Below are 57671 nucleotides of genomic sequence, written 5' to 3'. Positions count from 1 at the left end.
CAAAGTGCACCAGTATTAACTAGGCAGGTAGCACAAAAAATATATGATCTAGTGAAATAACCAAAAGAGCCACACCTCTCTCAAATTTCAAGAGGATGTGGCTCCTTATATGTTACTACTTCTTGTTCTTTTTCTTCTTACCGTTCGTTTCTTCCTTTTCTGGACGCATAGTTGGGAAAAGGATGACATCACGAATAGACTTAGCATCAGTTAATAACATTACTAACCGGTCAATACCGATTCCGAGACCACCTGTTGGCGGCATCCCATATTCAAGGGCCTCAACGTAATCTAAGTCTACTGGTTCTGCTTCATCATTACCATTAGCCTTTTCCTTAGCTTGCATTTCAAAACGTTCCTTTTGGTCAATTGGATCGTTTAATTCACTAAAGGCATTTGCTAATTCACTACCGTCAACGTACAATTCAAATCGATCAGTCATTGCTGGATTTTCCTTGTTCCGCTTTGCTAGTGGTGAAACTTCAACTGGGTACTCATAAACAAACGTTGGTTGAATCAAGGTATCTTCAACGAATTCTTCAAAGAAGGCATTCAAAATATGACCCTTTGTCCAGTATGGCTTATATTCAACCTTATGCTCGTCAGCCAGCTTCTTGGCGTCATCATCAGTCATTGATTCATCGCTAAAGTCAATTCCTGTCTTTTCCTTAACAGCGTCAACCATTGTGATCCGCTTAAATTCACCGCCAAGGTCGATTTCATGCCCCTGGTAAGTAATCTTGCCATCATCAGAGACAACCTTAGCTGCTGCCTTAACAATCCCCTCAGTTTCATCCATTACGTCACGGAAGTCAAAGTAAGCAGCATAGGTTTCCATTGTGGTAAATTCAGGGTTATGGTGTGGATCCATCCCTTCATTCCGGAAAATCCGGCCAAGTTCGTAAACCCGTTCAAAGCCACCAACAATCAACCGCTTCAAGTAAAGTTCGGTTGCAATCCGCAAGTACATATCAATATCCAATGCATTGTGGTGGGTAATAAATGGTCGAGCATTTGCACCCCCTGCTTGGGTGTTCAAAATTGGTGTTTCAACTTCAGTAAAGCCATGTTCATCCATGTAACGACGAACTGCTTTAATGATCGCTGTTCGTTGGTGGAAGCGCTTGAAGCTTTCTGGATTTGAAATCAGGTCAAGATAACGTTGACGATAAATTGTTTCAGGATCGGTAACCCCTTCCCACTTGTTTGGAAGTGGCCGAAGAGCTTTAGACAAGAATGTAATCTTGTGGGCCCGAACAGTTAATTCTCCCGTATCGGTTTTGATTACATCCCCTTCAATCCCAAGAAAGTCACCAATATCAGCACGCTTAAAGATATGGTATGGTTCATCACCAACCATGTCTTTTCGAGCATACACTTGAATCTTACCAGTTCGATCAACGAAATCAGCAAAGCCAGCCTTACCGCTACTCCGCTTCCGCGTCATTCGACCAGCGATAATCACCATTTCGCCCTTTTCGCTTAGTTCTTCCTTATCAAATTGATCGTACTTATCGTGCAAGTCTTGAGCAAGGTGATCCCGCTTAAAGCGACGACCGAATGGTTCAATTCCCGCCTCTTTAAGTTCTTCCATCTTTTCGCGACGAACGCGCATTTGATCTAATTCTTGTGACACGTACTTTCTCCTCCTCTTAATTAAGCGTGCTTCCGTTGCTCTTTCTTCAATTCACGCTCAGCTGTTTGTTCAGCAAACCGATCAAAAATATCATTCATTTCCTGACGAGTCTCCGCTTCAACTAACGAAGCTTTGGTCCGGGCAGAACGGGGAATTCCCTTAAGATAGTAAGTAGAAAGGCCACGAAATTCCCGAACACCCACATATTCACCTTTGAGGTCAATCAATCGATTAAGGTGTTCCTTAGCCATCTTAATTTTTTGTTCAGGTGTGGCTTCAGGAAGAAGCTCGCCAGTTTCCAAGTAATGTTCTGTTCGCTTTAACATCCATGGGTTACCAAGAGCTGCTCGACCAATCATTGCAGCGGTTGCTCCCGTCTCATCCAGAATCCGCTTAGCATCTTCTGGAGTCCGAACATCACCATTAGCCATAAATGGAATTGATAAATGATCTGCTACTTCTTTTAGTATATTCCAATCAGCGTGTCCCGTATACATTTGTTTTCGGGTTCGACCATGCATTGCTAGAGCTGCAGCACCTGCCCGTTCAGCTGCTAGGGCATTTTCAACTGCATAGATATGCTTATCGTCCCAGCCAGTCCGCATTTTTACCGTAACTGGTTTTTTCACTGCATCGGTAACATATGATACCATTTCGTAAACCTTATTGGGGCCAAGAAGCCAGCGGGCACCAGCATCCGTTTTAACAACCTTATTAACTGGGCATCCCATATTAATATCAATCACATCAGCTGCTGTATGTTCATCAACATACTTAGCGGCCTGAACTAAGGTTTCCTTTGTACCACCAAAAATTTGAATTCCCATCGGGTGCTCACTTGGATCGACATCCATCATGTTCAACGTTTTCTTGTTATGGTACATAATTCCCCGATCAGAAATCATCTCGCAGACTACGTATCCTGCACCAAACTCCTTGCAAATCACCCGAAATGCCGAGTTGGTAACTCCAGCCATTGGGGCAACCACAACCTGGTTAGGAATTTCGACATTTCCAATATGCCACTTCATTTTTTCACCTCATTATAAAATTAATGTGAACTGCACTGGCTAATTCTTCGTTCAATAACCAAATCATGATAGCACATCATCGATTTTTCACCAAATAAATTGAGTTATTTAGATTCCTCTTGGTTCATTTTGGCATAGATATCTTTTAATTCCTGCTCATTAAATTCATACTTCTTACCACAGAATTGGCAGACCGCTTCAGCATGGTGATCTTCATTAATCATCTTTTCCAGATCCTTCTTTGAGATGCTTGCCAATGCGTGCGCGAACCGTTCCTTACTGCAATCGCAACGGTATGAAACTGGCATCCGGTCTAAAATCTTCAATTGATCACCAAAAATTCGTTTCAAGATATCCTCAGGAGTATCACCGTCCCGAAGCATTTCTGATACTAGTGGCAACTCCTTCAATTTCTTTTCAAGTTTACTAATTTCTTCATCACTTGCCCCAGGGAGCACTTGAATCATAAAGCCACCAGCAACTTCAATTGATTCATCAGGATTAACAAAGACAGAAAGACCAACCGCTGACGGAATCTGTTCCGATTGGGCAAGGTAATAGGTAAAGTCATCACCAAGTTCACCAGAAACCAAATTAACCTGCCCGGTATATGGCGTCTTATCTCCAGGCGCCATTTTGGTAACGGATAATGTTCCGTGTTTGCCAATCGCTCCAGAAACATCGATCTTTCCCTTTTCATTTGCCGGTAAACTAACGTGGTTATTCCCCATGTAGCCCTTAACGGTTCCCTGAGCTGTCCCATCAGCAACAATAAACCCAACTGGACCATCACCCTGAATTTTAACGGTCATCCCTGCTTCACCTTGGAGACTGGCAGTTGCCAAAAGGAGAGTTCCAATTAGTGTTCGACCAAGAGCAGCTGAAGAAGCACTCCAGGTATCATGAATTTCATGGGCCTTTTCGACTAATTGACTGGCATTAACCGCATAAGCACGAAACTTGCCGTCCTTGCTAATACTTTTTACTAAATAGTCTGTTGATTTCATTTTTATCATCCTTTCACGTAAAAAACAGGAAGAACACGACCGACCTCTCGGCTTATTCCCCCTGTTTCTCAATCTAATTATTTATCACGCTCATCCGGAGCATCGGAATGATTGGAATCAGAATCTGCATCACTAGCAGATGTTGGTGCACCAGCTGCCTCACTATTTGGAGTATCAGCAGCTTGTGAAGCTTCATCATCTGTAGCTGAACTACTTGCTTTTAGTTGTTCAGTTGCATTACTGTGCTTTTCATCTTCTAATCTTTCCAAGGCACGCTTTGACTCTTCAAAGGTTTGTGCACGGGCTTCTTCATCAGCCGCAGCAATATCCTTATCAGGCAATTTCCCAGTCTTATAAAGACTAAGAATTTGCTTTTCGTCAAGTGTTTCGTACTTCAGTAATGCTTCAGCGATCAGCTTATGTTGTTCACGGTGGGTCTCGATGATATGAAGAGCTTGTTCATGTCCTTCACGAAGGATCCGGCGAACTTCCTCGTCAACTAAGGCAGCAGTCTTTTCAGAGTATGGTGACTGGTCGTAGCCCTGGCCCGTAAATACTTGACCAGAACTTTGTAATTCAACAGGACCAATCTTATCACTCATCCCATATTGGGTAACCATTGCCCGTGCGATTTGAGTTGCTTGTTCAAAGTCGTTAGAAGCACCTGAAGATTGAGACTTGAAGATTAATTCTTCAGCCGCACGACCACCCATTAATCCGGCGATCTGTTCTTCAGCGTTCTTCTTAGACATTAACATCTGATCTTCACGTGGCAGCATAATAGCGTAACCACCAGCACGACCACGAGGAACAATTGTTACCTTATGGACGACTCGGGCATCATTCAAGACAAGCCCAACAATTGTGTGCCCTGCTTCGTGGTAAGCAACGGTCCGGCGTTCTTGCTTTGATTCCACCCGATCATGCTTAGCAGGGCCGGCAATTACCCGGTCTTCGGCTTCATCTAGATCAGCAGCATCAATTTGCGTCTTGTTTCGGCGAGCAGCTAATAGCGCAGCTTCATTTAGCAAGTTAGCCAAGTCAGCACCGACGAATCCAGGCGTTTGCTTTGCAATTTCCTTCAGATCAACGTCATTTGCTAATGGCTTATTTTTAGCATGAACACGGAGAATAGCTTCACGTCCCTTAACGTCTGGACGACCAACTAAAATCTTCCGGTCAAACCGACCTGGACGAAGCAAAGCAGGATCCAAGACATCAGAACGGTTAGTAGCAGCCATTACAATGACACCTTCGTCACCTTGGAACCCATCCATTTCAACCAGTAATTGGTTCAGGGTTTGTTCACGTTCATCATGGCCACCACCCATTCCGGCACCACGCCGTCGACCAACGGCATCAATTTCATCAATGAAAATGATTGCAGGGGCTGCTTTTTTAGCCTGTTCGAATAAGTCCCGAACCCGGCTAGCACCAACACCGACAAACATTTCAACGAAGTCAGAACCAGAAATTGAGAAGAATGGAACTCCAGATTCACCAGCAACCGCCTTTGCAAGCAAGGTCTTACCAGTACCTGGAGGACCCTCAAGTAGAACACCAGATGGGATCTTAGCACCCAAACGAGTGAACTTCTTTGGATTCTTTAAGAATTCAACAACTTCAACCAATTCTTGTTTTTCTTCTTCTTCACCAGCAACGTCAGAGAACCGAACCTTGTTTTTCTTGGCATCAGCAGGCTTTGCTTTTGTCTTACCAAAGCTCATTACTCCACGACCGCCACCACCTTGGCCAGCTTGGCCCATCATCATGTAGAAGAAGAATATCATGATGATTAGTGGCAAAACAGTTAACAGCAAGTTCATCCAAACACTGTTAGATTCCTCTGCCCGCGTACTGATCTTAACGTTATCCCGGTTAGCATACTTTTGCAGTTGACTAACAGTTACGTCACTTTGTAATACCGAACTTTGGAAGTGGTTAACTTTACTGTTTCGTTGCGTGGCAAAACCAAAACTATTAGCAGAGTTATTATCAACAGATTGTGGTTTACGATAAGTACCAGTAATCTTGTAAACTCCACCATTTGGCTGTAGCTGGAAACTCTTAACCTTGTTACTCTTCAATTCAGAGATAAACTCTGTTTGTGAGACAGTCTTACTTTGTCCATTATTTTGGCTTCCACCAAAGAAGAAGTAAGCAATTCCCATAATACATAAGAAAATCACTGCGTAGAAGAGAACGTTATGAGTAAAATTATTGTTTCTCCGATTGTTATTCATAACAACCTCCTATCTACCAGCAACAATAGTGTGGTTACAATTGTAGTGACTATCATAGCATAATTGACAAATATTGACCAGCCAATTATCACGCTGATAATCACCACCCATCATTGGTCAATTTTACATTTTTTAAATTAACTTTTCCACTGATTTGACAGTAACTAATCTCAAATAAAAAAGACGAGAAAAATTTTTCTCGCCATCACCTTATTAATCCTTTTCATAAACAGCTGGCTTTAAAATTCCAACATACGGAAGATTTCTGTAATATCCTTGGTAATCCAAACCATAACCAACTAGAAATTCATTCGGGACATTAAAGCCGACATAATCGGCCTTCACTTCAACTTGCCGTCCCTCAGGCTTATCTAACAAAGTACATACCTTAACACTCTTTGCACCACGTTCTTTTAAGAGATCGATTAGGTACTTTAAAGTATGACCAGTATCAACAATATCTTCCATAATGAGGATTGAACGATCACGAACATCTGACTTCAAATCCTGAACCAGTTTTACTTTCCCAGTAGAAGAAGTTCCGCCGTAGTAACTAGAAACGTCAATAAAATCAAGTTTAGCCATTATGTCCATTCGCTTGATCATATCAACAGTAAATAAAACAGCACCAGTCATTACGGAAATAATCAATGGGCGCTGATCCTTGTACTCAGCAGTCAGTTGTTTAGCAAGTTCGTCCATCCGCCGATTAAGTTCTTCCTTACTGTATAAAACTCGTTCAATATCGTTATTCATTCTTTTCTCCTCTTCAAATCGTGCCTGCCAATAAATAGTCGTTGCCACCGGGTAGGGTAGTCGCGGGGACGAGTAAACCATCCCCATTTACGCCCAACAACCCAGACAACATTATTTTGAGCGTCAACAATTACTAACTGTTGATTACGTCTTGATAACGGCACTTTCTGATCAATTAAAACCCGACCAACTTTTTGGTGACCGCCATTCTTCAATGGTAGCCGATCTCGTTCTCGCCACCGCCGAATTGTTAATGGTAACTGCTCAGGTGCTAACCACATTTCTTGACAGTATTCTCCCTGGTTAAAGAAGGTCCTATCCTTAGCGACAGCGATTTGATAATCGTTTTCAATTGAATACCAACGGCCCAATTTTACCACAGAATTTATGGAAGTTTGAGTTTTTTGTGGCGATTGATTAACATTTTTTATAAATAGTTCGGAATAGTTCTTAAATAGTGCTAAATCAGGGGCAACCTGGCGTTCAAACTGGGGTAAATGACGATTATTAATGTCTGCAAGTAACTGCTCAATAAAGCCTCGTTTCAGCCCTAAGGCGCCAGTTTCCTCCAGCCACTTTACTAAAACCAGCTGCTCCTTAGCTAGAGATAGCTGACCTAGTTTTTTTATATCCAGATGGCCATTCTTGTTACTAAGTTTTGCTAGTTGTTCTTGAGCAAACTGGTTTTCAAGTTCAACTGCTAATTCTAACTGCTCATGGTAACTATTTAAAGAAGCTAAGAAATTAGCATTTTCTTTTTCTAATAATGGAATAACCTGATGACGAAAACGATTGCGACTAACATTCAGTTCGTGGTTAGTTAAATCTTCATACCATTTCAAATGATTATTGATGGCATATTCACGCAATCGGTGTTTAGGAAAAATTAAAAGAGGGCGTTCAAGCACTCTTGATGCAAAGGGCCGCTTTTCCTCAATCCCGATTAACTGGTGTAATTGACCACCACGGGTAAGCTTCATTAGCATTGTTTCAGCAAGATCATTTTGGTGATGAGCTGTCAATAAAATTGTTGCTTGCTCTTCTTTCATCACCTGAGCAAAAAACCGGTAACGCATTTTCCGGGCAGCTTCTTCAATCCCAGTTTGTGGATGATCAGCTAATGACCAATGATGAACGAGCAGTTTGAGCTGGTGTTCATTGCAATAATCTCGAATAAATCGCTCCTCTTCCTCACTCTGCTTTCGTAACCGATGATTAACATGGGCAACAATTATTTGAGGACGGATATTTACGGGAAGCTCCTGTAGCAACGCTAACAAGACCATTGAATCTACTCCCGTTGAAACTGCCACGATCACTCTATCATTTTTATTAAAAAAGCGACCCCGTTCCAGGTGTCGCTTAAATTCGTTGTTTAATTCCATCTTAGCTCCGACGACCACCACGACCGCCACGCTTGCCATCAGTTTGACGTTTTAATGTTGAAAGGCGGGATTCGCTTTCCTTCAAGTATCCAGCTAGCATTTCATCAAAATTTTCGTGGTGTCGCGATTGGTGATGGCCTGAGTTGAATCCACGGTGGTAACCATGCTGACCTTGACGCTCAAAATCATTATTCCGGTGTTCATGATGCTCGTGATGGAAGTTATTATGACGATGCTCGCGATGTTCGCCACGTTCGTCGTCATGATGGCGTTCTTCCGCATCCTTCATGGATAAAGCAATTTTGCCATCATCGCCAACTTTAGTGACCTTAACAGTCACGGTATCACCAACTGATAATACATCATGAATATCTTTTACGTAATTATTTGAGATCTGACTAATGTGTACTAAACCAGTTTGGTTATCATCCAAATCAACAAAGACCCCAAAATTAGTAATTCCTGAAACCTTACCCGAAACCTTTGCTCCAACTTCAATTGACATGAAATTAATTGATCCTCCTCAAGCCACAATATTGTGATAAATGTACGTTGAGTATACCATACTTCAAACCAGAAAAGGTGCTAAAACTAAGAAAAAACAGGAACAAGTTATCCATGACCCTGTTCCTGTTTTTTATCGTTAATTATCTAAATTATAAACTGTCTCGCCCTTCTTCGTATAGTTATACTTTGAGCGAATTATTTGTTGCAGATAATCGGGATTATGTAATTGCTTTTTTTCTTGTTTAAGGTCTTTTCCAATATCCCTCTGACGAGCTAATTGCGTTTTTGAAGTACGAATACTTGCTTCAATCTTTGCTAAAGACCGTTTGCTTTGAATAATTTGAAAACCAAGAAGCAAAAAAACAACCGAGAAGATTAACAAAATTCGTTTACAGCGCTTAATGTGCGCACGACGAACCAACTGCTGGTTAACAGTCATTTGTTGCGCATAAGGCGTATTAATTTGTGAAATTTTGTCAGATCGACTCCTCATTTTAGTTGCCCCCTAATTTGGCTTATCACGGACTAAGTATAACAGCTTTTTAGGGAAATTGTCTATAAACATTTGAAATTATTAAATATTTTATTAATAACTGTTCAAAATCAGCGTTAATCAAAATTTTCCGCATAGGTTTCATCAATAATTTTGTACATATTTTCCGCTTCACTCTTCTTGGTTGTTTCAACAATTTGGTTAACTTTAACCGTTTCAGTCTTATTACCAAACTTAATTGTTAACGTATCACCCGCTACAACTTGACTTGAAGACTTTGCTGGCCGATTATTAATTAAAATTCTTCCCTGATCAGCAATTTCCTTGGCAACGGAGCGTCTCTTAATAATTCTTGATACCTTGAGAAACTTATCTAATCGCATTCGATCCTCTTCTTTCTATTGTTTATTTTTCTTTAGGTTGCTCAACGCCGTGACAAACTTAAGAAGCTGGTGGAGCCAATCATCAACCGTCATTTTCGGTTGAATTACCAGCCGGACATTTAATTGCTGATCATTTTCACCAATTGTTGCCTTAAATTTTGTCTGGGCCAACTCTTTAATAATTTGTGGCGCCGTAATGTTCTGGCTTCCCTTTTCTGTAAAAGTAATCATGATCTGATCACGTTGTCGTTTGATGCTTGCAATCATCGCTAAATCCGCATGTAGTTTCAACTGACTAATCAGGAGTAAATTCCCGACAGCCGTTGGATAATCACCAAAACGATCAATTAAATCACCCTGAATATCAAGGAGTTCTTCATCACTGGCCGCAGTGCGGATGGTCTTATATAACTCAATTTTTTGTTGTTGATCGTTAATGTAATCATCAGGTAAGTAAGCTTCGACACCCAGTTCAATTTCCGCATCTGACTTATCAACTTGCTTTTTCCCCTGCTTCTTAGCAACAGCATCACTCAGCATTGAAGAATAGAGGTCATAACCGACCGAGTCAATAAAACCATGTTGCTGCTTTCCCAGAAGATTTCCAGCACCACGAATTGAGAGGTCGCGCATCGCAATCTTAAATCCTGAACCCAGCTCGGTAAAATCGCGAATTGCCGCTAACCGCTTTTCACCCAACTCCGTTAAAACTTTATTGGGCTGGTACATAAAGTAAGCGTAAGCAACCCGATTGCTTCGACCAATTCGGCCGCGAATCTGGTACAGCTGGGCTAATCCCATTCTATCGGCATTCTCAACAAAGAGAGTATTAACATTCGGAATATCAACCCCGGTTTCAATAATCGAAGTCGTCACTAACACGTCATATCCGCCCTGAATAAATTCATAAAGGACTGACTCAAGCTGGTTCTCACTCATTTGGCCGTCAATATAGCCAATCCGCGCTTCGGGAACCAGTTGTTGCAAGCGAGCTACGGTCTCTTCAATATCCATTACCCGGTTATGCAGATAATAAACTTGTCCACCCCGCTGCATTTCCCTAAGAATCCCATCTCGAATAGCCCCTGAATTTTGTTCCATCACATAGGTCTGAATCGGATACCGACCAGCAGGAGGCGTCTCCAAGACAGACAAATCACGAACACCAAGCATTGACATATGAAGTGTTCGTGGAATTGGCGTGGCTGTCAACGTTAGGACATCAACGTTGTTCTTCAATTGTTTCAGCTTTTCCTTATGTTTAACCCCAAATCGTTGTTCCTCATCAACAATTAACAGCCCCAAGTCCTTGAAATGGACATCTTTAGATAGGATTCGGTGGGTACCGACAACGACATCAACCGTCCCGTCAGCAAGCCCCTTTTCAGTTTCCTTCAACTCTTTTCTTGTCTTGAAGCGGGACATCAATGCGATCTCAATCGGGAAACCCTCAAATCGTTTTTTCATCGTGTCATAATGTTGTTGAGCTAAGACGGTCGTTGGTACGAGAAAGGCTACCTGTTTTCCGCCAGTAACTGCCTTAAAAATCGCCCGTAAGGCAACTTCGGTTTTCCCGTAACCAACATCCCCGACTAGCAATCGATCCATCGGTTTTGCTTTTTCCATGTCCTCCTTAATTTCCGTAATGCTTCGTAATTGATCGCGGGTTTCGGAATAAGGAAAGTTAGCATCAAATTGCTTTTGCAGGTAATCATCCTTAGGAAAGGCATACCCTTTTTCGGTTTCCCGCTTAGCGTATAGGTCGACCAACTCGTCAGCAATATCTTCTACTTTAGAGGCAACGCGGCGTTTAGTCTTAGCCCATTCGTTGCCACCCAACTTGTTAATGTGCGGGGTCTTCGATTCAGCAGAAACGTATTTTTGTACCAGTTTTAATTGGGTAACCGGAACAAAGATTTGCGCATTATTCCGATAATTAATTACCATGTAATCTTGGTGAACGCCATCAACTTCCATGGTCCGGATTCCGCTAAAGATCCCAATCCCGTGGTTAACGTGAACGACATAATCTCCTGGCTTTAGGTCTAAGTAATTCTTAATCCGTTCAGCGTTAGCAAGTTTCTGTGGACGAATTCGCCGCTTCTTGACCTGCTTAAACATTTCTCCCTCAGTAATGATTACTAGTCCCATCTGAGGGATCTCAAAGCCATTTGCCAGGTTAGTTGGCACTAGCTGAACGACATTTTGTTGAAGATGATTCAGCTCGGTTGAGGTAACTTTAATACCAAAATCATCCATTGTTTGGGCAATTTGGTTTCGTCGCTCCTTGCTGGTCGCCATTAAAATAACGGTTTGCCCCTGATCGAGCCACCGTTGCATTTCAGTTTTCAACAGTGGCATTTGGCCAAAGAACCGTTGCATCGTTCGACTACCAAAGTCAGTAAGAACCTTAAACCTTAACTGGCCCATCCCCTTGCGGAAGAGTGCCCAAAAGTCTTGAGCATGTTTGTCACTGCTAATTAATTTACTAACATCATGACCAAGGCTAACTGCTTGCAAGATTTGATGATGTTTAGCCTTATCTTCTAACCATCCTAATTCTTCTTCACCGATCTCTTTAGCCGTCTGCTTAATCCGCGTCCAATCATCAATATGAACCGCCCCATCAGCAGAAAGATAATCCAGAAGAGAATGCCCTTGCGGATAAATCAAATTAGTATAAGTAAGAAATTCGTTAGTTAACTGATGCTGCTTTAGATCCGTAAGCAACGGTTCAAACCGGTTTGCCAGTTGCTCTAGCTCATCTTCTCCATCAGCCTGTTTTTTCAACTGCTCATACTGTTCGGCTAATTTTTCTTCTACTCGCTCAAACTCATTAACCGGAAGAATAAAGTCAGTTGCGGGAAGAATCTCAACCTCATCAACGTTTTTAATGCTTCGTTGCGTACTAGCATCAAAATACCTCAAGGAGTCAATTTCAGTGTCAAACAGATCAACCCGGACCGGATCATCGGTATTCAAGGAGTAGATATCAATAATTGATCCCCGGACAGCAAAGTCTCCTGGCCGCAGAACCATCTTTTGGCGCTGGTACCCCATTGAACCCAATTGGTCTGCCGCTTTTTCAGGATCAATTTCACCGCCGACTTTAAGTGATAATTCTGCCTGTTTAAACAATTCTGGCGCAACAATATTTCGTCGAAGACCAGCAGTCGATGCAATTACAATTGCTGATTTGTTATTAATTAACGCGTTCAATGCTTGAACCCGTTGCAGCCGATAATTCGGTGAACTTGTTGCTACTTCAGCAGCTAAAACTTCTTCTACTGGGAATTGATAGATTTTTTCCTCTGGTAACAGGTTCTCTAAATCCGCTGCCAGCTCCTGCATATGAAAAAGACTATCAGTAATCACTAATTGAGGCTGATCAAGGTTCTTCTGCAATGCCGCAAGCAGCAACGTTCGTGCCGATCCTGAAATACCAGTGATTAACTGCCGCTGATGCTTTTGAATTGCCGTCAAAACCTGTTTAAATTCCTTTGTTCGGGTGCAAAAGTCTGTTAATTCCATGGCTTCTCCTCCTTTCTGTTACATTTTTATTTACATTGTGAATTTAATGTTGAAATGCGCTCGCCAGGAACTTGCTAGAGATAATGTTCTAGGCGACTGAGCCGAAACGTGCTTTGCCCGAGTTTCCTCGAGCTAACGACCTCGCTCTTAGGCGCAAGTCGCCTTCGTCAGGAGAAATTGCTAGCTTTCCGAAAACTCTTTGGGGCGAAGACACTCTATTAAACGCGCTCGCCGTGACCGCAACTTCCGCCTAGATGACGCTCTAGGCAACAAAGAACGCGCTCGCCCTAACCTTCCTTGAGCTGATGTTCTCGGCTACATAGTCGAAATGCGCTCGCCAGGAACTTGCTAGAGATAACACCCTCCCTCCTAGGCGCAAGACGCCTTTGTCGGGAGTTAGTGTTATCTTTCCGCAAGTTCTTTGCTGGCTCGCGCTCTACTCTAGTTATATTCATTCATCAACTGAGCAAAGTTTTTGCCGTTGATCCAGTCTTCGAGGGCATGTTCGGCGGTAAGGACGGCTTGATCAAAATCTGGACGTTCTTCTTTAGTGAATTTACCGAGAACGTGGCTAACAACGGTGCCATGTTTAGGATGATCAATTCCGACCTTAATGCGATTAAATTTATTAGTCCCTAATGCGTTAATGATGCTCTTCAATCCATTATGACCACCTGATGCGCCATGAGTCTTCAACCGAACTTTACCCACTGGCATATCAAGATCATCATTAACTACTACCAGATCATCAAGGTCAAGATCATAGTAATCAACAAGCGGTCCAACAGCTCTTCCAGAATCATTCATGAAAGTAGTTGGCTTGACGAGCATTACTTTCTCACCGTTGATCATTCCGGTAACGGCAACAGCCTCTTGCTTAAGATGCGTAAAAGCTCCTAGGTGATAATCACGGGCTAATTGTTCCACTACCATAAAGCCTGTATTATGACGAGTTTCATCATAGCGCGTTCCAATATTTCCTAAGCCGACAATCATTTTCATTATTTTAATTCGTCCCCTTTAAGTCAAATGCAAAAAGGCCGCCTTAGTTGCAGCCTAATGCTTATTTACTTCGTTCAATTCTGATTATGTAGAATTACCTGAATGTTATTATACCCTAGCCGTAACTAAAACTAAAACAATTAACGTTACCATTCTTTGGTTATCATATTAGTCATTCTTAATCCTCTCATTTTGTTCTAATACTAAGATCAATTCTGTGTTATGATGATTTATGCACTTAATACGTTTTAATTTAGTAAAGGAAGAACATTATGATTTTTAGTTCGCTTATTAAGAAAAAGGCAGATCTGACCACATTGCCTGAAACCGCAACTCTCCAGGAAGCATTGACCGTTCTTGAAAATACTGGATATCGTTGCGTGCCGATTTTAGATAAGTCTGGGAAAATTTTCCGTGGCAATATCTATAAAATGCATATCTACCGTCATAAGTCACGAAATGGCGATATGACACTTCCGGTAACTTCACTACTAAAGAACTCTACCAAATTCGTTTCCATTAATTCTGCTTTCTTCTCTGTATTCTTTGCGATCCGTGATCTCCCATACATTGCAGTTTTGGACGAAAATAACCAATTTTATGGCATCCTAACTCACAATCGCTTACTCCGAATGCTTGCAGCCGGATGGAACGTTAACAACGGTAGCTACGTTTTAACTGTCGTTGCCCATGACGAACGGGGGGCTTTAATGAATGCCGCAAAAGAAATCACCCGTTTCTGTCAAATTGTTAACGTTATTTCTTTAGATCCCGATCATTCATCTGTTAAGCAGGTCCTGTTCACCTTACCGACCGATGTTGATCATGACCGAATGGAACGAATTGTTCGACGGTTAACCAAAAGAGGCTTTGAAGTTACTGAAATTGAAGATTTACATGAAGTATAAAAAAAGGAACCAAAAAGTTGGTTCCTTTTTTAGATCTCTGTGTAATTAACGACTTCAGCAGAGTCAAAACGTTCTAGGCAACTGAGTCGAGATCTGCTCGCCAGGAACTTGCTAGAGCTAACAACCTCCCTCCCAGATGCTTTCAGCATCCAGTCGGGAGAAATTGTTAGCTTTCCGGAAACTCTTTGGAGCGAAGGCACTCTACTTTAAAGGTGCTCAGCCTAAGCTCCCTCAAGATAACGAACTCTCTCCTAGGCGCAAGACGCCTTTGTCGAGAGAAATCGTTATCATCCGGGAGCTTTTTACGGCTTCACACTCTACTTTAAATTCACCCTTGTTTCTGCTGGTTTGGTTTGGGCAAGGATTTTACCGTGGCGAACATTGGCTAATACTTCGACATGCTTATTCAAGGCATTGTAAAAGTCAGGAGCATTTAACAAGATAAAGTTAGCTGGCTTACCAACCTCAATTCCATACTGATCGGTAATATGAAGAGTTTTAGCTCCATTATACGTAACGAACTTGAACGCATCTTGAAGCTGATGGTAGCCCATCAAATGACCAGCATAAACACCCATGGTTACAGCATCAAGCATGTTCCCATTACCAAGCGGATTCCATGGATCTTGAACATCGTCTTCACCAAAGGAAACGTTCATCCCCGCTTCGGTTAATTCCTTTACCCTGGTCATTCCGCGACGCTTCGGGTAAGTATCAAATCGGCCACCAAGGTGAATATTAACTAATGGGTTAGCAACAAAGTTAATCTCACTTATCTTTAATAGGCGGAATAACTTATAAGTATAAGCATCATTATACGACCCCATTGCAGTCGTATGACTTGCGGTTACTCGATCTTTCATTCCCCGTTCATAGGCTTCGGTTGCCAAGACTTCGAGGTTCCGTGAAGCAGGGTCATCAATCTCGTCACAGTGAACATCAACCAGCCGATCATAATGGTCCGCTAACTTCATTAAGAAATGAACTGATTGCCAGCCATACTCAGTAGTAAATTCAAAATGAGGAATTCCACCAACAACATCGAGGCCTTCCTTAACAGCTTGTTCCATTAGTTCACGCCCATGAGGGAAACTCAGAATTCCTTCTTGCGGAAAGGCTACTAACTGTAAGTCAATCTGATCCTTTAATTCTTCTCGTAACTCCAATAAGGCTCGGGCAGCAATTAAATGCGGATCCGTAACGTCAACGTGACTCCGAATATGCTGAATTCCGTGACCAACCATGTTCTTAATCGTTGCTTTAGCTCTCTGCTTAACGTCTTCAATCGAAAGATCCTGCTTCCGTTCGCTCCAAATCCGAATGCCATCGAATAACGTTCCCGTTTCGTTCCATTCAGGCTCACCAGCCGTTAGTGTTGCATCAAGGTGAACATGGGAGTCAACAAACGGTGGCAACATCAATGCACCATTGCCATCAATAACTTTTTCATCTTCACGCGGCTTGATTTCAGCGGCGATTTCAGTAAATTGACCATCAGTAACGCGAACATCTTTTAACTCTTCATCATTATCAATGTGAACACTCTTAATTAGCATGACGTGATCCTTTCCGGTCATAAATGGCCATTAAAATGTAATAAAGCAATCCGCTTAGTACCATATCAACAAATGTTGCCCCAACTGTATTAGCAAAAATTGGCATTTGGTGAACCGCAATAAAGAATACTACTCCTAAAGCAAAGACAAGGTAAGCAATCCAGTTAAAGCCGTGATGGTACCAATACTTACCGTTAATTAAACCTAATTGTTTAACGTCATAGTGACGGTGCGCACGAATATAGAAATCAGTACAGATGATCGCAATTGTTGGTCCCAGAACCATCCCAACATAATCAAGGAAAGATTCAAAAGTATCCAAGAAGCTCCCAACAAACATTGGAATAAAGGTCACAATTGTTGCTAAAAGAACCACGATCCATAATGAGTATTTTAGCCGTAGCCGAATAAAAATATTCGATAAGGCTGATCCGGCGGCAAGCAGGTTAACCGCGTTGGCAGTCATTGACGTCAAGATAATTACTAAGAACGCTACAACACCAAGGCCTAACTTACTTGCAATTGTCGATGGATCCGAGTTATTAGCATTATAAACGCCGCTTGAAATTGCAATACTAATCGTGGAAATTAAACCAATAAAGGCAAACCACACAACCCCAATCAATGCTCCCCAAAATGGTGTATGGATCGCATTATTCTTGATTGAAGTAAAGCGGGTAAAGTCAGCACCGGCAGTCACCCAAGCCAGGTTAAAAGCAGCTACGTAATCAATCGCTGCTCCAGTAGCCATCCGTGCCTTTGCCGGTACATGCCAGCCAATGATTTGATCCATCGAAACTGTCTTAAAAACAGCAACAGATTCCCAAAGGACAAAAATAAAGACAAGGACAATCCCGATTCGTTCAATCAATTGAACCGACCGTGAACCACTGGAAACACTGATGATGTGAAGAATACTCATAATCAAAATCCCAACAACTAACCCTTTGTCACCACCTGGTTGTCCCCAAAGCGGCCAGTGAAGCAACTGGTGGAAAATAAGACTAACTGATTGAGCAGCGATAAATGTATTAACTGCCGTCCAGCCAATAAACTGGGTAATGTTAACCAGTGATGGTAAGTAGCTTCCGCGTTCCCCAAAGGATGCCCGGCTAATCGCCATGGTTGAAACACCTGTTTTGTAACCAATATAACCGATTAGGCTCAAGAAAACATATGATAAGGCTGACGAAAGAACAAGTACCTTCATTGCCACGGCAAATCCACAAGCAGCAAGAACACCACCGACAAACCAGGTTCCGTTATTTGCGTTTGCCCCAACCCAGGTTGCAAACATGTCCCATCTTGTTGTTCGCCGACTCTTCATGGGAATACTTAAGATTGGCGTGTGTTGTTTATCTTCCACAATCGTTCCTCCTAAATAAATAACCTTGAGTCCCGTAAAGAACTCAAGGCTATCCAATCTCTGCGTGATCGACTGTGGATCACTGCTTATTAATTCGGTAGTCTTTTGTAGTCTCACGGGGCTACATTAAAGGACCTATAAAATTATCTAAATTATATCAAATGGATCAACGATGTCAAGCAACTAATCAGTATAAACCCGGTGAACACGGTTACTGATATTTGTCATAATTTCATAGTTGATTGTTCCTGCTCGATCAGCAAGATCGTTAGCTGTGATTTTCTTGTCTCCAGACCGCCCCATTAAAACAACTCGTGTTCCGACTGGGTAAGGCTTAGGCAGACGGATCATCATCTGGTCCATGCAAACCCGCCCGGCAATATCACAAAATTGACCGTCGACAAGAACCTTGTAGCCCGTCATACAACGTGGATAGCCGTCAGCATAACCGATTGGCAAAGTTGCCAGCCATTCATCTTCTTGCGCGGTATAGGTTGCACCATAGCTTACTGATTCACCAGCCTTGAGTTTCTTAACAAAACTAATACTGGTAACCAGCTGTTCCACTGGTTTCAAATCAAGGGTCGCGGCCAATTCACGACCGGATGGATTTTGCCCGTACATTGAAATTCCCATTCGAACAGTATTGGCCGTGATTTTTTCTCGGTGCCACATTCCGGTAGCGGAGTTTGCCATATGGACAAACGGTGGTAACTCAGTCAAACTATTGACAAATTGTTCCCACTTATTAACCTGCTTGTTAAAGTAGCTATCATCGGCACTATCTGCAGTTGCAAAATGGGTAAACATCCCTTCAAATTCAAATTCGTGGTGCTCACGGACGAACCTAGCTGCTTCATTAAAACTTTCAACAGTTGTAAAGCCAATCCGCCCCATCCCTGAATCAATCCCCAGGTGAACCTTCAACGGCTTAGTCCAATGATTGGCTACTGCTAATTGATGATAGTCTTCAAGCCAGTCTAACGAACCAACAGTCAACGATACTCCTGCTTCTGCAGCAATATGAGCATTCTCCACGGGGGTAATTCCTAAAACCAAGATTAATGATGTGATCCCACTATCGCGTAATTCTAGTGCCTCATCTAGGATTGCAACACAGGCACCGGTTGCTCCAGCACTAATCGCTGTTTGTGCCACCGGAACTAGGCCATTCCCATAAGCATTCGCCTTAACAACCGCAAGGATCTTACTATTAGGGGCCAGCAACTTTTGCTGCTCATGAATATTGTGCTTAATTGCTCCTAAATCAACAATTAATTTTGTATCTCGTAATCGTCCACTAATCATTTTTATCCTCCAAAAGAATTTCTGTGATGACATTTACTGCAGTATGGCTAACCGATGCATGGACACGACCAGCAAACGGTGCTTTAGTAACAATTGGAGCTCCCAGCTGGTTATCAATAACCTCAATATCTTGAAAGCCAACTTCGCTACCAATTCCAGTTCCATACGCCTTTGAAAAGGACTCCTTTAATGACCAACGACCAGCTAAGTATTCCAATGCACGTGAACCATTCAGTCCTTCATACTGCTTTTGCTCTGCCGGTGTCAATATTTTGTTAACGAATTGGGGATGCTTTTGCCGCATTTCCTGAATTCGTTTAATCTCAGTGATGTCAATTCCAATTCCTTTAATCACTGTCATAACCTCTTAATTTAATAAAATTTACCTATCATTATTACTTGAACTCTTATTTTCGCATAAATAAATAATAATTCGCAAGATTACATTATTTTACTTTGAACCTTACCGCAAATTATCTATAATAAATAGGTGTAAAAATTTAATTACGAATATCTTAAATTTTTGCTGGAACAATTAACTAACTTACTATGGCGCGCTAAACTCGTTATGGTATATTAGCTTTTATGAGCGAAAGGAGCGATTCGTAATCTTTAGTAAAAGTATTAAGAATCATCCTGCACTAATATTCATCTTAAAAACGGTATTCTACTTTATCGTTATTCTCCTGCTGATTTACCTTTATGGTTATTATGGAGCAGGTCAAGAACCGTTCATTTACAATGAATTCTAATGTGGAGGAAATAGAATTGAATACAAATATCGTTACTGTCTTTGACCAAATTGCCAAGGATAATTCAACGCGGGTTGCTTATGACGAAATGGGAAAGCAGACAAGCTATGGTGAATTAAAAGCCAATTCAGACAGTTTAGCTGCTTGGCTTACTAAGCAAAATATGACCCGTCAAAGTCCAATCCTCGTATTCGGTGATCACCAAGTCGAGATGATTACCAGTTTCTTAGCAGCATTAAAGGCGGGCCATCCATATATTCCCGTCTCAACTGATTCCGCGATTCCACGGATTCAATCAATTCTCGATACTGCTAAGCCAGAATTAATTATCGCTGTTGATGATTTTCCAAGTGATAATCTCAATTTCGATGCTCGAGTAATTTCTAATGAACAACTAACTAATGTTTTAGCGGATCACCAAGAGTTTACCCCTACTGATCCCGTTTCTGGGGATGAACTGGCCTACGTTCTCTTTACTTCTGGAACGACTGGTTCACCTAAAGGGGTTGAAGTTAGCCATGATAATTTCAAGACCTTCGTCGATTGGGTTCTTGATTCAGATTTCAATATTCCTGAACACGCTAACTTCCTTGGCCAACCGCCATACTCATTTGACTTATCTAATATGTACTGGTTGCCGGCACTATTAAACGGTGGAACCATCAAAGCTCTTCCGCACTCAGTGGTGGAGAACTTCGGCCAAATGTTTACCGCATTGCCAACTCTGGGCCTCAACGTCTTTGTCGGTACACCATCATTTGCTGATATGTTAATGCTTAGCCCTGCATTTAATGAAGAAAAAATGCCAAGTTTAAGCATCTTCATGTTCTGTGGCGAAGAGCTTACCGTTAAGACAGCTAAAGCCCTTCACCAACGCTTCCCTCATGCCCGAATTTTTAACACTTACGGGCCAACTGAAACAACGGTCGCAATCTCTGGAATTGAAATCACCCCAGAAATCATCGCTAATAATGACCGGCTCCCAGTTGGTTACGCTAAGCCAGGTGTTGGACTTTCAATCTGGGATGGTGACAAGCAACTAACTGAGCCAGGCCAACAAGGTGAAATCATCATCAGTGGTAACAGTGTTGCGCGTGGCTACATGAACAACCCTGAGAAGACTGCTAAGGCCTTCTTTAAGATTAACGGTGTGCCTGCTTACCGGACTGGTGATGCCGGAACTCTTGATGCAGATGGTCTCCTTCATCATAAAGGGCGGATGGACTTCCAAATCAAGCTCCATGGTTTCCGGGTTGAACTTGATGAAGTACGGGCTAGCCTTGAAAAGAGTCCGCTCATTAAACAAGCCGTTGCCGCTCCAAAGTACAACAAGAATGGTCAAGTTGCCCACCTCATTGCTTACGTTATTCCTAAGGAAGAGGTTGAGGATCAGGAGCAACTAACTAAGGAAATTCGGGAAAGTCTTAATGGTTTGATCATGCCTTACATGATGCCAACCCAATTCATCTATCGGGATTCATTCCCAATGTCTGCAAATGGCAAGATTGCAGTTAAACAACTAATCAAAGAGGCTAACCAATGATTAATTGGCTCGCAAGTTTGCCGAATTTCACTGCCTACGGGACACCAGTTTATTTTATTTACTTACTACTTGCCCTGCTTCCCCTAGGCATTGGACTTTACTTCGGCAAACGTTTCCAGTGGTACGAAGCGCTAATTAGCTTCATCTTCATTTTCCTGATGTTTGATGGTGCTAGTTGGCAACAGCTCTTTTTCCTAATTGCGTACGTTATTTACCAAACCATTTTGGTAATGTACTACCACCATTACAGAAAAACTAATAATTCTACCGGTATCTTTTACCTCTTCTCATTTCTTTCTTTGATCCCAATCATTGTCGTTAAGTTATCTCCGGCAATGGTCGGTCATAACTCGCTTCTTGGTTTCTTAGGGATTAGTTACCTTACCTTCAGAGCGGTTGGGACAATCATCGAAACTCGTGATGGGATGGTAAAGGAAATCACACCTTGGCATTTTATTCGCTTCATGCTCTTCATGCCAACCATTACTTCTGGACCAATCGACCGTTACCGGCGTTTCTCTAAGGATTATCAAAAAACGCCTGAACGTTCCGATTACCTCAAACTTGTTGAAAAGGGGATCTATTACCTATTCCTCGGTTTTCTTTACAAGTTTGTCATCGCCTACTTCTTTGGCCAACGCTTCTATCCACACTTTGAACAGGCGGCCATGGGCGATGGATTATTTTCGTGGAACATGCTCGGTGTAATGTACACTTATGGGTTCTACCTGTTCTTTGATTTTGCTGGATATTCACTCTTTGCGGTTGCGATTAGTTACTTTATGGGTGTTAAGACCCCAATGAACTTTAAGCAACCATTCAAATCTAAGAATATCAAGGAATTCTGGAACCGGTGGCACATCAGTTTATCATTCTGGTTCCGTGATTATATCTTTATGCGGTTTGTCTTTATGGCAACTAAAAAACGCTGGTTTAAGAACCGGAATACATTATCCGCAACAGCATACATGTTAAACATGCTGACAATGGGATTCTGGCACGGAATTACATGGTATTATATTCTATATGGATTCCTTCACGGACTGGCACTTGTTATTAATGATTGGTGGCTGCGTTACAAGCGTAAGCACTTGAAGAACCTGCCACATAACAAGTTCACAGAATGTGTTGCCATCTTTGTAACGTTTAACTTTGTAATGTTAACGTTCTTACTCTTTAGTGGTTACCTCAATACTTACTTCTTCGGGTAATTGAGATTTATTTAGGAGGATTTTATAATGAAAGACGATATTATTAACATTTTAGCTGACGCAACTGGTCGGGATGCAAGTGACTTCAGTGATACTAGCGAAGACTTATTTGCAGATGGTTTATTAGACTCAATGGCTACTGTTAGCGTGCTCCTAGCACTTCAAGATCAATTCGATATTCAAGTACCTGTTTCCGAATTTGACCGGAGCCAATGGAGTTCAGTTGATAAGATGGTTGACCGTGTAAAGGAGCTCCAAAATGACTAACCGCAAGCGACTGTGGTATATCTTTGGCCCAGTTATTCTTGCCTTTGTTCTGATTTTAATTCTTTTTACAATGCCTTTAGGTAGCCACTATTCAGCTAAAACTGAACAACGGGCTGCTTCCTCGCTTAGTCCCGTAGTTTTCAAAAACCAAAAGTTGAAACAACAGGCACTTTCTGATAAGAATACCCGCTATGTTCCGTTTTTTGGTTCAAGTGAATTACGGCGGTTTGATAATTTCCACCCATCAATTATGGCGGCACGTTATCATAACTATACCCCGTTCCTTCTAGGACAGCGTGGAGCACAATCACTCCCCCAGTTCTTTAACATCACTACGATGGAGGGCCAGTTGCGAGATAAAAAGGCCGTTTATATTGTTTCGCCACAATGGTTTGTTAAAAAGGGAATTTTACCCCCGGCTTTTAAGTACTACAACGGTGAATTAGCTGACTTAACCTGGTTAAAGAAAGCTAATCCAAAGTCACCATATGATCAGTACGTTGCCAAGCGGTTAATCCAAATGATTGGTAATGATGGTTCAGTTGCTGAAGACGCTGCTAAGATTGCTCAAGGAAAGCCTTTAAGCAGTTGGGATAAAGCCATTTTAAGTTTCCGGTTGACGCTGTTACAACACCAGGATGCATTATTTTCAGGAATCCAGTTAGATAATAATTATAGCCACTTCATTAAGCCACAGATTCACAAATTACCGGCTAAGTATAATGAAGACCGACTGCACAAGATGGCAGTTGATGAGGCTGCTAAGGAAACTGACAATAATGACTTCCACGTTAAGAATTCCTTCTATACTAAGAAGGTTAAGCCTAACTTGAAGAAGCTTAAGGGTTCGCAACGCCACTTTAACTACAACCAATCACCAGAATATGGCGATTTACAAGTTGTCCTCAACCAATTCAAGAATAACAACACAAACGTTATGTTCGTTATTCCTCCTGTTAACGGTCAGTGGGAAGCATACACTGGAATGGATATGCAAATGTACTATCGCACCGTTAACAAGATTAAGTTCCAGCTTCAACAACAAGGATTTAACAACATCCTTGACCTTTCTCATGACGGTAACAAACCTTACTTCATGGAAGATACAATCCACATTGGTTATGCTGGCTGGGTTAAATTTGATAGTGCGACAAGCAAGTTCATTGAACAGACTCAACCTCAACCACACTATCACATGAGCGATGAGTTCTTGACCAAGACCTGGGCAAACCTTATCCCTACTCAACAAAACCTGAACCAATTTAAGGAACAAAAATTGAATAAGTAATATTCAGTAAATCTCAGAGTGAGCTAATCTCATTCTGGGATTTTATTTGATCAAAAAAAGCGGCTCAAGAGGATTTTCCTCTCGAGTCGCTTTTGGATTTAAGTAGCTAACTAAGCTAACTTGCTAGTCTTCCTTCTTCTTACCTAACTTGGTAAAGCCGAAGAGACCGGCTAGACTAGCAGCTGCTAAGCCAACTGCACCAAGATTAGTATTAGTTTGCCAGTCTGTGGCAATTGAGCTGCTTGCTTATTAGCATTAATCCGAACAGCATTCTTACCATTTAGACCAGTAGCAGAAACCTTTGCACCATTTGATTGACTTGTTGTAGCACCAGTTACTGAACCGGCTTGACTACCATTATTATTCGTAGCTTCACCTGAACCATTATCAATGGTACTACCGTTGTTGCCTGATTGTCCATTTTGGTTATCTGAACTAGTAGCAACCTTAATACTATTAATTGCTGCGATTCCGGCATTCATTGCATTGTTTACTTCAGCAGCATTATCAACACTATCAATGCTCTTCTTAGCGGTGTCAGCAATTACCTTGACCTCATTCTTCAAATCGGCCTTTTCCTGATCGCTTAAGTTGCTTGCATCAATTTCAGCATCCTTATTCTTAGCAGCCTGATCAATTGCGTCCTTAGCAGCATCCTTGGCATCAGTGATGCTTGGAATATTAATGTTGTTAATCTTCTGAACACCATTATTTTGTGCCTGTTCAACCTGGCTTGCTGTTGTTGCATTATTGATCGCTTGCTTAGCCTCATTAGCAACCTGGTCAACTTGCTTATTTAAATCAGCAGCTTGATCAGCGGTAATGGTACCAGCATCTTGAGCAGCCTTAATGGCATCCTTCTTGGCTGCGGCAGCGTTGTCAATGGCAGTATTGGCAGCATTCTTAGCATCTGTCAGATTAGTAGTTGGCACTGATGGAATCTTAATATTATTAATGTTATCAATACCATTGTTCTGTGCCGTAGTTACTTCATCAGTAGTCGTAGCCTTAGCAATATTGCTCTTAGCTGTTTGTACTTGTTGGTCAACTTGCTGATCTAAGGCTTGCTTTTCAGCATCAGTTAATGGTGATTTAGCAATTTCAGCCTTCTTACCAGCGGCAGCATTATCAATTGCTGCATTAGCAACATCCTTGTCAATTGCTAATTGACCGTTATCAGTAGCCTTCTTAACATCACTGTCAGTATTAGCATTATTGATCGCTTCTTGAGCAGTCTTAGCATCCTGATCAATTGCGTCCTTAGCTGCTTGCTTTTGGTCATTAGTCAAGTTAGTATCTTGATCAATTGCCTTCTTAGCGTTATCAACAGCATCCTTAAGATCAGTTGTTGCTTTGGCCTTGGCATCTGAAGTTTCTGAGATAGTAATCTTGTTGATGTTATCAATACCATCATTCTGTGCCTTAGTTACCCCAGCATCAGTTGAAGCATCATCAATCGCCTTGTTAGCAGCTGTTTGGGCGTCACTAACTTGCTTCTTCAAGGCAGCCTTTTCTTCGCCAGTTAAGTCTGAGCTGTCAATTACTTTATTCTTGGCCTCGGCAGCCTTAGCAACCGCATCCTTAGCTTCCTGTTGCTTCTCAGCCAAACTTGGAACCTTGATGTTGTTAATATCATTCAAGCCCTTAGTTTCAGCATTCTTAACAGCATCATTAGTTGTAGCGTCCTTGATTGCCTTAGTAGCATCATCAGTAGCCTTATTTACCTGATCAGTTAAAGCTTGTTTCTCTTGGTCAGATAAGTTCTGAGCATTATTGATCTCATCAATCTTAGCGTTCTTAGCAGTTTCGATTGCATTAGTAGCATCATTTTGAGCACCATCTAAGGTTGGGATAAACAAATCAGTGATTTGCTTAATTGCATCGTCACGTGTTGAAGCAACTGCATCATTAGTTGTAGTTGCTGGATCATTAATCTTAGCAATTGCATCATTAGCAATCTTATCTACCTGATCAGTTAAACTCTTTTGTTGATCTGCACTTAAGTTCTTAGCATCACTAATTTGTGTATTCTTAGCTGCTTGTACTTGCTTAATTGCGTTAATAGCATCTTGTTTAGCTTGATCTAAGCTTGGAACAGCAACATTAGCAATCTCTTCAATACCCTTGTTTTGAGCATCATTTACGGCATCGTTAGTGGTTGCCTTGGTGATGTTGTCCTTAGCAGTATTTGCGGCATCGGTTGCCTTGTTAATCAAGTCTTGCTTTTCTTGATCACTCAAGTTAGAAGCATTGTTGATTTCATCAGTCTTAACTTGTAAGGCATGATCAATTGCTGAGTTAGCTGCTTTCTTGGCATCATCTAATGAAGTAAAGGTAATTCCTTTAATATTTTCAATACCCTTATTTGCTGCATCTTGTGCATCAGCATTAGTGGTTGCATTTTCAACATTGCTTTTAGCAGTGTTTGCAGCTTCTGTTGCTTGATCAACCAAGTTCTTCTTTTCAGTATCATTCAAGTTTGATGCATTATTGATTTCATTTACTTTAGAATTCAAAGCATCATCAATTGCTTGGTTAGCATTCTTCTTGGCATCGTCAAGGCTAGGAATAGCAATGTTTTCAATGTCTTGAGCACCGGTATCAGCTGCCTTCTTGGCATCATCATTAGTCTTAGCATTGTTGATGTTGTTAATAGCATCGGTTGCAGCCTTAGTAGCGTCATTAATTAATTGCTGCTTTTCATCATCTGACAAGTTGGAAGCATTATTAATCTCTGTCTTCTTCTCATCTAAGGTCTTATTAATTAAATCAGTGCTTTCCTTCTTGATGTCAGACAAACCAGGAATAGTTACATCAGCAATTGCTTTTTCACCATTAGTTTGAGCAGTAATTACAGCTGAATCGCTGGTTGCATTCTTAATGTTGTCCTTAGCAGTGTTAGCAGCATCGGTAGCCTGCTTAATCAGATCCTGCTTCTCTTGAGCGGTAATGTTAGTAGCGTTATTGATTTCATCAGTCTTGTTTTGAAGAGCTTTATCAATCGCAGCAGTAGCATTGTCCTTAACAGAAGAAGTAGTTGGAATCTTAATGTCGTTAATAGCCTTAACGCCATTTTCTTGAGCGGTTGTTACCTCTGCTGGAGTAGTTGCACTAGCAATATTTTGCTTAGCATTCTCACCAGTTTCCTTGATCAAATCAGTCAAGGTCTTTTGCTCATCAGTAGTTAATGGCGCCTTAACGTCCTTAATCTTACCAGCCACTGCATTATCGATTGCAGCATCGGCGACTGTCTTATCAATTGCAAGCTTACCGTTATCAGCGGCATTATTGACATCAGCATCGGTCTTAGCGTTGTCAATGGCATCTTGAGCGTTCTTAGCATCAGTATCAATTTGATCCTTAGCGGCTTGCTTTTGATCATCGGTTAAATTGTCGTCCTGGTCAATTGCTTGCTTAGCCTTGTCAGCGGCATCAGTAATGTTACTCTTAGCCTGATCCTTAGCTGTTGAGTTAGTTGGGACCTTGATACCGTTAATTGCGGCAACACCTTTTTCTTGGGCTGTTGCTACAGCTGAGTCAGTAGTTGCTTTAGCAATGTTGTCCTTTGCAGTCTTTACTTCGTTAGCTACTTGATCACGCAACTTGTTTTGCTCATCAGTAGTTAATGGAGAGTTAGCAATTTCTTTGTTCTTGCCAGCTGCAGCGTTGTCAATGGCAGCATTCGCTACTGTCTTGTCGATGGTAACTTTACCGGCAGTTGCAGCAGAAGTTACAGCATCGTTGCTAGTAGCCTTATTGATTGCTTCTTGAGCAGCGCTAGCATCGCTATCTACTTGAGCTTTAGCTGCTTTTCTTTCATCTTCAGTTAAGTTAGTATCTTGATCGATTGCTGCCTTAGCTGCATCAACAGCATTAGTTAAATCAGCAGTAGCTTTTTCCTTAGAAGTTGACTTAGTTGGAATCTCGATATTTTGGATATTTGAAATTCCCGTATTCTTAGCATTTGTTACTGCAGTGTTAGTTTTAGCATTATCAATTGCAGTATCCGCTGCATTTTGTGCATTGGTTACCTTTTGTTTCAATGCAGCTTTTTCTTCATCAGTTAAGCTTGAAGCATCAATTGCTTGATTCTTTTTAGCGGCTTCTTGAGCTACGGCTTCCTTTGCAGCAGTTTTAACTGCTGAGTCAGCTGGGACTGAAATCTTGTTGATATTACCAACACCTGCTTCTTGAGCGGTCTTTACTGCTTCATTAGTCTTAGCACTATCAATTGCAGCATTGGCATCATCTTGAGCCTTAGTTACTTCTTGCTTTAATGCAGCCTTTTCTTCAGCAGTTAAGCTTGAAGCATCAATTACTTGATTCTTTTCATCAGCGGCTTTTGCTACAGCATCTTTTGCTTCCTGCTTTACTGCTGATTCAGTTGGTACTGGAATAGCATCGATCGCGTCAGCACCAACTTGACCTGCTTGAGCAGCTTCATCATTAGTAGTGGCTTGAGCAACTTTGTCTTTAGCCTCATTTGCGGCAGTGTTAGCTTTATTAGTTAATTCAGTCTTTTCATCAGTGGTTAAGTTTTGTGCAGCATCAATTGAATTTAACTTCTTAGTTAAAGCATCATCAATTGCTTTATTCGCTGCATCTTTTGCATCAGCTAAGCTAGTTGGAACAACCTTTCCAATTTCAGTAACGCCGTCTTGACCTGCTTTGGCTACGTCTACATTGGTCGTTGCTTTATTGATATTATCCTTGGCAGTGTTAGCTGCGGTAGTTGCCTTGTTAATCAAAGATTGCTTTTCAGTGTCACTAAGGTTATTAGCCTGATTAATAAGTTCTTTTTGACTAGCAAGAGCATCATCTACTGCCTTAGTTGCTTCTTGTTTGGCAACGTCTAAGCTTGGCACAGTAACTTTGTTGATATTTTCAATACCTGTATTCTTGGCAGTAGTTACATCACTAGTAGTCGTTGCATTCTTAATATCATCTTTGGCCTTATTAGCTGCTTGAGTTGCTTCATTAATCAAACTAGTCTTTTGATCTTGATCAATGTTAGCTGCTTGATTAATTGCTGTAGTTTTATCTTTTAGTTCATTATTAATTGCAGCAGTTGCATCAGTTTTTGCAGTTTCAAGATTGGTAGTACCGTTCAAATCACTAATAGCATCATTGATAGTCTTTACGGCATTATCTACTTCTGCTTGAGTAGCATTTGGCTTGGTCAGAATACTTTGACCAGCGGTGATTGCATTAGTAAGTGCTTCTTGTTTAGCTTGATCAGCATCAGTGTAATCACTAGTTTGTTTAGCGTCATTAGCAGTAGCTATAGCCTTATTAAGGGCATCAGTATTGGTTGCCTCACCCTTCAAATTACCTTTAGTAGTGGTAATTGCATCTAAAGCACCCTTGATTTGATCAGCTGTTGCATTGGTATTATCCAATACTGCTTGACCATCAGTAATTGCTTTGTTGTAAGCTTCTTGAGCTTCATCAGTGCCGTTGTAGAAAGCAGGTGTCTCTCGTACAGTTGGTGCTTCATTAACAGCAGCTTCAAGAGCAGCCTTGTTAGCGGCATCTGTCTTGGTATCACCATTTAACTTACTGTTTGCTTCCTCAAGTTTTTGCAATGCTTGATCTACTTGATCCTGGGTTGCATCAGTGTTATCCAAGACTGACTTTGCATTAGTAACTGCATTGTCGTAAGCAGTCTTTTGAGCTTCATCAGCGTTAGTGTAGTTATTACTTGCCTTTACAGTATCAGAATTCTTAACTGCTGTTTCAAGAGCAGCCTTATTAGTTGCCTGACCATTTAAAGCAGACTTGGCAGTATTGATTGCAGTTAATGCATCAGTAAGACTCTTTACTGTAGGGTTTGATGCCTTTAGAGCATCACTACCAGCTGTGATTGCATCAGTATATGCTGTTTGCTTAGTAGAGTCGGCATTGTAGTATGCTGCTGTCTTTTCGATAGCTGGTGCTTCATTAACAGCATCCTGAAGAGCCTGCTTTGCACTATTGAGATCACCATTTAAGCCATTCTTAGCATTATTAATAGCTTTAATTGTGTCTTGAAGTTGTTCCGAAGTAGCACTTGTATTTTGAAGAAGTGTGTTACCGTTCGAAATAGCGGTAGTATAGGCTTCCTTTTGCTCTGTACCAGCATTAGTAAAGTTAGCATCTGCTTCAACAGTAGGAGCTTCATCAACTAACTTTTGCAATTGATCACGGTAAGAGCTAGTCATCCAGTCAGAAACTGTCTTAGTATCCGTATCACTGGCTACAAAGTCCTTGGCAGCATATACAGAAACTTGGTCAGTGTCCTTTAATTTACCAAGGTTAACAGTGAACTTGCTATCTGCCCCCTGTTTCAGTAGTGTAAGGAACTTGAGAAGAAGTTGGATCTCCAGTTTCTCCAGCTGTCCAAAGAGTTTGTGAATCTGTTGGAGCAACTTGGTGAACTGTGCCATTTACTGATACATAAACATATGCGCCCTTATTATCAGCAGTATTTGCATTACCACTCATGGTGTAAGTTCCGTCAGCATTCTTAACAAAACTTACATTAGATAAGTTAACTTCTTCACCAGCAGCAACTAAATTAATCTTGTTTTTAGCATTATTACCAGCAGTTCTAGTTGCTGTAGTTGTAGCTTCATCATAACTAGTAACTTTAGTAACAGTTGGCGTACCATCACTAGCATAAGTAATGTCAATTTCACCGATTGGCTGACCATCAGCTGAGGTCTTTACACCCTTAAATTGAACTTTACCGTTCTTAATTGCAGTGGCACCATCTGGCATTGAAATATTAAATAATTCTGGTTGAGTTGAAGTAAAGGTACTACCACTACCAAGTGATACACCAGTAGCCTGGGTGCCATCACCAGTTACATTGAAAGTACCGTGGTGGCTAATAGCGATTGTTGAATTTCCATTTGAAGTAACAACTGAACCCTTGTAATCACCCATGTTAGTAGCATTAGCCTTGAATGAACCACCATTAACATTGATGGTGGCATTACCGTTGATGTAAACCGGATCATCCCAGCCTTGAGAGCGGTAATATGGTGTACCATCAGAATTAATGTTCAAATTACCATTAACATTAATCGTTGCACCAGAATTCAAGTAAAGAGCTCCAGAAAGGTACTTATCTTCGGTATTCTTTGTCAAGTTAATGTCTAGGTTACCACCCTGATCAATGTTCAAAGTAGTATCACCATTTGAAGCAATCCCACGGGCAATACTATCCATACTCATCCCATTAAGTTGTTCTGGGCCATTTTGAGTATGTGGATTTAAGGAAACTTGGGCACCATTCTTAACATTGATCGTTGTTGTTCCCCTATCAACTTCAAGAACATTCGAGTTAGTAGTGGTTAAGGTAACATTACTTCCAGAATTAAAGTTAATCGTATTTGTTCCAGCAGCAAATTGAATTACCTGTTGAGTATTACCACCCTGGCTGGTTTGAGACTTATTATTTAGCGGACTGGTATATGAACCCACTGAATGAGCAGTAACATTACCATCAAAGTTAACTGTCGTGTTATATCCAGAATCAGTATAAATTAATTGTGACCCGGTGTAGTTAACATTATCAAAAGTATATGATCCAGCACTTCTAACAATACCGAAATAACTTCTACCATATAAATCTAAGTCTTTGAAAGTAACTCCATAATCGTTACTGTACATGTTAAAGCCATAACCGTTAAAGTCTACAGTATAGTGCTTACCATCAGCAGATTGAATTATGATGTTACGTTTATTAGAAATATTGGTATTGGTGTACTGGCTGCTAGTCTTTTCACCTAAATCAATATTCTTCCCAATATTAATTGTCGTTGCGGTTCCCTTTTGAATTGCATCAATCAATTCTTGGGCAGTATTAACGGTTATCGTATTTTCATCGTTAGTAGCCGCTTTCGTTTGCACTAAGGAAGCCTTCGCTGCTTGAGCCTTAAGAACGCTTCCCTTAGTAAGACTTAAATTAGTAGTCTTGGCATCGTTCGCCTTAATATCATTGTTTTCTTCATTCTTTACAGCTGTTTGATCAGTCGTGGTTGATTGATCCTTAGAAGTGGTTGAAGCATTATCATCCGCTGCTACCTTCTTTGCTGAAGTAGCTTGATCGTTATTTGTCTTAGCTGCTTGATCTTCAGAAGCTTGGTCGGTCTTTGATTCAGTAGCTGACTGCTTGTCGGCATTCAGTTGAGTCTTGGCACCATCAGAAGCATCTGTCTTCGCATCAACACTTGCTTGATCTTCAGTCTTTGTTTGTGCTTGAGCAGTTGTTTGGTCATCAGATTGTGCAGGTGTTGTTGTCTTAGCTGATGATTCGGTTGTAGCTTGGTCAGTCTTAGCGGTCAAAGTAACCTGCTTCTGATCAACTAAGGATGACCCCCCTCATTGGTTTTCTGGGTGTCAGCTGCCTGATCGCCGGCATTAGTAGTATCAGCGTGAGCGACTAGTTGTCCACCGCCATATACACTAAAAGTTACCCCTAAAAGGACAGAAGCAACACCAACATTTAACTTTCGTAAGCCAAACCGTTGCTTTTCGTTCTTCCGATTCTTGCTTGCAATTAATTTCCGGTTATTCTTTGATACCATTGAATATCCTCCCCTAATTTTGTTAACTACAACAAAATCGATTACTTACTCCAAAATTAGTTACTTATGATTAACTAATCATACTATCAGTCAATAAACTAATAGTTAATTTATACTTTCTTCGTAAAGCAATCGATTATCCTATATTTCATTTCCTTTTGATAAACATTTTCCTGATTAGTAAATCGAAAAATTTTTTCAAAATTACTACACAATTAGTTTAACTTATTGGTAACTTATAAGCAATTAACTTTACTTACTATCAATTAGTCCTAAATAAAAAAAGCAATTCAGAGGTATCAGTTTAACTAAATCTCTGAATTGCCTTAAATTTTAAATCTCAGCTAGTCTAATCTTCCCGATGACGGATATTAAACGCATGTCGACTAGAATGATTACTACCATGATTATCGTGACGACGGGAACGACTCCGACCACCGTTGTTATGGCGACGATGACTACCATAGTTGTTATGGCGATGCTCACGTGGACCACGGTAACCATGTCCTGAGCGCCCATTACGGTGATTCCGCCGTGGTAATGGCCGTTCTGGTGTGATTTTAACTGGCACATCACTAGCTGGTTCCTTAGTCATTTCATTCAGTAATGCAGCAACCAAATCGGTGGCATCGTGGGTTGCTAATAACTTCTCTGCAGACTCTTGGTAACGTTCCGTGGAATCTTGAGAAATCAGCTCATCAATATCATTAAAAGCACTGGCAACTTGCCCCTTAAATGCTTCCTCAGCCGTTGGTGGCTTTAATGGGAGCATCCGAACCCGGGTTAATTTTTCGATTTCTCGCAGGTAATCCATTTCATTTGGTGTAACAAATGTTAAAGAAACACCATGATGTCCGGCACGACCAGTCCGGCCAATTCGGTGAACATAGCTGTCCGGATCTGACGGAATATCGTAGTTGTATACGTGGGTTACCCCGGAAATATCTAATCCCCGCGCTGCCACATCGGTTGCAACAAGGATATCCAGTTCACCGCGTTTGAATTGCTTCATGATCTTAGTCCGGCGATCCTGACTTAGATCACCATGGATCCCAGCTGCATTATAGCCACGAGCAATTAGCCCCCGTGATAATTCATCAACCCGGCGCTTAGTCCGACCAAAAACAATGGTAAGATCTGGATCCTGAACATCAATCAGCCGAGTCATAATATCAAACTTTTCGTAGTCCCGAGCTTTAACGTAATATTGATCAACTAAATCAGTTGTTAATTCCTTTGCTTTAATCCGCACCATTGTCGGGTCAGTCATAAACTTAACCCCGATCTTCTTAATTTCTGGTGGCATTGTGGCGGAGAATAAGAGTGTTTGCCGATCAGCAGGTGTTTGGTTGATAATCGCTTCAATATCATCCAAAAATCCCATATTCAGCATTTCATCCGCTTCATCGAGCACTAATGTTTTGATGTGGTCTAGCTTTACCGTATGGCGGTTCAGGTGATCACGGAGTCGTCCCGGCGTCCCCACAAGGATTTGCGGGTGTTGCTTTAAGTTCCGGATTTGGCGACGGATATCAGCCCCACCGTATACAACTTGCACCCGAACATGCTTATCTTTCCCTAAACGGAATAGTTCCTCTTGAGTTTGGATCGCTAATTCCCGAGTTGGCGAGATGATAATTGCTTGAATATTAGGGTTATCCGTATCAACGTGTTCAATAATTGGCAACCCAAACGCAGCTGTTTTCCCCGTACCTGTCTGTGCTTGACCAATTACGTCTTGTCCCTTTAATACCATTGGAATGGTTTGTTCTTGAATCGGTGTTGCTTCTTCATAACCACTCCGTTTGATTGCCTTTAATAAACTATCTGACAATCCTAATTCACTAAACTTCAAATATGTTCCTCCTAAAAATTACCAGCCGACTAAACAAGCTCTGTCTGTCGGCTGGTCTTGCTATCTATTTTGTTGTTAATTCAGCTAAAACTTTCTCTAAGTGAATCCCGTGGCTAGCCTTTAATAATACGAGATCATCGGCATTAATCGTTGCCTGTAAATCTGCCACTAGCTTGTCCAATTCAGTCGTGGAATAATGGTGAATTGCTGAAGCAGGGTAGTCCTGCTCTTCTAAGGCATTTCGAAGATTTTCCATCTCTGAACCAACAAGGTAAACTTCTTCGATCTTTTTAGGATCAATATTAGCGGCTAAACTAGCATGAAGCCGTGCTGAGGCATCCCCTAATTCAAGCATATCACCCAAAACAGCGATCCGCTTACCAGCTGTTGGCAATTCTTCAATCGTCTTCAAGACTTGCTTAGCAGCTGTCGGGTTGGAATTATAAACGTCACTCAGAATTTTCTCCCCTTGAGCACCGTCAACCCACTCTGCACGATTTTCAGTTAGTTCAACATTCTTCAATGCTTTCTTGATGTGTGCTGGCGTAATGTGAAGCTGTTTGCCAACCGCAATTGCGGCTAATGCATTATTAACATTGTATTCACCAACCATTGGGATTGTGAATTCCTCATCCGGCCATTCGTTAACCTTAAAGTCGATTGAAGTCTCGTGCTGTTTAACACTCGTTGCGTAGAAATCATCAGTTAATTGGCGACCAAATGTAACCTTGCGTTGTTCAACATTAGCTGCGCGTTCTTGAAGCAATGGTTCATCACCATTAAAAATGAAAGTTCCATCTTCTTTTAAGCCATGAACAATCTCCATCTTTGCATCAGCAATCTTGTCCCGTGTCCCAAAGAATTCGATATGGGCCTCGCCAATCATTGTTATTACCGCGAAATCAGGGGACACTAACTTACTCAAGAAATCAAGCTGACCAGGACGATCCATCCCCATTTCAACTACAACAACCTCGGTACTGGATTCCATATTCAAAAGAGTTACCGGTACCCCAATCTCATTATTGAAGTTCGCGTGAGTCTTTGTAACGTTCAACTGGGTACTGAGGATTGAAGCGGTCATATCCTTAGTAGTTGTCTTACCATTACTCCCAGTAACCGCAACAACGATTGGGTTAATTTTATGTAAGTAGTACTTACTTAATTGTTGTAATGATTCAAGCGGATCATCAACGACAAGAATTGGTTGGTCCTCTGTCGTTGTTACATCGTGATCACTTGCCCATAGAGTTGCAACTGCGCCGTTTGCAAAAGCGCTCTCAACATATTGGTGGCCATCTTGGGCTCCTTGAAGTGGAATAAATAATGCTCCTGAATCAAGTTGTCGACTATCAAAGGCGACACTCGTAATTTCAACATCTTTCCATTGTTCAATATTGTTTTCTGCGCCGATTGCCTTCGCAATTTCGGCCAATTTCATTTTCATGGAAAAGCTCCTCTATCTCCTATATCTAAGTCTAGCTTATTAAGTATATCACACTATTAGAGTACGAGTCAGCTACTTAGATCTCGATTTGCTACAAAAAAGCGACCTTATCCCAAACCGAATAAGGTCGCCATGATACTTGTATGAATAAAAACCTAAATACCTACATCTCCTCTAATCGTGCAATCCGTTCCTCTAGGGGCGGATGAGTGTCAAAGAGGTGCGCAAATCGTTTATGACGGCGGTTAAGTTCTGGATCACTAATATAGAGTGATGAACTACTTGGTGCAACGTTCTTCATCGGTTGCGCATTTTGCAGTTTTTGTAACGCGCTAATCAAGCCATGAGGATTCCGTGTTAACTCCACGGCCCCAGCATCAGCTAAATACTCTCGATTACGCGATAATGCCATTTGAGCAATCGAAGCAGCTAACGGAGCCAAGATAATTAACAAAATCGAACCAATGATGGCAAAAATACCAATCGCACTATCATCGTCGTCATCCGACCTCCGCCCACCGCCAAACCACCAGAAATTACCGGCAAAATTAACTAAAGCCGTAATCGCTGCTGACAGGGCGAGCGCAATTGTTTGAAGTCGAATATCATAGTTGCGCACGTGACTCATTTCGTGTCCCATCACGCCCTCTAATTCTTCCCGGTTCATTATTTGGAGAAGACCTGTTGTTGCGGCAACTGCAGAGTGTTGGGGATCATTTCCCGTAGCAAACGCATTAGGGCTTGGATCATTAATGATAAATACTCGTGGCATCGGAACTTGAGCAACCATTGCCATATCTTCAACGACATGCCAAAGTTCAGGCGCTTCCTGTGCCGAATGAACTTCCTGAGCATTATTCATGTTCATTACTACATCGGTTGATTGGCTAACCATGACCGACATATAAATTACTGCCAGAACTCCGGCAATTATAATTCCCCCTACTGCTGTTCCCGCAAATAGGTAACCAATTGCCGCACCAATTAGTGCTACAAGAATTAAGAACCCGGCCAAAACAAAAATTGTTTTTCGCTTATTTTTAGCTATTTGTTGGTATAACATTAGGCATCACCTAATTATCAAATGAAACCTTTGGTACTTCTTTTGTTTCCTTTGGCACTTGAAGGTAATCCATCTGCTTAAAATGATGAATTTTGGCAACAATGTTACTTGGAAATGATTGAATTTTAGCATCCAAGTTAGCAACAGTTGAATTGTACAGTTGACGAGAATAAGCAATCTTATTTTCAGTGTTGCTTAACTCTTCCATTAATGATTGATACTGGGTACTAGCCTTCAAGTCAGGATAATTTTCAGCAACCGCAAATAAGGAGCGTAATGTTCCTGTCAATTCATTAGAAACCGCCATTTTTTGTGCGTGATCATCATCTGGAACATTTTCTAATTGGCTCCGTAACTGGGTAACCTTTTCTAAGGTGCTTGCTTCGTATTTGCTGTACCCCTTAACCGTTGAAACCAAGTTAGGAATTAAGTCATTCCGTCGTTGGAGCTGAACATCAATTTGACTCCAGGACTCCTGAGCATGAGTCCGTAATTGTACTAGACCGTTGTACAGGCCAGCATAAAGAGCAACTAGTAACACAATAATTACAATGACAACAATTGTCGCTACCATTTCTCTTCCTCCTCTATTATTTTTTAGTAACAATTATAATATCAAATTGATCATTTAAGAGCGATACTTAAATCATCAATTTAGCAAAAAATTAGCAAATCCGGTATGATGAAAGAAAGATAACTATGAGGTGGTTAAAATGAAAATTATTTTTGTCTGTCTCGGCAATATCTGCCGTTCTCCAATGGCAGAGGCAATGTTCCGCCAAATGGTTGCTCAAGAACATTTAAGCGACCAAATTGAAATTGATTCCGCAGCTACTAGCAATGAAGAAGAAGGCAATTCTCCTCATCCTGGTGCACAAAAGACAATGCGTCACCATCACTTAGATCCCAGCGGCCTGGTTTCCCGCCCCATCACAAAAGCTGACTTTGACTCCGCTGACTATATTGTCTGCATGGACGATATGAATAAACGCAACCTCTTGCGAATGGCCCCAGCGATCGATCGTTATAAGATCTACCAGGTATACGACATTGTTCCGGGAAAAGAAGGCACAGTAATTCCCGATCCTTGGTATACCCACCGCTTTGAGGACACTTACCACAGCCTTGCTGAAGCCCTCCCGTTCTGGTTGAAGAAACTAAGTCATGAAATTAAAGCCCAGTAAATTTCCGCCAAGTATTGCTAGATTCTTGTGGTATAGTATAGTTACGATTTATGGAAAGCGAGGCAATTATTATGACAAAGTACGTTGTTGAATTAAACGAAGAAGATTACCAAATGATCAAGGACTGTCATTCAAAGAACCCTTCATTAATGAAGGCAATGGATGAAGCAAAAAAGGTTGAAAAATAGAGTGCGAGCCAGCAGAGAACTTGCGGAAAGCTAACAATTTCTCCCGACTGGATGCTGAAAGCATCCGGGAGGGAGGTTGTTAGCTCTAGCAAGTTCCTGGCGAGCAGTTCTTGACTAAGTTGCAATAGAACGTTAGCTCGAGGAAGGTTAGTGCGAGCACGTTTTGACTAAATTGCAGTAGAACCGTCATTAGCTCAAGGTTCTCGAAAAATAAAAAGGATGCATGATAGAAGCCATTAACGATTCTTGTCATGCATCTTTTTTATTTATGAATTTCTTCCTGTCGTATACTTACTGCTAAAATTATGCTGTACTTGCTGAGGGGCTTCATTAAATGGCATCTTCTTAACAAAGCTACCGCGAACCATTAATCGGCGAGCACCGGTTTCATCACAAGTAATCAGAGTAATAATCTTATTCTTGGTATTATTAACTACCTCAACCTGTGAAGGCGAGATAATCTTCCGTTCATAAATTTTGTATTCATAAACGTTCTTCAAGTCAGTAATGTACACTTTTTGACCAACCTTAGACTTAGAATACAGGGGAGAGAACAAAACCTTACTACCGTTAGCCATATTATGACCAGCCAACGCATAGTTACCTTCCCCCATCTTCATGTTTGGTCGTAGTGTCCCGGCTGCTAAAGCTAACGTTGTGTTATCAACACCATTAGCAATCGGAATTGTCATGTCAATTGCTGGCACAGTAATCTCACCAATAATGTTAATTGGTTGTTTCTTTGCTCGTGCCCTTGCAACGGTCTGTAAGCTTAGATCCTGTGCATTGCTATAGTCGTAGTTAGCACTGCTTTGCTTACTTTGATTCTCTTTAATTGCTTGACGAGTGATCTGCGGTCGATAACTTTCAGTTAAGTAATACTTAATTTGCTGGTTAAAAATGAGAACTACCGCAATTAATAGCAAGATAACTACCGCGGTCCAGCGCAGCCATCCCCGTGATTTTTTTTGTTGTTTCATCCTACTTATCCCTCTTGTTCAATTAGATAGACATAGTATAACCTGTTTTCCATCTTTTGAACAGAAACTTTAATTATCACTGTTCTTCCTACTTCCGTCGTTCCTACTTACCGGATTATTTGGATTTCGACCATCAAGGAGGTACTCCTCAATCATCTTAACGATTTGTTTATTTTGGGGCAAATCAGAGTGTTGCGCCTCATCACCGGTTACTGTCATCGCCGTATAATGAGCAACTTGTTTTTGAAAAATATACTTTCCTGCTTGAACACTTTCTTCTGGTACCAAACCATCAGAATCATAATTTTCCGTCCCGGCAATGGAAAAGACATTTAACGTTTTTGGCAGCTTATCACGATACTTTATTAATTCCGTGAACATTTGAGTAGGCGTTTGAATCGACTTTTCAGCAAAGTTATATGGTGTTCCGAGAGTCATTAAACTTTTAATTTTAATATTATCCTGATAGTTAGCGTAATAGTGTTCTAACCAATACGTCCAGATTAATCCACCATTTGAATGAACAAACGCCTTAAAGTTATTAAAGTAATACTGGTCAGTCAATTCATCAAATGCATCGTTTAGCATTGCTGCCTGTTTTTTGATGTTTGAAAGACCGTCCTTATTGTTTTCAAAACTAATAATAATAAATGGTTCGTTATCATTTCGGGCAATCGTTCCATTGTAACTAATCTTGCCATTGTTATATACTTCCAATTTCAAAACACTATGTTTTTTATCAGTATCCTTATTCAATAGCTCAATCAACTGATTAAACCGTTCCTTCGTTGCAGAACTACCAGGAACCATAATTACCGGGGACATTCGTGACTTTTCTTGAAGAGCTAAATAGCGGTTAGTATGCTTCATCCAAAAATAGGTTGGTAAGGCAATCAGGACTAAAACAATAATGATTGATATTAGGATGCGCCGACTTTTTTTCCGGAGACTTCCATCACCTTTAACCATAGTAGTCCACCTCCAAAGAGTCTAAGTATAATTCTTTATCAAAGTGATCAATAATTTTAACAAACGGAACGAAACACCACACATCCAGGACAAATAGCGCTAATGTAAAAATCAGTACCCACCAATTACCATTACTAGCAACAAAGCTAATCAGTGGCCCTGGCGTCCCTACCAGAACAGGATATGGAGTTGGTGGGATTAAATGAATCGCAATTGCTCCCGCAGCAATTAAAATATTGACAACTGGTAATATTAAAATCGGCAAGAGGTAAAGCGGGTTCATAATAATCGGTAAGCCAATCATCGCTGCATATTCTGAATTAAAAAGTGTTGGTAGCAGTGTCCACCGAGCAACTTGGTGTTGTCCCTGGCTTCGTGAAGTAATAATAATGGCCACTGTAAGAGCAAGTAACAGTCCGTTGCCACCAAAATTAGCGAATGAATTATACAATGAACCCCCGAAAAACGGGTAAGGAACATTCCATGAGGAGCCATGCCGCAAAGCATAGCTCAGGTTACTAGCAAACGGCCCACCGCTTAAGATTGCACCCGAGTTAGCAACGTTCCCTAAACCTAACCAGTCAAAAATTGTTACCAAAGTAGTTCCAGCAATCGTCAGGAGAATCCCTTGATTGTTGTGCCCTACTGTTACCATTTGTGAATAAACGCCCCGTAATACTTTACTTAACCAGCTAAAGTTTAAAATATAAGTAAAGATAATTGCTAATACAACGGAGGCTACCAATGGCTTCATTGCATAAAGCGACCGTTCACGAACACTGATAATTTGGTTGGTCTTCTGAAAATTACGTTCGATTCCTAACCAGTGATAGATTTGCCCAATCGCGTAACCCACAATCAAGGCAATCAATAAACTCTGCGTTCCGAGAAGACGCCAATTGAAGGCAATTGCTCGATCCACCGGTGCGTGATCATAGCGAAAGGCGATAATTAAAATAACAATAATTCCCGTTGCCCCAGCTAGCTGCGAATCACGATGGTAGATTCTTGCAGTATATTTTGCGGCAGCGTAGGCAACTAAAATCCCAAACAGGTTAAATGTAATCTTACTAACTCCGATAAAAGCAGCTTGTAGATTTGTCATGATCCATTCTGGAACCCAAACACCAAGGTAAGCCACATTATAGAATAGACCATCTTGACTAAGAAAAGTTCGATATATCATCTGTGAAAACGAACCAAGTAATGCGAATGGAAATAGCATTGATAAAGTCTGACGAACTACCCGAAAAAACGAGCAGTTATTTAGCTTCATTATTATCTTTATTAAGCGACGAATCATCTAGTCATCATTCCTTTTAAAAACTAGCTTTATTATACCTACCGTTGTGTTACTTTTGTTAATCCTATTAGTAATTTTAAAGAAAAAAAGACGTTGGGAACTCCCAACGCCTTTTTGAAAAATAAAGTATGTCTTACTTGAGACCGTACTTCTTGTTGAACTTGTCCACAGCACCATCTGCTTGGGTAAACTTTTGCTTACCAGTGTAGAATGGGTGTGAATCAGAAGTAACTTCAACCCGTACTAATGGGTATTCATTACCGTCTTCCCACTTGATAGTTTCGCTTGAGGTTACAGTAGAACCTGAGAGAAACTTGTAACCAGTAGATGCATCTTGGAATACTACTGGATGATAATCTGGATGAATTCCTTGTTTCATAATTTATTACGCTCCTTTTGCCATGAATCATTGCCTGAAACATAGATAATCAACCCTAACAGAATAACATGGATCCATTATCGATGCAATAGACAATTAGATTTTTACTGAGCTGTCATCTTCGATAGATACTTTTGCGCCCAACCGGTTTAGCTTCCAAACAATTCGGTCATAACCACGAAGGATATTTCCAGCATTGTTAATGACCGTTGTGCCTTCCGCCATTAAGCCGGCAATTGTTAGCGAAGCTCCAGCCCGGATTTCTCCAGCAGAAACTTCCGCACCATGAAGCTGATCAGTATGTTTAATAACGATCATTCCGTCATGTGCTTCAATCTTCATTCCCATCTTTTGTAATTCAGGAATATGCTTAACCCGCTTTGGATAAATTGTATCAACAACTGTACTATCACCTTCCGCAAGCGACATCAATGGCGTAAGCGGTTGTTGCAAATCAGTTGCAAATCCAGGGAACGGCATCGTCTTAACGTGAATTGCTTTGAGTTGCTTAACTCGCGGAACATAGATTTTATCGCTATCAATTTGCAAGTCGACGCCCATTTCAATCATCTTACTGGTAAATGATTCTAGGTGTTCTGGAATGACGTTATGAACCATTACACCATCACCAACCGCTGCTGCCATTGCTAAGTAAGTTCCTGATTCAATCCGGTCAGCAATGATAGTATGAGTATTCATTGATTGTAAGGTGTCTACCCCGTTAATCCGAATTGTGTCCGTTCCAGCACCACGAATTTGGGCACCCATATTGTTTAAAAAGGTTGCTAAATCAATAATTTCAGGTTCTTTCGCGGCGTTCTCAATCACGGTTGTTCCTTCCGCGCGAACAGAAGCCAAGATGGTATTAATCGTTGCCCCAACCGATACCATATCTAAGAAAATCCGGGTACCGTGAAGACCATTTGGTGCGTCCAAATGAACGGTTCCGTTGTTTTCACTAACAGAAGCGCCTAATGCCTTAAATGCTTTCAAGTGCTGATCAATTGGTCGTGGTCCAATATTATCTCCACCAGGGAATGTCAACGTTGCCCGATGGAAGCGTCCTAAAAGAGCACCCATAAAGTAATAAGAAGCTCGCAAACTCTTAATTGCCTTACTTGGAAGTTCAGCTTCAATGATCTGAGTCGGATCGATTTCCAAAAATCCGTGAGTGAATGATGATTTAACGTTCATCGATTCCAAGATGATCATTAAGTTGTGAACATCCAAGATATCTGGAACAGTATCAAATTCAACTGGAGTATCAGCTAAAATTGCTGCTGGGATCAAAGCAACAGTACTGTTCTTGGCACCACCGATCGTAACTTCGCCCGAGAGTCGGTTTCCTCCTTGAATGATCATTCTTTTCATGTCCGTGTTTCCTCACTTAAAATTTCTATGATTTTATAATATTTTTAATTTAATTTTAGCTAAACATTGTTTGTTTCTCAAACAAAACAATCAATAACAATAATAATTAATAATTTAACAAATTACAACCTTTTGCAGGCAATCTTAAACAATTTTGAAAGCTGTTTTTTTCCGCAAAAAAAGCTCCCAAGATAAGTCATAATTCTCATCCCTATCCTGAGAGCAGTTAAAAGAAATTAATTATTCTTATTTTCAACAGCAGCCTTAACAAATGCCTTAAATAAACCTTCTGGGTGGCTTGGCCGTGATTTAAATTCTGGGTGATATTGAGCAGCAACAAAGAATTTCTTCTCTGGCAATTCAACAACTTCAACTAAGTTCCGGTCTGGGTTAACCCCTGAAACAACCAGGCCGTGATCCTCCATCTCTTGACGGTAATCATTGTTAAATTCGTAACGATGACGGTGCCGTTGACTAATCATCTTTTGGTTATCGTAAGCTGCAGCTGCAACAGTTCCTGGCTTCAACTTACATGGGTAAGCACCTAACCGTTGAGTACCTCCCACATCTTCAACGTCTTCCTGATCAGACATCAAGTCGATAATGTTGTGCTCAGTATTTGGATCAAATTCAGTTGAGTTTGCATCCTTATAACCAAGGACATCACGGGCAAATTCAATACATGCGGTTTGCATTCCAAGGCAGATTCCCAAGTAAGGGACATCGTTTTCACGAGCATACTTAATTGCAGTAATCATTCCTTCAATGCCCCGACTACCGAAACCACCTGGAACAAGGATCCCATCATAATCCTTAAGGGTATCAGCAACATTCTCTGAATTAATGTTTTCAGCATTAAAGTGATCAATATCAACCTTAGCATCAACTGGGTAACCAGCATGACGAAGAGCTTCGTTAACGGAGATGTATGCATCTTGGAGATCAGTGTACTTACCGACCATGGCAATCTTAACGGTCTTCTTCAAATCATTTTCGATGTGGTTTACCATATCAGTCCATTCACGCATGTCAGCAACTGGACAATCAAGGCCAAAGTGGTCAACTACTAATTGATCCATCCCTTGTTTTTGAAGGTTTAATGGAATTTCGTATAACGTATTTACATCCATTGATTCAATTACGGCTTTAGGATCAACATCACAGAATAGGGCAATCTTGGTCCGCATTTCATCAGTGATTGGTTTTTCGGTCCGAACAACCAGGATGTTTGGCTGAATTCCTAAACCACGTAATTCACGAACACTGTGCTGAGTTGGCTTGGTCTTCATTTCACCAGCTGCCCGAAGGTATGGAACTAAGGTCGTGTGAATGTATAAAACATTGTCATCGCCGACTTCTTCCTTCATTTGGCGAATAGCTTCCATAAATGGTTGTGATTCAATATCACCAACGGTTCCACCAATTTCGGTAATAACAACTTCAGCGTCAGTACTTTCACCCGCACGCTTAATCTTATCCTTGATTGCGTTAGTAATGTGTGGAATAACTTGAACAGTTCGACCCAAGTAATCACCACGACGTTCCTTCCGTAATACTTCAGAGTAAATCTTCCCAGTTGTAACGTTTGAGTACTTGTTTAAGTCGTTGTCAATAAACCGTTCATAATGACCTAAATCCAAATCAGTTTCGGTTCCATCATCAGTAACAAAAACCTCACCGTGTTGGTATGGACTCATGGTTCCTGGATCAACGTTAATGTATGGATCAAATTTTTGAATAGCAACCTTTAAGCCACGGTTCTTTAATAGGCGACCCAGGGAAGCAGCAACAATTCCCTTGCCTAGTGATGATACAACTCCACCGGTTACAAAAATGTATTTAGTCATCGCGTAATTTTCTCCTTTTTGTTTTTTAATGGGGTTAATAATATAGAAAAGACTCCCCATTTCTACTGAAACAGGGAGCCAACATTTTAACGAACGATTACCTGTAATTCACAGGCGCCCAAGAAAGATAATACAGGCTCGGCATCAGATAGTCAAGAACAAAATATTAAAAATTATTCTTCATCATCGTCATCGTCGTCTTGCAGCTCAGATAATTGACCTTCAATACCATCATCAAGGCCATCATCATCGTCGTCATCATCGTCGTCATCATCATAATCTGTGTTATCGTCATCATCCTGATCATCAAGATCTTCATCTTCAGGATCATCGTTATCGTAATCAATAACATCATCATCAGAGTTAGAGTCAGCTAAGAAGGCATTAACCTTACGACGCTTTGTCTTTGGACGATCGTCCTCTTCATCATCTTCATTTTCACCAACGGTTGCTTCGTCGATTGATTCGTATGGGTACCATGCACGCAGACCCCAAGTGTTATCACCGAGGGAGATAAAACTGCCGTCAATGTTCAAATCAGTGTAAAACTGAGAAAGTCGTTCACGAATCTCTTCATCACTCTTACCAAGGTATTGTTGAACTTCATTAGTTAAATCAACAAATGCCATTGCTTCGCCGTGGTGTGCGAGAATAGCGTGGGCAACTTCGATCATTGAAAGTTCTGATTTGTCTTGGCCGTCAAAAATCTTTAAATCCAAATTGGTGCACATCCCTTCAAAAGTCTAAACTACAGTATACAATGCTAGGCAGCAAATTGCAATTGAACTTGGTAAGTTCCAATTAATTGTTCATTCGCGGTTAATTGGTATTCCAAATCGATTGAACCATTAACGTCTTGTGGATCAAATTCTACTGCTAACCGGTTTGTTGTAACCAGCATTCCAATAATCCCATATTCTGTTCGGTAACGGGTTTTTGTCGGTGCTGATAATTGAAATTCAAAGTCTGTTTCCCGGATACCGCTTCGCCTTAAGTGAAGCTGGTCCGTTCCAAGGCGAAACTGAACCGGAGTAGCTGTTCCGTCTTGATGTTCCTGATAGCGCAGATAATACTTACCATTTAATTCAACAAATTGTCCCTGTTCGTCAAAATGGTATTGGTCACGCTGACCATCTTGTTCCATCGTGGTCGTTAATTGAATATGAACTGGCACTACACGTTTGATACTAAGGACCTCCCATTTATTAAATATCTTGCCCTGATTATAACTGTTTTTTGTCTCTGAATGTTATTATTCAACCTAGTTTAGTATAATGAAAATGTTAAATAATACCAGTATTTATAGAAAAGAAGAATTAATTATGATTAACATTTCAAACCAACACGTTGAGCTCTTTGACCAACCATTAAAACCAGCAAATAATCTTTCTTCATTTACATATACTAATGCGATCCTCCGCGCCAGTGATCAATTAGCATCCCCCGTTCTTCATTTCTGGACACTAGAAGACACGATTATTTTAGGATTAAAGGATCAGCGACTTCCATACCTTTCCACCGCATTAAACTACCTTTCTAATAAAGGACTGCACTATTTTATTCGTAATTCAGGTGGTCTTGCCGTTGCCAGTGACTCTGGGATCCTCAATTTTTCTATTTTCCTTCCATGGCACGTCATTGGCGATGAGCTTAAAATTGATGAAGCCTACCAAGTAATGACCGATGTGGTTAGCGCTGCCTATCCTGAACTGACAATTAAAACCGGCGAAATTACCCATTCATACTGTCCCGGGACCTTTGATCTTAGCGTTAATGGGCAAAAAATTGGTGGAATGTCCCAACGCCGGAACAAATCAGGAGTAGTTGTGATGCTGTACCTTAGTGTCAATGGTCCTCAAATGTTACGGGGAGAAGTAATCCGCGATTTCTATACCAAGGGACTACAAAATGAAGAAAATAAATGGCACTTCCCAGATATTTGGCCAACATCAATGACCACCCTCGAAGAACTGCTTGGCAAACCATTAAGTCTCAACGACGCTAGGCAACGCCTGTTAAATATTTTTAATGATCGTGGAGAACAACAACTACAACAAACAATGTGGTCACGGGAATTTATCCAGTACCTAGGCCAAGAATTATCAACAATCACCCGTCTTCAAGAACGCCTTCAGGGGAGGAATAAATAAATGTCCTTTCAGGATGAAAAATTAGCTAAAGAAAAAGTCTTTCGGGACCCGATTCATGGGCAAATCATTGTCGATAACCAGATCCTGCTCGACTTAATTAATACTCCAGAGTTCCAGCGATTACGACGAATCAAACAATTGGGAACTTCCTCGCTCACTTTTCACGGTGCAGAACATTCCCGGTTTGGTCACTGTTTAGGGGTTTATGAAATCACACGAAGAATGTGCAACAGGTTCCAAAGAAATTACCCAACTCGCAAATCTGGTGATGGTCTCTGGGACGACCGGGAACGTCCCGTTGCGCTTTGTGCCGCTCTCTTGCATGATCTTGGTCACGGCCCCTATTCCCACACTTTCGAACACATTTTTCACACGGATCACGAAGCAATTACCCGGGAAATTATTACTAGCTCGTCAACCAACGTTAACCGGATTCTAAGCCGGGTTTCCCCAACTTTTCCAGAAGAAGTTGCGAGCGTAATCGATCATACTTACCATAACCCCCAAGTTGTTCAAATGATTTCCAGTCAGGTTGACGCAGACCGAATGGATTATTTACAACGGGATTCCTACTATACCGGAACTAATTATGGAAAATTCGACCTCGACCGGGTTCTTCTCATGATGCGGCCCATCAAGAGCGGGATTGCCTTTGATATTTCAGGAATGCACGCGGTTGAAGATTATATTATCAGTCGGCTACAAATGTACCTCCAGATTTACTTCCACCCCGTTTCTCGCTCAATGGAAGTAATCCTTGATCACCTTTTAAAACGAGCCAAGTATATTTATCAGCACCCAAGTGAATTTGAACCAGAATTCACTCCCTATATGCTGATGCCATTTTTCAATAATCGATTCACGTTGGACGACTACCTTGCTCTTGATGACGGTGTTCTTACTACCTACTTTAATCATTGGACTCACTCACGAGATGAGATCCTTAATGACCTCGCTAGAAGATTTCTCAACCGACGACCACTGAAGTCTGCCTTGTACGATGAGAAATCCAAGCCGCTTTTGCCAAAGTTGCGGAAGCTAATCCAAACGGCAGGATTCAATAGTGATTACTACACCGCTGTTAATGATAGTTTTAAGCTTCCTTACGATACTTATAACCCGCAAAATTCAAATCCACAAACTCAAATTGAATTAATCCAGCCAAACAGCAACTTAATCGAACTGTCACAGGTTAGCACGCTTGTGGCAAGTGTTTCTGGCAAAGAAGCTGGAGACCAACGATTCTTCTTTCCTAAAGAAATGCTTAATGAACACCAAGATATTGAAATCTTTGAGCCAATCTATGAAGAATTTCAAAGTTATATTCAAAACAACCACATTATTAACCCAAAGGAGCGTAAACAATGACCATTAAACTAGTAGCAATTGATATTGACGCAACCCTGATTAACGACCAGCGACAAATTACCCCTAAAACTAAAGAAGCCCTCGAAGCCGCTAAGCAGCAAGGGGTTAAAGTCGTTCTTTGTACTGGTCGGCCGATGACTGGAGTTAATGCTTACCTTACAGAACTCGGCTTAAACCACCAGGATGACGAATACGTAATTAGTTTTAACGGTGCTCTCGCTCAATCAACTAATGAAAGAGTCCTTGTTAACTATACGTTATCCTTTGATGACTACATTGACTGGCAATCTTTCTGTACCAAGAATAATGTTAAATCACAATTTGAATCTCGTGATTATATCTACACGACTAACCGTGACCTCAGTCCGTGGACAATTCATGAATCCGACCTGGTAAGTATGCCTGTCCGGGTTCGTTCGCTTGATGAGATGGCACATACGCAGGATCAGTATGTTCTTGCCAAGGGAATGATGTTAGGCAATAAAGACGAGTTAGATCGAGTTCAAGCTAAGTTTATTCAGGAGTTTGGCAATCGGTTCACGGTTATTCGCAGTGAAGACTTTTACCTAGAAATTATTAACCACCGGGCAAGTAAGGGAAGTACCCTTAAAGCATTGAGTGAAGAGCTCGGCATTAAGCAAGACGAAGTAATGGCTCTTGGAAATGCTCAAAACGATAATTCAATGATTGAATATGCCGGAATTGGTGTAGCAATGGGAAATGCCGTTCCCGAAACTAAGGCAGTCGCTGATGTAATTACTGACACTAATAATAACGACGGTGTCGGCAAGGCAGTTGAAAAGTACGTTTTACGTTAAGCAAAGTTGAAAAAATAACCACGGGGATGGAAAAAACCAAGCGTTTTTTTCATCCTCTTTCCATATTTAGCGCTCTCCGAACCTATAGAGTCTAATCGCGGGAATCCAAATAGGCTCACCTCGTATCGTAACTGAGGGACTCGAGCCTAACGCAGCGAAGCAAGCCTATTCGGCTACGAACGATGAATGATGATTTCATCATCATTCATCGTTCTAGGTTAGTCAACCGTCCCTCCGAGAAAGTTAATTCCCAGCTTCGTAGTTATTTTCTATTCAAATCGCTGAATTTCTTTTTCTCAAGCGAGTTTTTTTATATTATCAGTTGTCACTTTACCAGTCATCTGATTGTAAAAACTATATTCCCCAGTTTGTTGATTAATAATTGCCTGATAATGAGTATAGTTGTGCGAATGTTGAGCATTTTTAGGGATTGTGACGGATTGAAGAAAGGATTTTAACCCGTCAACCGTTGATATTTTACTCCCCCAACGCGCCTGAGCTGCCAAAATAAAGCGGTCGCTTGAATTTCGACCAGTAATTTTGGCGCTCATTTTAGCTAAACCAGTCTTTGTTTGCGTTGTAAATTGAGACGCTGAATCATTGCCAAGATAGTGGTTTAATTTCTCTATCTGAACCGGATAAGCTGGAGTATTAGTATATGCACCAACCACATTTTTAAACACTACCAGCTTACCAGCTAACGGCTCAATTCCATAAGTCCCTGTCGAATCCATTAATAGCCAGTGAAATGGATATTGCACCCCATCAAACCACCGTTCCTTTACAACGCTAATGTTTTCTAAATCATCAATCACTTCTCGGACCGTAGCATGACTTGCTAAAACCCAATGGATAAAGTCCTGTGGGGTTAATGTTAGCTTCCTGGAGTCTGCTTGCTCATAACTAGCCGCTATCGGGAAAAAGAGTTCAGCACAAACCAGTCCCTGAGCATTAATTCCGTCACCAATCAGGTAATGGTTACTGACAAGACGCATCCCGCCCAAAATAGCATAACGATTATCAATTGGTTGTTCTTCACTTGCAGGACGCCAGCGATAACCAGCTGGTAAAAACGTTAATCGCCACGGTGTCCGAGGTGGAAAGTCCATGGTCCGACCAAACAGTTTTTCCTGATCTAGCGTTAATACTGTACACATCTATCTTCACCCACCTGAAATAAAAAAAGTTGTGACGTAATTCCTATTACTTATATAAAAAGCTAATAGACGATACAACAAGAGGGTCTCTAACGTTCTAGTAAAGCCGAACGCTAGAGACCCTCTTGTTGTGCCTACGAAGTTATAAATGACTTCTGCCATACTCCCATTGCCTATGTCTTATTGTAATTTAGTAACCGCACCGGTTTGACTGTTGTATTGATAAATTCCAATCATGTTGGAAACAGTATTATCACTATTATTTTGCCGAACTTCTAACTTATAAACATTCCCGTTAGCAGATGTTGGGATAATTGAATAGCCCTTTTCGCCTGTGAAGCCCATCTTATTTGCAAAGGCTTCGACAACACTATCACTCGTCTTAGCAGATGCTTGTTGATTTGCGATCCGCTGACTAGAAGAGGAACTTGTTGTGGTCTTAGCATTTTGCTTCTTGTTAATCTTAGATTGAAGCGTCGTATAAGCATCCCGCATTGCTGTGCTGGTAGACTTTAATGGTTTCAAATTGTTAGAGGCAGTTTGGTAATCACCATTATCATATGCGCGCTTAGCAGTTAAATAATTTTGTAAATCATCCTTTAAATTATTAGCTTCATTTGAACGATTATTGGTGTTATTTAAATTATCGTATGCTGCTTGAAAGTTATTATTCCGAATTGAACGGTTAGCTGAACGAACCGCCTTAGTTGAGTCATTTTCAGACGACTGAGTACTGCTATTGGCAGATGAGCTCTTCTGAGAACTAGCCGATTGACTATTACCGCATCCGGCTAACGTTAGAACAAGAGTCAGCGCAGCAGCACCTACTGAAACATTCTTGAAGAACTTATTTACTGTCATAATTACTCCTCCTTTTTCTCCACCAATAATTATACCATGCTGAATTCACTACTACTCTTCTCGACCTTGCTCTTAAGAATATCGTTAAAAATGAAGAAGCTGAGAAAAAGCAAAACGTTTTTTCTCAGCTTCTAATTATTACCGATAATTTTCAAATTTATAATTGCGGGAATCAAGCTCTCTATATAATTAAATTTCCGCACTCTTAAATACTTTCTTGAATAATGGGCTAACCGGCCGATTTTCGTTAATCCGCTTAATAGCTGCTCCAATAAGCGGGGCAACTGATACTTGCTTAATCTTATCAATTTGCTTTTCCTTTGGCAGTTGGATTGAATCAGTCACAACAACCTCTTTAATTGGCGAATTGTCTAACCGTTCGATCGCTGGACCCGAAAGTACCGCATGGGTACAGGAAGCATAAACTTCTTTTGCTCCGGCATCAATTAAGGCTTGGGCTCCCAAGGTAATGGTTCCAGCAGTATCAATCATGTCATCAATCATGATACACTTTTTACCCTTAACATCCCCGATGATGTTCATAATTTGAGCGACGTTTGCTCGTGGACGACGCTTATCAATAATCGCAATTGGTGACTTTAAGAATTCAGCTAATGCCCGTGCTCGAGTAACCCCACCATGATCTGGTGAAATTACAACAGCATCTTGAGCAACGCCCTCCTTAATAAAGTATTCAGCCAATAATGGCGCTCCCATCAAGTGATCAACTGGAATATCGAAGAACCCTTGAATTTGAGCAGCATGAAGATCTAAGGCGATTACCCGATCAACACCAGAATTTTGTAACATATTCGCTACTAACTTAGCAGTAATTGGTTCCCGACTACGTGCTTTCCGGTCTTGACGTGCGTAACCATAGTAAGGAATTACCACATTGATGGTCTTTGCACTAGCACGACGTAAAGCGTCAACCATAATCAATAGTTCCATCAAATTATCATTAACGGGTGCTGAGGTAGATTGGATAACGTAGACATTATCACCACGAACACTTTCTTCAATGTTAATTTGAATTTCACCATCACTAAAACGGTCAACGGACAACTTACCCAATTCAACGCCAACATGTTCCGCGATCTTTTCGGCAAGTGGTCGGTTTGAATTCAAAGCAAAAATCTTCAACTTAGGGTCAAAATAATGATTAGTAGTCATTGCATCCTCCACTGGATTAATTCAAAACTGGGAAACCGGAAAATTAATCTCCAGTCCCTTTAATAAAAATTATGTGTGCGACAAACATTATTATACCAACACTTTAATGATATAAATTTGCCACACAAAAAGCAAGAGCAGAAACCTTACCAAGGCAATTTCTTAGCGTAATTTTCCTTATTAACCTGACGTGCCCGGGCAATTGCCATATCATATTCTTCAACATTGTCCGTAATTGTGGAGCCCGCTGCAACAAACGCATTGGCAGCCAAATTAACTGGGGCAACCAAGTTACTGTTGCTACCAATGAAGGCATGGTCGCCAACATTAGTATGGTATTTATTCTTACCATCATAATTAACAAAAACAACACCGCAGCCAACATTGATATCCTTACCAAGAGTAGCATTCCCAATGTAAGTTAAGTGACCAACCTTCGTTCCTTCACCAATAAAGGCTTTCTTAACTTCGCAGAAATTACCAATGTGAACGTTCTTGCCAATTTCAGCAGCTGGCCGAAGATGACTATTAGGTCCAATATCACTGCCATCATGCATTTCAGCTTCTTGAAGGGTTGATGAGGTAATGGTTACCCCATCGTGGATAGTGGAATCTTCAATTCGTGAATGCGCACTAATGTAGCATTCATTACCAATTGTGGTCTTGCCCTTAATGACCACTCCACCTTCAATAACCGTATCCTGACCGATTTGAACACCGTCATCAATGTAGGTAGTTTCTGGATCCAACATTGTAACTCCAGATTCCATTAACTTAGTGTTAATCCGCTTGCGCATAATCTTATTAGCACGAGCAAGAGCAACCCGATCATTAACCCCCATTGATTCATCGAAATCTGACATCTTGTATGCAGTAACGATTTCTTGTTCATTCTTCAAGATTTCAATTACATCAGTAAGGTAGTATTCACCCTGAGCATTGTCGTTATTAATATTCTTTAGAGCAGCAAAGAGCTTCTTGTTATCAAAGCAGTAAACACCCGTATTAATTTCATGAATTGCTTGTTCTTCTGGCGTAGCATCCTTTTGTTCCACAATCCGTTCAACAATTCCCACGTCATTGCGAACAATTCGACCGTAACCTGTTGGGTCAGGTGCTACAGACGTAAGAATCGTTGCAGCAGCATGACGTTGTTCGTGGTATTCAAATAACTTCTTAAAAGTATCAGCAGTAAATAAAGGTGTATCACCACTTACAACAATGGTTTCCCCATCTTCGTTCGCTAAAAGATCCTTGGCTTGCATTACTGCGTGTCCAGTCCCCAACTGTTCATTTTGTAAGGCAAACTTAGTCCGGTTACCAACAACCTCTTCAACCTTTTCGGCACCGAAACCAACAATGGTAATAATATTTTCAATATCAGCTTTTTCAAGTTGACCGACAACATGTTCCACCATTGTCTTTCCACATACCTTATGTAAGACCTTATATAACTTTGAACGCATACGGGTTCCCTTACCGGCTGCTAAAATAATCGCATTCCGCTTCATTTTGCTACTTTACTCCTTCTCAAAAACATCTTTAATAAAGCTTCCTGGTCCAGCCTGGATTGTCTTTTTCTCATCGTCCACCGCATTGACCTTAAGCAAAGACGTACAGTTATCTACTAATCGTTTACCAGTAACTTCACCCTCAGCCAAAACAGTCATTCCGACTAAGTTAGCATCGAATTCCTTAATCAGTGACTTCATCCCGTTCAGGGTTCCGCCACCCTTCATAAAGTCATCGACAACAACCACGTTTGCTCCCGCTGAAAGGGTTCGGCGTGATAACTCCATCTTCTTAATTCGTTTTACAGAACCAGAAACATAGTTAACACTCACGGTTGGCCCTTCAGTGATATGCGAGCTATTCCGCACAATTACAAATGGCTTATTCAAGTACATAGCAGCACTTTGCGCAATCGGAATTCCCTTGGTTTCAACCGTCATAATAACATCAACATCTTGATCAACATATTGAGTGGCAATTAACCGACCAACCCGCCGCAAAATATCCGGCCGACCAATTAAGTCTGACAGGTAAACATAATCTCCAGGTAACAGCCGGGTATCATCGCTCACCGCATCAACAAGGTCAGCAATGGCTTTTTCTGCATTTTCTTTTGAATAAAATGGCGTTAATACAGCACCACCACTTGCTCCAGGAATTGTTTCTAGTCGTCCCATTCCCCAAGAATGAAAAGTGTGCCGAATAATACTAAGGTCTTCGCTAATTGAAGACTTAGCAGAATCATACCGTTCCCCAAAGAATTTGAGTGAAACGAGCGAACGGGGATGTTCCATCAAGTATCTTGTCATATCGACAAGGCGGTTACTACGTCTAACCTTCATATCTAATCCTCCAAAAGTATTAATTGCCTTTGATTTTAACATAAATGTTCGTCTTTTGCTTAATGTTCATTAAAATAACTGGACTTTTCTTCAGTATTAGAAGACGTCCAGTTACAAATTATAATAACGTAACAATATTAACGTTTCGACAAAAGCCCCGAATTCCATTCTGAACCCGTCGTGCTCGCGATTCGGTATGGCAAATTGCAAAAACCGATGGCCCGGTTCCGCTCATTTGTGCAACATCTGCCCCCAAAGCAAGCATCTTATCCTTCAATCGTTTGATTTCTGGGTAATAATGCATCGTTAGTGGTTCCAGAACGTTTCCCATATACTTAGTTGCCGTCTGCCAATCACCATCCCGTAAACTTTGAAGTAACAGTGAATTATTTAGGTGATCAATCTGCGTATAATCAATTTGCCGTAATATTTGCGGAGTTGACACGCTAATCTGCTGCTTGGCAATTACCACCCAGTAATGGGGTTGTGGTGGTAGTAACTCAATTTTTTCACCATGTTCGGTTACGTGAGCCAGCTTACCATATACACAATACGGAACATCTGAATCAATTGAAAGTGATAGCCGTGCTAATTCTTCTAACGAAAGGCCAAGTTCCCAGGCTGAATTCAAAATTCGCAATACCGCGGCAGCATCAGAAGAACCACCGCCTAGTCCCGCAGCAACTGGAATGTGTTTCTTAATATTAATTATTAATGCTTCCCGATGGTGAAATCGATTACGTAAAATATTGGCAGCCTGAAATGCAAGATTTCGTTGGTCGTTGGGAAGAAAACTGCTGTCTGTATATACTTTAATGTTTCCCGGCCGGTCAGCAATTTCAATTGAAACATAGTCAGCCAGATCAACAGAAACCATTACCATATCCCATTTTGGCATCCCATCGAGGTATCTCATCGGCGAATCTAAGCTTAGGTTAAGCTTTGCCGGTGCTTTTTCAGTGATCAGCATTCAGAACACCTCCCCGTTTAGTCAAATAGTTACTTTGATTATAGCAGAGAGAAAGCTGGGAAAGAAGTTAGGAGATCTAAAAAGCCGTGACAAAAGTCTTTAGCAACTCCTATCACGACTCTTCATCGCCTATTTTATGCTTGCGCTTCTTCATCTTCGAAATCAATCGAGATATTTTGTGTTAAGAGATCAGTATAACTGTAACTGATCCGGCTAATTTGCCCTTGTCCTTCATTAACGTGAACGACAAAGATTGCTGGATAAGTTTTACTAAGTACTCCATGATGCTTAGCAATACGCTTCCGGCCTGCTTGAGCAGTTACCAGAACTCGTTGGCCAACACGACCCTCAAGTTCTTGTTTAATCTCTAAAATACTTTTAGCCACACATCTCACCTCACAGGCTGAACTATACGCTAATTCCGTATAAAAGTCAAAATTTTATCACAAGTTCAGTAATAATTCAATCGTATTTTAAATTAATTTTTCTTGATGCAGGGCATTCAAAAGGTTGATAAACTGGGCTAAGGTCAGCTTTTCTGGCCTAAGTTGTGGTGAGATCTCGATTTTTTCCAAAACTTTTGTCATTTTTGCTTTTATATTTTCGTCTTTACCAATGATAGTTTGTAAATTATTCCAGAGACTCTTCCGCCGGTGAGCAAAGCATCCCCGAATAAAACCCATTAATTTTTGCTTATCAAAGGGCTTAGTTGTTAACGGCTGCTGACGTTGCTTAAGAACCACAATTGAAGAATCAACGTTTGGTGCTGGAATAAATGAATGACGAGAAACGTTAAAGGCAACTTCTGCATCCATCTGGTATTCGATTGCTAAGGTTAAAGCACCATACTGTTTTGTCCCTGGTTTAGCAGTAAGCCGCTGGGCAACCTCCTTTTGCATCATAACAGTAATTAATGACCACTCTACCGGACTAGCCAGCAAGTTCATCAGAATTGGGCTAGTAATGTAGTACGGTAGGTTAGCAACTACCTTGATTGGTTTGGTTGGGTCGGTAAACCGTTGCTGAATTAATTCAGGTAAATTGGCTTTTAGAATATCCTGATTAATTACCGTCACATTATCGTAGGGAGCTAAGGTCTTCTCTAAAACGGGAATCAAGTCTTGATCAATTTCAACGGCAACTACCTGGCCGGCAGCCTGCGCTAACTTTTCAGTCAACGCCCCGATTCCTGGTCCAATCTCAATCACGTTATCAGCGGTTGTAACCTCAGCAGCCTCAACAATTCGCTGAAGGATTGCCGGATCAGTCAGAAAGTTCTGGCCAAACCCCTTCTTGGCATGAAGGCCATATTCATTCAGAATTGAACGGGTTGTTTTCCGGCTACCAATTTGTGCTGATTCACTCATTTTGCTTCCTCCTGATCCAATTGATGAACGGCATCTTCAAAATCTTGTCGGCGAATTTGAAACATATTCAGCCGTTTTAAGAGTTGCTTACCATTTCCATAGCCAATCCCGAGAATCTGCC

General features: G+C 41.1%; 50 protein-coding genes (2 of these 50 cut by a window edge). 11 read left to right on the top strand and 39 right to left on the bottom strand.

The window, feature by feature from the left end; translation table 11 throughout:
* Positions 1-60, top strand: the 3' portion of a protein-coding gene (locus tag HUK49_RS01815) for a LysR family transcriptional regulator (RefSeq protein WP_191912437.1). Its footprint begins 831 nt before the window's first position; 60 of the gene's 891 nt are visible here — the last part of the coding sequence; its start codon lies off the left edge, out of view; it ends in the stop codon at positions 58-60.
* 55 nt (positions 61-115) lie between these two features.
* Here the strand turns inward: HUK49_RS01815 and lysS are convergent, their stop codons facing one another.
* From lysS to pth, 11 genes are all read right to left on the bottom strand, one after another.
* A complete protein-coding gene (lysS, locus tag HUK49_RS01810) occupies positions 116-1636 on the bottom strand; it encodes a lysine--tRNA ligase (RefSeq protein ID WP_191912436.1) in 1521 nt (506 codons plus the stop codon).
* Positions 1637-1656: 20 nt separating this feature from the next.
* A complete protein-coding gene (gene dusB / locus HUK49_RS01805) occupies positions 1657-2667 on the bottom strand; it encodes a tRNA dihydrouridine synthase DusB (RefSeq protein WP_191912435.1) in 1011 nt (336 codons plus the stop codon).
* Between the two features lie 104 nt (positions 2668-2771).
* Positions 2772-3674 carry an Hsp33 family molecular chaperone HslO gene (gene hslO, locus HUK49_RS01800; RefSeq protein ID WP_191912434.1) on the bottom strand — a complete coding sequence of 301 codons (903 nt, stop codon included), beginning with the start codon at positions 3672-3674 and terminating at the stop codon, positions 2772-2774.
* A gap of 77 nt (positions 3675-3751) precedes the next feature.
* Positions 3752-5917, bottom strand: coding sequence for an ATP-dependent zinc metalloprotease FtsH (gene ftsH, locus HUK49_RS01795; protein ID WP_191912433.1), 2166 nt, complete (start codon positions 5915-5917; stop codon positions 3752-3754).
* 213 nt (positions 5918-6130) lie between these two features.
* Complete coding sequence (gene hpt, locus HUK49_RS01790; protein ID WP_102168313.1) at positions 6131-6673, bottom strand: hypoxanthine phosphoribosyltransferase; 543 nt, start codon at positions 6671-6673, stop codon at positions 6131-6133.
* Complete coding sequence (tilS, locus tag HUK49_RS01785) at positions 6670-8079, bottom strand: tRNA lysidine(34) synthetase TilS (RefSeq protein WP_328797245.1); 1410 nt, start codon at positions 8077-8079, stop codon at positions 6670-6672. The genes hpt and tilS overlap by 4 nt, the downstream gene beginning before the upstream one ends.
* Positions 8060-8563: a S1 domain-containing RNA-binding protein gene (locus tag HUK49_RS01780; protein WP_191912431.1), complete on the bottom strand. Its 504-nt coding sequence runs from the start codon at positions 8561-8563 to the stop codon at positions 8060-8062. The genes tilS and HUK49_RS01780 overlap by 20 nt, the downstream gene beginning before the upstream one ends.
* Before the next feature lie 138 nt (positions 8564-8701).
* The gene (locus HUK49_RS01775) at positions 8702-9058 is read right to left on the bottom strand and encodes an FtsB family cell division protein (protein ID WP_102168310.1); all 357 of its coding nucleotides are present in this window, start codon (positions 9056-9058) and stop codon (positions 8702-8704) included.
* 116 nt (positions 9059-9174) lie between these two features.
* Positions 9175-9441: an RNA-binding S4 domain-containing protein gene (locus HUK49_RS01770; RefSeq protein ID WP_003717850.1), complete on the bottom strand. Its 267-nt coding sequence runs from the start codon at positions 9439-9441 to the stop codon at positions 9175-9177.
* 15 nt (positions 9442-9456) lie between these two features.
* Complete coding sequence (gene mfd, locus HUK49_RS01765) at positions 9457-12972, bottom strand: transcription-repair coupling factor (RefSeq protein WP_191912430.1); 3516 nt, start codon at positions 12970-12972, stop codon at positions 9457-9459.
* Between the two features lie 441 nt (positions 12973-13413).
* Entirely contained in the window at positions 13414-13974 is a 561-nt protein-coding gene (gene pth, locus HUK49_RS01760) for an aminoacyl-tRNA hydrolase (protein WP_102168308.1), read from the bottom strand.
* A 272-nt stretch (positions 13975-14246) separates the two neighbouring features.
* On the opposite strand from pth, the gene cbpA reads away from it, so the two are divergent.
* Positions 14247-14882 carry a cyclic di-AMP binding protein CbpA gene (gene cbpA, locus HUK49_RS01755; RefSeq protein ID WP_191912429.1) on the top strand — a complete coding sequence of 212 codons (636 nt, stop codon included), beginning with the start codon at positions 14247-14249 and terminating at the stop codon, positions 14880-14882.
* Between the two features lie 317 nt (positions 14883-15199).
* On the opposite strand, the gene codA is transcribed toward cbpA, so the two are convergent.
* The 4 genes from codA to acpS all read right to left on the bottom strand — a co-directional run bounded on the left by codA (position 15200) and on the right by acpS (position 19467).
* Complete coding sequence (gene codA / locus HUK49_RS01750) at positions 15200-16438, bottom strand: cytosine deaminase (protein WP_191912428.1); 1239 nt, start codon at positions 16436-16438, stop codon at positions 15200-15202.
* Positions 16428-17804: a cytosine permease gene (locus tag HUK49_RS01745; RefSeq protein WP_191912427.1), complete on the bottom strand. Its 1377-nt coding sequence runs from the start codon at positions 17802-17804 to the stop codon at positions 16428-16430. Before HUK49_RS01745 ends, codA begins: the two co-directional genes overlap by 11 nt.
* A 183-nt stretch (positions 17805-17987) precedes the next feature.
* A complete protein-coding gene (alr, locus tag HUK49_RS01740) occupies positions 17988-19112 on the bottom strand; it encodes an alanine racemase (RefSeq protein ID WP_191912426.1) in 1125 nt (374 codons plus the stop codon).
* Positions 19105-19467, bottom strand: coding sequence for a holo-ACP synthase (gene acpS, locus HUK49_RS01735; RefSeq protein ID WP_191912425.1), 363 nt, complete (start codon positions 19465-19467; stop codon positions 19105-19107). Before acpS ends, alr begins: the two co-directional genes overlap by 8 nt.
* Positions 19468-19720: 253 nt before the next feature.
* On the opposite strand from acpS, the gene HUK49_RS01730 reads away from it, so the two are divergent.
* Genes HUK49_RS01730 through dltD form a run of 5 tightly spaced genes read left to right on the top strand, consistent with a single transcriptional unit; the run spans position 19721 to position 24173 of the window.
* A complete protein-coding gene (locus HUK49_RS01730; RefSeq protein WP_102168321.1) occupies positions 19721-19864 on the top strand; it encodes a teichoic acid D-Ala incorporation-associated protein DltX in 144 nt (47 codons plus the stop codon).
* Between the two features lie 16 nt (positions 19865-19880).
* Positions 19881-21407, top strand: coding sequence for a D-alanine--poly(phosphoribitol) ligase subunit DltA (gene dltA, locus HUK49_RS01725; protein ID WP_191912424.1), 1527 nt, complete (start codon positions 19881-19883; stop codon positions 21405-21407).
* Positions 21404-22618 carry a D-alanyl-lipoteichoic acid biosynthesis protein DltB gene (gene dltB, locus HUK49_RS01720; protein WP_191912423.1) on the top strand — a complete coding sequence of 405 codons (1215 nt, stop codon included), beginning with the start codon at positions 21404-21406 and terminating at the stop codon, positions 22616-22618. The genes dltA and dltB overlap by 4 nt, the downstream gene beginning before the upstream one ends.
* Before the next feature lie 27 nt (positions 22619-22645).
* Entirely contained in the window at positions 22646-22885 is a 240-nt protein-coding gene (gene dltC / locus HUK49_RS01715) for a D-alanine--poly(phosphoribitol) ligase subunit DltC (protein ID WP_003717840.1), read from the top strand.
* On the top strand, positions 22878-24173 hold the full coding sequence (dltD, locus tag HUK49_RS01710) for a D-alanyl-lipoteichoic acid biosynthesis protein DltD (RefSeq protein ID WP_191912422.1): 1296 nt from the start codon (positions 22878-22880) through the stop codon (positions 24171-24173). The genes dltC and dltD overlap by 8 nt, the downstream gene beginning before the upstream one ends.
* Positions 24174-24358: 185 nt before the next feature.
* Here dltD and HUK49_RS01705 read toward each other — a convergent pair whose 3' ends face one another.
* From HUK49_RS01705 to HUK49_RS01675, 7 genes are all read right to left on the bottom strand, one after another.
* Positions 24359-30598 carry a DUF1542 domain-containing protein gene (locus HUK49_RS01705; protein ID WP_235980913.1) on the bottom strand — a complete coding sequence of 2080 codons (6240 nt, stop codon included), beginning with the start codon at positions 30596-30598 and terminating at the stop codon, positions 24359-24361.
* Complete coding sequence (locus HUK49_RS01700; protein ID WP_191912421.1) at positions 30483-32504, bottom strand: pectate lyase-like adhesive domain-containing protein; 2022 nt, start codon at positions 32502-32504, stop codon at positions 30483-30485. Before HUK49_RS01700 ends, HUK49_RS01705 begins: the two co-directional genes overlap by 116 nt.
* A gap of 20 nt (positions 32505-32524) precedes the next feature.
* A complete protein-coding gene (locus HUK49_RS01695; protein ID WP_191912420.1) occupies positions 32525-32746 on the bottom strand; it encodes a YSIRK-type signal peptide-containing protein in 222 nt (73 codons plus the stop codon).
* A gap of 349 nt (positions 32747-33095) precedes the next feature.
* Positions 33096-34601 (bottom strand): DEAD/DEAH box helicase, encoded by a 1506-nt coding sequence (locus HUK49_RS01690; protein ID WP_191912419.1) that lies wholly within the window; start codon positions 34599-34601, stop codon positions 33096-33098.
* 64 nt (positions 34602-34665) lie between these two features.
* Positions 34666-36048 (bottom strand): UDP-N-acetylmuramoyl-tripeptide--D-alanyl-D-alanine ligase, encoded by a 1383-nt coding sequence (locus tag HUK49_RS01685; RefSeq protein WP_191912418.1) that lies wholly within the window; start codon positions 36046-36048, stop codon positions 34666-34668.
* Positions 36049-36211: 163 nt separating this feature from the next.
* Complete coding sequence (gene htpX, locus HUK49_RS01680) at positions 36212-37111, bottom strand: zinc metalloprotease HtpX (RefSeq protein ID WP_191912417.1); 900 nt, start codon at positions 37109-37111, stop codon at positions 36212-36214.
* A 10-nt stretch (positions 37112-37121) separates the two neighbouring features.
* Positions 37122-37685, bottom strand: a complete 564-nt coding sequence (locus HUK49_RS01675) for a LemA family protein (protein ID WP_102168293.1) — start codon at positions 37683-37685, stop codon at positions 37122-37124.
* A gap of 139 nt (positions 37686-37824) precedes the next feature.
* Between HUK49_RS01675 and HUK49_RS01670 the strand changes: the two genes are divergently transcribed.
* Positions 37825-38295 carry a low molecular weight protein-tyrosine-phosphatase gene (locus HUK49_RS01670; RefSeq protein WP_191912416.1) on the top strand — a complete coding sequence of 157 codons (471 nt, stop codon included), beginning with the start codon at positions 37825-37827 and terminating at the stop codon, positions 38293-38295.
* Between the two features lie 454 nt (positions 38296-38749).
* Here the strand turns inward: HUK49_RS01670 and HUK49_RS01665 are convergent, their stop codons facing one another.
* The 8 genes from HUK49_RS01665 to HUK49_RS01630 form a co-directional block, all read right to left on the bottom strand.
* The gene (locus HUK49_RS01665; protein WP_191912415.1) at positions 38750-39463 is read right to left on the bottom strand and encodes a class A sortase; all 714 of its coding nucleotides are present in this window, start codon (positions 39461-39463) and stop codon (positions 38750-38752) included.
* Positions 39464-39532: 69 nt separating this feature from the next.
* The gene (locus tag HUK49_RS01660) at positions 39533-40432 is read right to left on the bottom strand and encodes an alpha/beta hydrolase (RefSeq protein WP_191912414.1); all 900 of its coding nucleotides are present in this window, start codon (positions 40430-40432) and stop codon (positions 39533-39535) included.
* Positions 40425-41735 (bottom strand): PTS transporter subunit EIIC, encoded by a 1311-nt coding sequence (locus HUK49_RS01655; protein WP_191912413.1) that lies wholly within the window; start codon positions 41733-41735, stop codon positions 40425-40427. The genes HUK49_RS01660 and HUK49_RS01655 overlap by 8 nt, the downstream gene beginning before the upstream one ends.
* Before the next feature lie 133 nt (positions 41736-41868).
* Positions 41869-42114: a type B 50S ribosomal protein L31 gene (locus tag HUK49_RS01650; RefSeq protein WP_003717829.1), complete on the bottom strand. Its 246-nt coding sequence runs from the start codon at positions 42112-42114 to the stop codon at positions 41869-41871.
* Positions 42115-42210: 96 nt separating this feature from the next.
* The gene (locus tag HUK49_RS01645; RefSeq protein ID WP_191912412.1) at positions 42211-43485 is read right to left on the bottom strand and encodes a UDP-N-acetylglucosamine 1-carboxyvinyltransferase; all 1275 of its coding nucleotides are present in this window, start codon (positions 43483-43485) and stop codon (positions 42211-42213) included.
* A 236-nt stretch (positions 43486-43721) separates the two neighbouring features.
* Positions 43722-45332, bottom strand: a complete 1611-nt coding sequence (locus HUK49_RS01640) for a CTP synthase (protein ID WP_191912411.1) — start codon at positions 45330-45332, stop codon at positions 43722-43724.
* A 173-nt stretch (positions 45333-45505) separates the two neighbouring features.
* The gene (gene rpoE, locus HUK49_RS01635) at positions 45506-46051 is read right to left on the bottom strand and encodes a DNA-directed RNA polymerase subunit delta (protein WP_191912410.1); all 546 of its coding nucleotides are present in this window, start codon (positions 46049-46051) and stop codon (positions 45506-45508) included.
* Between the two features lie 44 nt (positions 46052-46095).
* Complete coding sequence (locus HUK49_RS01630; protein ID WP_326515747.1) at positions 46096-46506, bottom strand: YwiB family protein; 411 nt, start codon at positions 46504-46506, stop codon at positions 46096-46098.
* A gap of 148 nt (positions 46507-46654) precedes the next feature.
* Between HUK49_RS01630 and HUK49_RS01625 the strand changes: the two genes are divergently transcribed.
* From HUK49_RS01625 to yidA, 3 genes are read left to right on the top strand one after another with little or no spacing between them, the layout of a single operon-like run.
* Positions 46655-47482 (top strand): lipoate--protein ligase family protein, encoded by an 828-nt coding sequence (locus HUK49_RS01625; protein ID WP_191912409.1) that lies wholly within the window; start codon positions 46655-46657, stop codon positions 47480-47482.
* A complete protein-coding gene (locus tag HUK49_RS01620) occupies positions 47483-48850 on the top strand; it encodes an HD domain-containing protein (RefSeq protein ID WP_191912408.1) in 1368 nt (455 codons plus the stop codon).
* Positions 48847-49668, top strand: a complete 822-nt coding sequence (yidA, locus tag HUK49_RS01615; RefSeq protein ID WP_191912407.1) for a sugar-phosphatase — start codon at positions 48847-48849, stop codon at positions 49666-49668. Before HUK49_RS01620 ends, yidA begins: the two co-directional genes overlap by 4 nt.
* Positions 49669-49964: 296 nt before the next feature.
* On the opposite strand, the gene HUK49_RS01610 is transcribed toward yidA, so the two are convergent.
* From HUK49_RS01610 to rnmV, 9 genes are all read right to left on the bottom strand, one after another.
* Positions 49965-50825, bottom strand: coding sequence for a linear amide C-N hydrolase (locus tag HUK49_RS01610; RefSeq protein WP_191912406.1), 861 nt, complete (start codon positions 50823-50825; stop codon positions 49965-49967).
* Positions 50826-51005: 180 nt separating this feature from the next.
* Positions 51006-51686, bottom strand: coding sequence for a hypothetical protein (locus HUK49_RS01605; protein ID WP_191912405.1), 681 nt, complete (start codon positions 51684-51686; stop codon positions 51006-51008).
* A 189-nt stretch (positions 51687-51875) separates the two neighbouring features.
* Positions 51876-52859, bottom strand: a complete 984-nt coding sequence (locus tag HUK49_RS01600) for a ribose-phosphate diphosphokinase (RefSeq protein WP_102168279.1) — start codon at positions 52857-52859, stop codon at positions 51876-51878.
* A 146-nt stretch (positions 52860-53005) separates the two neighbouring features.
* Entirely contained in the window at positions 53006-54370 is a 1365-nt protein-coding gene (gene glmU / locus HUK49_RS01595; RefSeq protein ID WP_191912404.1) for a bifunctional UDP-N-acetylglucosamine diphosphorylase/glucosamine-1-phosphate N-acetyltransferase GlmU, read from the bottom strand.
* Positions 54371-54379: 9 nt separating this feature from the next.
* Positions 54380-55213: a pur operon repressor gene (purR, locus tag HUK49_RS01590; protein WP_102168277.1), complete on the bottom strand. Its 834-nt coding sequence runs from the start codon at positions 55211-55213 to the stop codon at positions 54380-54382.
* A gap of 118 nt (positions 55214-55331) precedes the next feature.
* The gene (gene ispE / locus HUK49_RS01585) at positions 55332-56183 is read right to left on the bottom strand and encodes a 4-(cytidine 5'-diphospho)-2-C-methyl-D-erythritol kinase (protein WP_191912403.1); all 852 of its coding nucleotides are present in this window, start codon (positions 56181-56183) and stop codon (positions 55332-55334) included.
* A gap of 134 nt (positions 56184-56317) precedes the next feature.
* Positions 56318-56569, bottom strand: a complete 252-nt coding sequence (locus HUK49_RS01580; protein WP_178695826.1) for a Veg family protein — start codon at positions 56567-56569, stop codon at positions 56318-56320.
* A gap of 87 nt (positions 56570-56656) precedes the next feature.
* Positions 56657-57550, bottom strand: coding sequence for a 16S rRNA (adenine(1518)-N(6)/adenine(1519)-N(6))-dimethyltransferase RsmA (gene rsmA / locus HUK49_RS01575; protein WP_191912402.1), 894 nt, complete (start codon positions 57548-57550; stop codon positions 56657-56659).
* Positions 57547-57671, bottom strand: partial view of a ribonuclease M5 gene (gene rnmV, locus HUK49_RS01570; protein ID WP_191912401.1) — the 3' portion only. 436 nt of this gene lie beyond the right edge of the window; the window shows 125 of its 561 coding nt (coding positions 437-561); its start codon lies beyond the right edge, outside the window; it ends in the stop codon at positions 57547-57549. Before rnmV ends, rsmA begins: the two co-directional genes overlap by 4 nt.

Source organism: Limosilactobacillus portuensis (genome assembly GCF_014838735.1).
Lineage (GTDB): Bacteria > Bacillota > Bacilli > Lactobacillales > Lactobacillaceae > Limosilactobacillus > Limosilactobacillus portuensis.
This window is presented reverse-complemented; position numbering and strand designations above follow the sequence as displayed.

What these genes read in the sequence shown, in the direction of transcription:
- yidA (WP_191912407.1), top strand. Translation starts at nt 48,847, where the DNA reads ATGACCATTAAACTAGTAGCAATTGATATTGACGCAACCCTGATTAAC.
- glmU (WP_191912404.1), bottom strand. Translation starts at nt 54,370, where the DNA reads ATGAAGCGGAATGCGATTATTTTAGCAGCCGGTAAGGGAACCCGTATG.
- HUK49_RS01775 (WP_102168310.1), bottom strand. Translation starts at nt 9,058, where the DNA reads ATGAGGAGTCGATCTGACAAAATTTCACAAATTAATACGCCTTATGCG.
- mfd (WP_191912430.1), bottom strand. Translation starts at nt 12,972, where the DNA reads ATGGAATTAACAGACTTTTGCACCCGAACAAAGGAATTTAAACAGGTT.
- dltD (WP_191912422.1), top strand. Translation starts at nt 22,878, where the DNA reads ATGACTAACCGCAAGCGACTGTGGTATATCTTTGGCCCAGTTATTCTT.
- HUK49_RS01610 (WP_191912406.1), bottom strand. Translation starts at nt 50,825, where the DNA reads ATGTGTACAGTATTAACGCTAGATCAGGAAAAACTGTTTGGTCGGACC.
- dltC (WP_003717840.1), top strand. Translation starts at nt 22,646, where the DNA reads ATGAAAGACGATATTATTAACATTTTAGCTGACGCAACTGGTCGGGAT.
- ispE (WP_191912403.1), bottom strand. Translation starts at nt 56,183, where the DNA reads ATGCTGATCACTGAAAAAGCACCGGCAAAGCTTAACCTAAGCTTAGAT.
- HUK49_RS01685 (WP_191912418.1), bottom strand. Translation starts at nt 36,048, where the DNA reads ATGAAAATGAAATTGGCCGAAATTGCGAAGGCAATCGGCGCAGAAAAC.
- alr (WP_191912426.1), bottom strand. Translation starts at nt 19,112, where the DNA reads ATGATTAGTGGACGATTACGAGATACAAAATTAATTGTTGATTTAGGA.
- dusB (WP_191912435.1), bottom strand. Translation starts at nt 2,667, where the DNA reads ATGAAGTGGCATATTGGAAATGTCGAAATTCCTAACCAGGTTGTGGTT.
- htpX (WP_191912417.1), bottom strand. Translation starts at nt 37,111, where the DNA reads ATGTTATACCAACAAATAGCTAAAAATAAGCGAAAAACAATTTTTGTT.
- HUK49_RS01665 (WP_191912415.1), bottom strand. Translation starts at nt 39,463, where the DNA reads ATGAAACAACAAAAAAAATCACGGGGATGGCTGCGCTGGACCGCGGTA.
- pth (WP_102168308.1), bottom strand. Translation starts at nt 13,974, where the DNA reads ATGAAAATGATTGTCGGCTTAGGAAATATTGGAACGCGCTATGATGAA.
- ftsH (WP_191912433.1), bottom strand. Translation starts at nt 5,917, where the DNA reads ATGAATAACAATCGGAGAAACAATAATTTTACTCATAACGTTCTCTTC.
- HUK49_RS01645 (WP_191912412.1), bottom strand. Translation starts at nt 43,485, where the DNA reads ATGAAAAGAATGATCATTCAAGGAGGAAACCGACTCTCGGGCGAAGTT.
- HUK49_RS01640 (WP_191912411.1), bottom strand. Translation starts at nt 45,332, where the DNA reads ATGACTAAATACATTTTTGTAACCGGTGGAGTTGTATCATCACTAGGC.
- HUK49_RS01675 (WP_102168293.1), bottom strand. Translation starts at nt 37,685, where the DNA reads ATGGTAGCGACAATTGTTGTCATTGTAATTATTGTGTTACTAGTTGCT.
- hslO (WP_191912434.1), bottom strand. Translation starts at nt 3,674, where the DNA reads ATGAAATCAACAGACTATTTAGTAAAAAGTATTAGCAAGGACGGCAAG.
- HUK49_RS01605 (WP_191912405.1), bottom strand. Translation starts at nt 51,686, where the DNA reads ATGACAGTAAATAAGTTCTTCAAGAATGTTTCAGTAGGTGCTGCTGCG.
- HUK49_RS01625 (WP_191912409.1), top strand. Translation starts at nt 46,655, where the DNA reads ATGATTAACATTTCAAACCAACACGTTGAGCTCTTTGACCAACCATTA.
- HUK49_RS01600 (WP_102168279.1), bottom strand. Translation starts at nt 52,859, where the DNA reads ATGACTACTAATCATTATTTTGACCCTAAGTTGAAGATTTTTGCTTTG.
- HUK49_RS01670 (WP_191912416.1), top strand. Translation starts at nt 37,825, where the DNA reads ATGAAAATTATTTTTGTCTGTCTCGGCAATATCTGCCGTTCTCCAATG.
- HUK49_RS01660 (WP_191912414.1), bottom strand. Translation starts at nt 40,432, where the DNA reads ATGGTTAAAGGTGATGGAAGTCTCCGGAAAAAAAGTCGGCGCATCCTA.
- rsmA (WP_191912402.1), bottom strand. Translation starts at nt 57,550, where the DNA reads ATGAGTGAATCAGCACAAATTGGTAGCCGGAAAACAACCCGTTCAATT.
- cbpA (WP_191912429.1), top strand. Translation starts at nt 14,247, where the DNA reads ATGATTTTTAGTTCGCTTATTAAGAAAAAGGCAGATCTGACCACATTG.
- HUK49_RS01650 (WP_003717829.1), bottom strand. Translation starts at nt 42,114, where the DNA reads ATGAAACAAGGAATTCATCCAGATTATCATCCAGTAGTATTCCAAGAT.
- HUK49_RS01705 (WP_235980913.1), bottom strand. Translation starts at nt 30,598, where the DNA reads ATGGCACAGTTCACCAAGTTGCTCCAACAGATTCACAAACTCTTTGGA.
- HUK49_RS01770 (WP_003717850.1), bottom strand. Translation starts at nt 9,441, where the DNA reads ATGCGATTAGATAAGTTTCTCAAGGTATCAAGAATTATTAAGAGACGC.
- hpt (WP_102168313.1), bottom strand. Translation starts at nt 6,673, where the DNA reads ATGAATAACGATATTGAACGAGTTTTATACAGTAAGGAAGAACTTAAT.
- codA (WP_191912428.1), bottom strand. Translation starts at nt 16,438, where the DNA reads ATGCTAATTAAGAGTGTTCACATTGATAATGATGAAGAGTTAAAAGAT.
- HUK49_RS01620 (WP_191912408.1), top strand. Translation starts at nt 47,483, where the DNA reads ATGTCCTTTCAGGATGAAAAATTAGCTAAAGAAAAAGTCTTTCGGGAC.
- HUK49_RS01780 (WP_191912431.1), bottom strand. Translation starts at nt 8,563, where the DNA reads ATGTCAATTGAAGTTGGAGCAAAGGTTTCGGGTAAGGTTTCAGGAATT.
- HUK49_RS01695 (WP_191912420.1), bottom strand. Translation starts at nt 32,746, where the DNA reads ATGGTATCAAAGAATAACCGGAAATTAATTGCAAGCAAGAATCGGAAG.
- purR (WP_102168277.1), bottom strand. Translation starts at nt 55,213, where the DNA reads ATGAAGGTTAGACGTAGTAACCGCCTTGTCGATATGACAAGATACTTG.
- HUK49_RS01655 (WP_191912413.1), bottom strand. Translation starts at nt 41,735, where the DNA reads ATGATTCGTCGCTTAATAAAGATAATAATGAAGCTAAATAACTGCTCG.
- dltB (WP_191912423.1), top strand. Translation starts at nt 21,404, where the DNA reads ATGATTAATTGGCTCGCAAGTTTGCCGAATTTCACTGCCTACGGGACA.